General features: G+C 69.2%; 53 protein-coding genes and 3 pseudogenes (1 of these 56 only partly in view). 25 read left to right on the top strand and 31 right to left on the bottom strand.

What is annotated here, in order from left to right; translation table 11 throughout:
* Positions 1-128: the 3' portion of a hypothetical protein gene (locus OG698_RS44200; RefSeq protein WP_406109784.1), read on the top strand. Its footprint begins 136 nt before the window's first position; only the last 128 of its 264 coding nucleotides appear in the window; its start codon lies off the left edge, out of view; it ends in the stop codon at positions 126-128.
* Positions 129-176: 48 nt separating this feature from the next.
* Here OG698_RS44200 and OG698_RS44205 read toward each other — a convergent pair whose 3' ends face one another.
* Positions 177-515, bottom strand: coding sequence for a DUF4333 domain-containing protein (locus OG698_RS44205; protein WP_406109785.1), 339 nt, complete (start codon positions 513-515; stop codon positions 177-179).
* A 141-nt stretch (positions 516-656) separates the two neighbouring features.
* Between OG698_RS44205 and OG698_RS44210 the strand changes: the two genes are divergently transcribed.
* Positions 657-1,886 (top strand): MalY/PatB family protein, encoded by a 1,230-nt coding sequence (locus OG698_RS44210; protein WP_406109786.1) that lies wholly within the window; start codon positions 657-659, stop codon positions 1,884-1,886.
* A gap of 102 nt (positions 1,887-1,988) precedes the next feature.
* Here OG698_RS44210 and OG698_RS44215 read toward each other — a convergent pair whose 3' ends face one another.
* Complete coding sequence (locus OG698_RS44215) at positions 1,989-4,145, bottom strand: glycoside hydrolase family 3 N-terminal domain-containing protein (protein WP_406109787.1); 2,157 nt, start codon at positions 4,143-4,145, stop codon at positions 1,989-1,991.
* Between the two features lie 106 nt (positions 4,146-4,251).
* Here OG698_RS44215 and OG698_RS44220 point away from each other — a divergent pair, with 106 nt between their 5' ends.
* On the top strand, positions 4,252-5,106 hold the full coding sequence (locus OG698_RS44220; RefSeq protein WP_406109788.1) for an endonuclease/exonuclease/phosphatase family protein: 855 nt from the start codon (positions 4,252-4,254) through the stop codon (positions 5,104-5,106).
* Entirely contained in the window at positions 5,103-6,686 is a 1,584-nt protein-coding gene (locus OG698_RS44225; protein WP_406109789.1) for an alpha-amylase family glycosyl hydrolase, read from the top strand. Before OG698_RS44220 ends, OG698_RS44225 begins: the two co-directional genes overlap by 4 nt.
* 78 nt (positions 6,687-6,764) lie before the next feature.
* On the opposite strand, the gene OG698_RS44230 is transcribed toward OG698_RS44225, so the two are convergent.
* The 11 genes from OG698_RS44230 to OG698_RS44280 form a co-directional block, all read right to left on the bottom strand.
* On the bottom strand, positions 6,765-7,484 hold the full coding sequence (locus OG698_RS44230; RefSeq protein ID WP_406109790.1) for a hypothetical protein: 720 nt from the start codon (positions 7,482-7,484) through the stop codon (positions 6,765-6,767).
* Positions 7,481-9,316, bottom strand: coding sequence for a beta-galactosidase (locus tag OG698_RS44235; RefSeq protein ID WP_406109791.1), 1,836 nt, complete (start codon positions 9,314-9,316; stop codon positions 7,481-7,483). The genes OG698_RS44230 and OG698_RS44235 overlap by 4 nt, the downstream gene beginning before the upstream one ends.
* Positions 9,313-10,767 (bottom strand): sulfatase, encoded by a 1,455-nt coding sequence (locus tag OG698_RS44240; RefSeq protein WP_406109792.1) that lies wholly within the window; start codon positions 10,765-10,767, stop codon positions 9,313-9,315. Before OG698_RS44240 ends, OG698_RS44235 begins: the two co-directional genes overlap by 4 nt.
* Complete coding sequence (locus OG698_RS44245; protein WP_406109793.1) at positions 10,764-12,152, bottom strand: glucoamylase family protein; 1,389 nt, start codon at positions 12,150-12,152, stop codon at positions 10,764-10,766. The genes OG698_RS44240 and OG698_RS44245 overlap by 4 nt, the downstream gene beginning before the upstream one ends.
* A gap of 31 nt (positions 12,153-12,183) precedes the next feature.
* Positions 12,184-12,939: a hypothetical protein gene (locus tag OG698_RS44250; protein WP_406109794.1), complete on the bottom strand. Its 756-nt coding sequence runs from the start codon at positions 12,937-12,939 to the stop codon at positions 12,184-12,186.
* Positions 12,940-13,039: 100 nt separating this feature from the next.
* Positions 13,040-13,927: a carbohydrate ABC transporter permease gene (locus OG698_RS44255; protein ID WP_406109795.1), complete on the bottom strand. Its 888-nt coding sequence runs from the start codon at positions 13,925-13,927 to the stop codon at positions 13,040-13,042.
* The gene (locus OG698_RS44260; RefSeq protein ID WP_406109796.1) at positions 13,924-14,910 is read right to left on the bottom strand and encodes a carbohydrate ABC transporter permease; all 987 of its coding nucleotides are present in this window, start codon (positions 14,908-14,910) and stop codon (positions 13,924-13,926) included. The genes OG698_RS44255 and OG698_RS44260 overlap by 4 nt, the downstream gene beginning before the upstream one ends.
* Before the next feature lie 4 nt (positions 14,911-14,914).
* Complete coding sequence (locus tag OG698_RS44265) at positions 14,915-16,156, bottom strand: extracellular solute-binding protein (protein ID WP_406109797.1); 1,242 nt, start codon at positions 16,154-16,156, stop codon at positions 14,915-14,917.
* A gap of 153 nt (positions 16,157-16,309) precedes the next feature.
* Positions 16,310-17,365: a LacI family DNA-binding transcriptional regulator gene (locus tag OG698_RS44270; RefSeq protein ID WP_406109798.1), complete on the bottom strand. Its 1,056-nt coding sequence runs from the start codon at positions 17,363-17,365 to the stop codon at positions 16,310-16,312.
* A complete protein-coding gene (locus tag OG698_RS44275; protein ID WP_406109799.1) occupies positions 17,362-18,240 on the bottom strand; it encodes a phytanoyl-CoA dioxygenase family protein in 879 nt (292 codons plus the stop codon). Before OG698_RS44275 ends, OG698_RS44270 begins: the two co-directional genes overlap by 4 nt.
* Positions 18,241-18,348: 108 nt before the next feature.
* A complete protein-coding gene (locus OG698_RS44280) occupies positions 18,349-18,954 on the bottom strand; it encodes a maleylpyruvate isomerase family mycothiol-dependent enzyme (protein WP_406111625.1) in 606 nt (201 codons plus the stop codon).
* Positions 18,955-19,157: 203 nt separating this feature from the next.
* Between OG698_RS44280 and OG698_RS44285 the strand changes: the two genes are divergently transcribed.
* Both OG698_RS44285 and OG698_RS44290 read left to right on the top strand, forming a co-directional pair.
* Positions 19,158-20,057 carry a GNAT family N-acetyltransferase gene (locus OG698_RS44285; RefSeq protein ID WP_406109800.1) on the top strand — a complete coding sequence of 300 codons (900 nt, stop codon included), beginning with the start codon at positions 19,158-19,160 and terminating at the stop codon, positions 20,055-20,057.
* A 112-nt stretch (positions 20,058-20,169) separates the two neighbouring features.
* The gene (locus tag OG698_RS44290) at positions 20,170-20,667 is read left to right on the top strand and encodes a GNAT family N-acetyltransferase (RefSeq protein WP_406109801.1); all 498 of its coding nucleotides are present in this window, start codon (positions 20,170-20,172) and stop codon (positions 20,665-20,667) included.
* A gap of 166 nt (positions 20,668-20,833) precedes the next feature.
* Here the strand turns inward: OG698_RS44290 and OG698_RS44295 are convergent, their stop codons facing one another.
* Together OG698_RS44295 and OG698_RS44300 are read right to left on the bottom strand one after the other, a co-directional pair.
* A complete protein-coding gene (locus OG698_RS44295) occupies positions 20,834-21,319 on the bottom strand; it encodes a nucleoside deaminase (RefSeq protein WP_406111627.1) in 486 nt (161 codons plus the stop codon).
* 720 nt (positions 21,320-22,039) lie between these two features.
* Positions 22,040-22,788, bottom strand: a pseudogene (locus OG698_RS44300) (thioredoxin reductase); the annotation flags it as partial.
* Between the two features lie 90 nt (positions 22,789-22,878).
* On the opposite strand from OG698_RS44300, the gene OG698_RS44305 reads away from it, so the two are divergent.
* From OG698_RS44305 to OG698_RS44315, 3 genes and pseudogenes are all read left to right on the top strand, one after another.
* Positions 22,879-23,499 (top strand): helix-turn-helix domain-containing protein, encoded by a 621-nt coding sequence (locus OG698_RS44305; protein ID WP_406109802.1) that lies wholly within the window; start codon positions 22,879-22,881, stop codon positions 23,497-23,499.
* Positions 23,500-24,266: 767 nt separating this feature from the next.
* The gene (locus OG698_RS44310) at positions 24,267-24,779 is read left to right on the top strand and encodes a hypothetical protein (RefSeq protein ID WP_406109803.1); all 513 of its coding nucleotides are present in this window, start codon (positions 24,267-24,269) and stop codon (positions 24,777-24,779) included.
* Positions 24,780-24,952: 173 nt separating this feature from the next.
* Positions 24,953-25,444 (top strand): annotated as a pseudogene (locus OG698_RS44315) (nucleotidyltransferase domain-containing protein).
* Positions 25,445-25,469: 25 nt separating this feature from the next.
* On the opposite strand, the gene OG698_RS44320 reads toward OG698_RS44315, so the two are convergent.
* From OG698_RS44320 to OG698_RS44335, 4 genes are all read right to left on the bottom strand, one after another.
* Positions 25,470-26,351, bottom strand: coding sequence for a DUF4232 domain-containing protein (locus OG698_RS44320; protein WP_406109804.1), 882 nt, complete (start codon positions 26,349-26,351; stop codon positions 25,470-25,472).
* Positions 26,352-26,510: 159 nt separating this feature from the next.
* On the bottom strand, positions 26,511-27,923 hold the full coding sequence (locus OG698_RS44325) for an MFS transporter (protein ID WP_406109805.1): 1,413 nt from the start codon (positions 27,921-27,923) through the stop codon (positions 26,511-26,513).
* A 133-nt stretch (positions 27,924-28,056) separates the two neighbouring features.
* A complete protein-coding gene (locus OG698_RS44330) occupies positions 28,057-28,530 on the bottom strand; it encodes a hypothetical protein (RefSeq protein WP_406109806.1) in 474 nt (157 codons plus the stop codon).
* Positions 28,527-28,670: a hypothetical protein gene (locus tag OG698_RS44335; protein ID WP_406111778.1), complete on the bottom strand. Its 144-nt coding sequence runs from the start codon at positions 28,668-28,670 to the stop codon at positions 28,527-28,529. Before OG698_RS44335 ends, OG698_RS44330 begins: the two co-directional genes overlap by 4 nt.
* A 321-nt stretch (positions 28,671-28,991) precedes the next feature.
* On the opposite strand from OG698_RS44335, the gene OG698_RS44340 reads away from it, so the two are divergent.
* From OG698_RS44340 to OG698_RS44350, 3 genes are all read left to right on the top strand, one after another.
* Complete coding sequence (locus OG698_RS44340; RefSeq protein ID WP_406109807.1) at positions 28,992-29,975, top strand: SDR family NAD(P)-dependent oxidoreductase; 984 nt, start codon at positions 28,992-28,994, stop codon at positions 29,973-29,975.
* A 192-nt stretch (positions 29,976-30,167) separates the two neighbouring features.
* Positions 30,168-30,746 (top strand): dihydrofolate reductase family protein, encoded by a 579-nt coding sequence (locus OG698_RS44345; RefSeq protein ID WP_406109808.1) that lies wholly within the window; start codon positions 30,168-30,170, stop codon positions 30,744-30,746.
* Positions 30,747-31,009: 263 nt separating this feature from the next.
* Positions 31,010-31,840, top strand: coding sequence for a hypothetical protein (locus OG698_RS44350; RefSeq protein WP_406109809.1), 831 nt, complete (start codon positions 31,010-31,012; stop codon positions 31,838-31,840).
* Here the strand turns inward: OG698_RS44350 and OG698_RS44355 are convergent.
* Positions 31,821-33,188: a sensor histidine kinase gene (locus OG698_RS44355; protein ID WP_406109810.1), complete on the bottom strand. Its 1,368-nt coding sequence runs from the start codon at positions 33,186-33,188 to the stop codon at positions 31,821-31,823. The genes OG698_RS44350 and OG698_RS44355 overlap by 20 nt on opposite strands.
* Positions 33,185-33,847, bottom strand: a complete 663-nt coding sequence (locus OG698_RS44360; RefSeq protein WP_406109811.1) for a response regulator transcription factor — start codon at positions 33,845-33,847, stop codon at positions 33,185-33,187. The genes OG698_RS44355 and OG698_RS44360 overlap by 4 nt, the downstream gene beginning before the upstream one ends.
* 156 nt (positions 33,848-34,003) lie before the next feature.
* On the opposite strand from OG698_RS44360, the gene OG698_RS44365 reads away from it, so the two are divergent.
* Complete coding sequence (locus tag OG698_RS44365; protein WP_406109812.1) at positions 34,004-34,789, top strand: ABC transporter permease; 786 nt, start codon at positions 34,004-34,006, stop codon at positions 34,787-34,789.
* Between the two features lie 2 nt (positions 34,790-34,791).
* Here OG698_RS44365 and OG698_RS44370 read toward each other — a convergent pair whose 3' ends face one another.
* The 3 genes from OG698_RS44370 to OG698_RS44380 are packed head-to-tail and all read right to left on the bottom strand — an operon-like array spanning position 34,792 to position 36,342.
* A complete protein-coding gene (locus OG698_RS44370; RefSeq protein WP_406109813.1) occupies positions 34,792-34,947 on the bottom strand; it encodes a hypothetical protein in 156 nt (51 codons plus the stop codon).
* A 60-nt stretch (positions 34,948-35,007) separates the two neighbouring features.
* Positions 35,008-35,940: a M56 family metallopeptidase gene (locus tag OG698_RS44375; RefSeq protein ID WP_406109814.1), complete on the bottom strand. Its 933-nt coding sequence runs from the start codon at positions 35,938-35,940 to the stop codon at positions 35,008-35,010.
* Positions 35,941-35,955: 15 nt separating this feature from the next.
* Complete coding sequence (locus OG698_RS44380) at positions 35,956-36,342, bottom strand: BlaI/MecI/CopY family transcriptional regulator (RefSeq protein WP_406109815.1); 387 nt, start codon at positions 36,340-36,342, stop codon at positions 35,956-35,958.
* A 123-nt stretch (positions 36,343-36,465) separates the two neighbouring features.
* Between OG698_RS44380 and OG698_RS44385 the strand changes: the two genes are divergently transcribed.
* From OG698_RS44385 to OG698_RS44420, 8 genes and pseudogenes are all read left to right on the top strand, one after another.
* Positions 36,466-37,161: a phosphatase PAP2 family protein gene (locus OG698_RS44385; protein WP_406109816.1), complete on the top strand. Its 696-nt coding sequence runs from the start codon at positions 36,466-36,468 to the stop codon at positions 37,159-37,161.
* Positions 37,158-37,994 carry an undecaprenyl-diphosphate phosphatase gene (locus tag OG698_RS44390; protein ID WP_406109817.1) on the top strand — a complete coding sequence of 279 codons (837 nt, stop codon included), beginning with the start codon at positions 37,158-37,160 and terminating at the stop codon, positions 37,992-37,994. Before OG698_RS44385 ends, OG698_RS44390 begins: the two co-directional genes overlap by 4 nt.
* A gap of 273 nt (positions 37,995-38,267) precedes the next feature.
* Complete coding sequence (locus tag OG698_RS44395) at positions 38,268-39,302, top strand: sodium-dependent transporter (protein ID WP_406109818.1); 1,035 nt, start codon at positions 38,268-38,270, stop codon at positions 39,300-39,302.
* A 189-nt stretch (positions 39,303-39,491) separates the two neighbouring features.
* Positions 39,492-40,430: an ATP-binding cassette domain-containing protein gene (locus tag OG698_RS44400; protein ID WP_406109819.1), complete on the top strand. Its 939-nt coding sequence runs from the start codon at positions 39,492-39,494 to the stop codon at positions 40,428-40,430.
* Positions 40,427-41,287 (top strand): ABC transporter permease, encoded by an 861-nt coding sequence (locus OG698_RS44405; protein WP_406109820.1) that lies wholly within the window; start codon positions 40,427-40,429, stop codon positions 41,285-41,287. The genes OG698_RS44400 and OG698_RS44405 overlap by 4 nt, the downstream gene beginning before the upstream one ends.
* A gap of 79 nt (positions 41,288-41,366) precedes the next feature.
* On the top strand, positions 41,367-41,513 hold the full coding sequence (locus OG698_RS44410) for a hypothetical protein (RefSeq protein WP_406109821.1): 147 nt from the start codon (positions 41,367-41,369) through the stop codon (positions 41,511-41,513).
* 9 nt (positions 41,514-41,522) lie between these two features.
* A pseudogene (locus tag OG698_RS44415) lies at positions 41,523-41,958 on the top strand (VOC family protein).
* Positions 41,959-42,185: 227 nt separating this feature from the next.
* Entirely contained in the window at positions 42,186-43,157 is a 972-nt protein-coding gene (locus OG698_RS44420) for an SDR family NAD(P)-dependent oxidoreductase (protein ID WP_406109822.1), read from the top strand.
* 79 nt (positions 43,158-43,236) lie between these two features.
* Here the strand turns inward: OG698_RS44420 and OG698_RS44425 are convergent, their stop codons facing one another.
* The gene (locus OG698_RS44425) at positions 43,237-43,758 is read right to left on the bottom strand and encodes a GNAT family N-acetyltransferase (protein ID WP_406109823.1); all 522 of its coding nucleotides are present in this window, start codon (positions 43,756-43,758) and stop codon (positions 43,237-43,239) included.
* A gap of 524 nt (positions 43,759-44,282) precedes the next feature.
* Here OG698_RS44425 and OG698_RS44430 point away from each other — a divergent pair.
* Positions 44,283-45,026 (top strand): class I SAM-dependent DNA methyltransferase, encoded by a 744-nt coding sequence (locus OG698_RS44430; RefSeq protein ID WP_406109824.1) that lies wholly within the window; start codon positions 44,283-44,285, stop codon positions 45,024-45,026.
* Between the two features lie 32 nt (positions 45,027-45,058).
* Here the strand turns inward: OG698_RS44430 and OG698_RS44435 are convergent, their stop codons facing one another.
* From OG698_RS44435 to OG698_RS44450, 4 genes are all read right to left on the bottom strand, one after another.
* The gene (locus OG698_RS44435) at positions 45,059-46,036 is read right to left on the bottom strand and encodes a GlxA family transcriptional regulator (RefSeq protein ID WP_406111629.1); all 978 of its coding nucleotides are present in this window, start codon (positions 46,034-46,036) and stop codon (positions 45,059-45,061) included.
* 26 nt (positions 46,037-46,062) lie between these two features.
* Entirely contained in the window at positions 46,063-46,710 is a 648-nt protein-coding gene (locus OG698_RS44440) for an HD domain-containing protein (RefSeq protein WP_406111631.1), read from the bottom strand.
* Positions 46,711-47,097: 387 nt separating this feature from the next.
* On the bottom strand, positions 47,098-47,754 hold the full coding sequence (locus tag OG698_RS44445) for a YceI family protein (RefSeq protein ID WP_406109825.1): 657 nt from the start codon (positions 47,752-47,754) through the stop codon (positions 47,098-47,100).
* A gap of 976 nt (positions 47,755-48,730) precedes the next feature.
* Positions 48,731-49,432 carry a 2-phosphosulfolactate phosphatase gene (locus tag OG698_RS44450; protein WP_406109826.1) on the bottom strand — a complete coding sequence of 234 codons (702 nt, stop codon included), beginning with the start codon at positions 49,430-49,432 and terminating at the stop codon, positions 48,731-48,733.
* Positions 49,433-49,803: 371 nt separating this feature from the next.
* Here OG698_RS44450 and OG698_RS44455 point away from each other — a divergent pair, with 371 nt between their 5' ends.
* The gene (locus tag OG698_RS44455; RefSeq protein ID WP_406109827.1) at positions 49,804-51,255 is read left to right on the top strand and encodes an amidase; all 1,452 of its coding nucleotides are present in this window, start codon (positions 49,804-49,806) and stop codon (positions 51,253-51,255) included.
* 200 nt (positions 51,256-51,455) lie between these two features.
* On the opposite strand, the gene OG698_RS44460 is transcribed toward OG698_RS44455, so the two are convergent.
* A complete protein-coding gene (locus OG698_RS44460; RefSeq protein WP_406109828.1) occupies positions 51,456-51,827 on the bottom strand; it encodes a winged helix-turn-helix transcriptional regulator in 372 nt (123 codons plus the stop codon).
* A gap of 83 nt (positions 51,828-51,910) precedes the next feature.
* On the opposite strand from OG698_RS44460, the gene OG698_RS44465 reads away from it, so the two are divergent.
* Both OG698_RS44465 and OG698_RS44470 read left to right on the top strand, forming a co-directional pair.
* Positions 51,911-52,819: an NAD(P)-dependent oxidoreductase gene (locus tag OG698_RS44465; protein WP_406109829.1), complete on the top strand. Its 909-nt coding sequence runs from the start codon at positions 51,911-51,913 to the stop codon at positions 52,817-52,819.
* 555 nt (positions 52,820-53,374) lie between these two features.
* Positions 53,375-54,589 carry a cytochrome P450 gene (locus OG698_RS44470; RefSeq protein ID WP_406109830.1) on the top strand — a complete coding sequence of 405 codons (1,215 nt, stop codon included), beginning with the start codon at positions 53,375-53,377 and terminating at the stop codon, positions 54,587-54,589.
* A 490-nt stretch (positions 54,590-55,079) separates the two neighbouring features.
* Here the strand turns inward: OG698_RS44470 and OG698_RS44475 are convergent, their stop codons facing one another.
* Complete coding sequence (locus OG698_RS44475; RefSeq protein ID WP_406109831.1) at positions 55,080-55,841, bottom strand: DeoR/GlpR family DNA-binding transcription regulator; 762 nt, start codon at positions 55,839-55,841, stop codon at positions 55,080-55,082.
* Positions 55,842-55,888 lie beyond the last annotated feature (47 nt).

Genomic DNA, 55,888 nt, shown 5'->3' on the forward strand with positions numbered 1-55,888 from the left:
TCGTCCGACTCGGCGGCACATCGGGTGAGGCCGAGTTCACCGCCCTGCGCACCGCCGTCGCGCAGGCGGTGGCGCACGGCGAGCTCTCGGAGGACCGGCCGGCCGAAGCCGCCCACCGCACGTCCTGAGTCAACTTGCCTGCGCTTCCACTCAGTTGGAGCATGTGCCGGGGCCTGTCAGTGAAGAGATTCCACCAAGAGCTCGCCCTGATCGCTGATGACCTCGACCTCGACATCCTTCGGATTGGAGCCGTCCCAGACCCGGCAGCCGACCTTGTTGCCCACCTTGACCTCGACGGAGACCGGGCAGGTCACCCCCTGAACGGACGCCTGTTTCGGGCCGAGGACCTCCTCGGCCACCTGCCGCTCCAGCGCGTCCTGGTTCAGCACCCGAGGCGGTTCGACGGATATGACGTCGGTGGCCATCACCTTGATCGCCACCGCCACCGCGCAGCAGGCGATGACGGCCGAGGAGATCGCCAGGACGGTACGCGCGAAGTTTCGTTGATCTGCCACGCGGACAGTCCTGTCGATCAGATGAAGAGCCGACAAGGCCTCCCGCTCCTGCACCACTGCCCATGGGGATGTCCAGCGGGGCCATCCGTGGCTAACGCGCCGTCATCGACCGGACCTCGGGTCGTGGCTAGCATCACGACCATGCCATCCGACATGGATCCGTCGATCATGAACCCGCTCGAACAGTTGACGATCGACCAGCTGCGGGCCCGGACCAGCATGAAGTGGACCACCTTTCCGGCCGATGTCCTGCCCCTCTGGGTGGCCGAGATGGACGTGCCGCTCGCCCGGCCGGTCGCGGCCAGGCTGCACGAGGCCATCGCAGCCGGCGACACCGGCTATCCCAGCGGCCGTGCCTACGCCCGTGCCCTCCAGTCGTTCGCCGCGGACCGCTGGGGATGGCGGGACTTGGAGGCCGAGCAGACCGAGATCGTCCCCGACGTGATGATGGGCATCGTCGAGGCGCTGCGGCTGATCACGTCCTCGGGCGATGCCGTGGTGGTGTGCCCGCCCGTCTACCCGCCGTTCTACGCCTTCGTCACCCACGCCGACAGGAGAGTGATCGAAGCGCCGCTCGGACCCGACGGCCGACTCGACATGGAGACGCTCAGGGTGGCGTTCGCCTCGGCCCAGCGCGTCTCGGCACGGACCGTGCTGCTGCTGGCCAACCCCCACAACCCCACCGGAACCGTGCACACCAGGGCCGAACTCATCGCGGTCGCTGCTCTGGCCAGGTCCTTCGGAGTGCGAGTCGTCTCGGACGAGATTCACGCACCCCTGGTCCTGCCCGGTGCCGAGTTCGTCCCGTACCTGACCATCCCCGGCGCCGAGGACGCGTTCGCCCTGCACTCCGCGTCGAAGGCCTGGAATCTCGCCGGCCTGAAGGCAGCACTGCTGGTAGCCGGACCGAACGCCGTCGACGACCTGCACCGGCTTCCGGAGGAGGTCAGCCATGGACCCAGCCACGTCGGCGTCCTCGCCCACACCGCCGCCTTCGAGGAGGGACGGCCCTGGCTGGACGCGCTGCTGCGTGGTCTCGACACCAATCGGGCGCTACTCGCCGACCTCATCGCCGAGCGTCTTCCCGGGCTCGCCCTGATGTGGCCGGAGGCGACCTATCTCGCCTGGCTCGACTGCCGGACCCTCGGGCTCCATACGACGTCGCCGACCACTGCCACTCCGGTGGTCAGCGACATCGCCGGCCCCGCCCAGCTGTTCCTCGACCAGGCGCGGGTCGCGTTGAGCTCAGGGCACGCGTTCGGCAGCGGGGGTGCCGGGTTCGTACGGATCAACTACGGCACCTCATCGGCGATCCTGCGCGAAGCGGTGGACCGCATGGCCGCCGCGGTGTCCGGCCTCGAAGCCCCCTGACACGTCGAAGCCTCGCGGCGCAGGGGCGGTCACCACATGTCCCGGTCCGCGGCCACCTGCGAGAGGTCGGCCGCGGCGCCGGCCGGAAGACCGTACTGTCCGTCAGAGAATGCGCAGCGTGCCGCGTGCCTCCGCCGTCGAGCTCGTCCCCGCGTAGACGTCGACGCGGCCGCGCTCCACGACGTACGTCCCTGCCGGGTCGTTCGTCCAGAAGCCGAGGTCATCGGCGCCGAGCCGGAAGCGGACCGTTGTGCTCTCGCCCGGCTCCAGCGTCACCCGCTCGAAGCCGCGCAGCCGGCGCACCGGCTGGGCGATGCTCGCCGCGACGTCGTGAATGTAGAGCTGGACCACCTCGTCGCCGACGCAGTCGCCGGTGTTGGTGACCGTCACCGTGACCTCGAGCGTCTCGCCCGCCGCCAGCTCGTCGCGGGTGATCTCGGCGCGCCGCAGCTCCGGGGCGCCGGTGGTGAACGTCGTGTAGCTCAGGCCGTGCCCGAACGGGAGCTGCGGGGTCTCGTCCAGGTCCAGGTACTTCGAGACGAACTTCGGGTCGGCGCCGGGGACATGGGCGGGGCGGCCGGTGTTCTCGTGGTTGTAGTAGACCGGGATCTGGCCCACCGCCCGTGGGAAGGACACGGGCAGTTTGCCGCCGGGGTTGACCGTGCCGAACAGCACGTCCGCCACGGCGTGCCCCGCCTCGATGCCCGGGTGCCAGGCCTCAAGGACCGCGGGCGCGGTGTCCAGCCAGCCGCCGATCGTCAGGGGCCTGCCGTTCAGGAGCACCACGGCGTACGGCTTGCCGGTCGCGGCGACGGCGGCGATCAGTTCCTCCTGCCCGGAGGGCAGTCCGATGTCGCTGCGCACGGACGCCTCGCCGCTGAGCGCGGGGGGTTCGCCGACCACGACGACCGTTACCTCGGCCTCCTGCGCCGCGGCGACCGCGGCCGTGATGTCGTCGTCGGCGTGGGTGACGCGGGCGTCGGGCGCCGCTGTGCGCACCGCGTCCAGGATACTCACGGACGGGAGCTGGAAGCCGCCGGGACCGGCCCAAGTACCGTGCAGGTCAGTGGAGTTCGCGAGCGGGCCGACGACCGCGATCGAGGGCGTGGTGCGCTCCAGGGGGAGGACACCGTCGTCGTTCTTGAGCAGCACCATCGACCGGGCGCCGGCGGCTCGCGCCGCCTCCCGTGCGGCCGGCGTCGGACCGGTGATCTCGGCGGGCTCGTCGGTGTACGGCTGGTCGAACAGGCCGAGGGCGAACTTGAGGCGCAGGATGCGCGTGACCGCGTCGTCGAGGCGGGTCTCGCCGATCAGGCCGTCGGCGACGAGCTGCTCGCCGTGCTCGGTCACGTTGGTGGAGACCATCTCCATGTCGAGCCCGGCGTTGAAGGCGAGGCGTGCCGCGTCGGCACCGTCCTCGGCGAAGCCGTGCGCGATGAGTTCCTCGACACCCGTGTAGTCGCTCACGACGAAGCCGTCGAAGCCCCACTCCTCCTTGAGGATCGTGTTCATCGTGTGCGGATTGCCGTGCGCCGGTACTCCCGCGACCGTGTTGAACGCGGCCATCACCGTGGCCACGCCCGCGTCCACGGCGGCCTTGAAGGGCGGCAGATAGTGGTTGCGCAGCCGCTGCTCGGAGACATCGACCGTGTTGTAGTCGCGGCCGCCCTCCGCCCCGCCGTAGGCGACGAAGTGCTTGGCGCACGCCGCGATGTGCTTCCCGTCCGCCAACTCGCCGCCGCCGTCGGAACCTTGGTAACCGCGGACCTTGGCCACCGCGAAGGCGGCGTTGACGTACGGATCCTCGCCGCAGCCCTCCGCGATGCGGCCCCAGCGCGGCTCATGGGTGACGTCCATCATCGGCGAGAACGTCCAGCGCACACCGTTCGAGCGGGTCTCCGCTGCCGACACCTCGGCGTCGCGGCGGGCCACCTCCGGGTCGAAGGAGGCCGCCTGGGCCAGCGGGATCGGGAACGTGGTCCAGAAGCCGTGGATGACGTCGAGGCCGAACAGCAGCGGGATGCCGAGCCGGGACTCCTCGACGGCCATCCGCTGCAGGGTGTTGGTGTGCGCCGCACCATGGATGTTGAGCACCGAGCCGAGCAGACCGGCGCGCGCCGCCGCCTCGATGTGCGCGGTCTGGCCGCCGCCAGGACCCGTGTCACCGGTCCAGGTCAGCTGTTGCAGCTGACCCAGCTTCTCCGCGGTGGTCATCTGGTCGAGAAGGCCCTTGACCTGGTCCTCATATCCTCGAAGCATGCGAGCCCCTCACCGCTCTATTGCCGCATCGCCCATGCGAAGTTAACGTGTGCGTCAGCCATGTAAGCGCATTCAGGAAGCGCATACAAGTGGGTGGAGGTTTCTGATGGCCGACCTCGGGATTCCGACGGCCGGGGACGGACTGCACGTCATGAGTTTCAACCTGCAGGTCCACTGGGACAACGCGCCCCACACCTGGCCCGAGCGCAGGCAGACGGTCGCCGAGCTGCTGCGCCGCCGACGTCCCCACCTCATCGGCACCCAGGAAGGCCTGCGGCACCAGGTGCAGGATGTCGAGGCCGCCTTGGACGAGTACGGTGACGACTACGGCTGGATCGGAGAGGGCCGGGAGGGCGGTGGCGAGGGCGAGTTCATGGCCATCTTCTACGACCGCCGGCGCCTGGCCCCCCTGGCACACGGTCACTTCTGGCTCTCCGGCACACCGGACGTCCCGGCCTCCAACACCTGGGGCGGCGGCTGCCCCCGCATGGTCACCTGGGGCCACTTCCGCGACCTGGCCACGGGCGGCGAGCTGTACGCCGCCAACACCCACTTCGACCATGCGAACGCCCGCGCCCGCGAACGCTCCGCGGCCCTGCTCGCCGAGTGCCTGAGCGCGCTCGCTCCCGACATCCCGACCGTCGTCACCGGCGACTTCAACACCCCGGCGGGACCGGACAGTTCGCCGTACATCCGGCTGCTCGCCGACGCGGGACTCGTGGACGCCTGGGACGCGGCCGAGGAACGCGGCCCGGACCTGGGCACCTTCCACGACTACTTGCCCCCGGTCCCTGACGGCGAGCGCATCGACTGGATTCTCGTCTCGCGAGGCGTCCGGGTCCGCTCGGCACACGCCAACACCTTTGCGCCCAGCGGCCGCTTCCCCAGCGACCACCTGCCGATCGAGGCTGTTCTGCACACCGCACCACCCCGACCGTCCTCGGAGGACCCCACCCCATGACCTCTCGCCGCCCCGCCACCGAGTGGCTCGCCGACGCCGTCCTCTACCAGATCTACCCGCAGTCCTTCGCCGACTCCGACGGCGACGGCATCGGCGACTTCGCCGGTGCCGAGGCCAAGCTGGACCACCTCGCCTGGCTCGGCGTGAACACCGTCTGGTTCAACCCGTGCTTCGCCTCGCCGTTCCGGGACGCGGGCTACGACGTCAGCGACTACCTCACCGTCGCCCCGCGCTACGGCACCAACGACGACCTGGTCAACCTCGTCGACGCCGCCCGGAGCCGCGGTATCCGCGTCCTGCTCGACCTGGTCGCCGGCCACACCTCCGACGAACACGCCTGGTTCAAGGCGTCGGCCAACGACCCCGCCGACCAGCGCTTCATCTGGGCCGACACCGAGACGGCGCCGCCCGGCTTCGTCGCCTCGCCCGGCACCCGTTCCGGTTTCTACCAGCCCAATTTCTTCGAGTCGCAGCCCGCCCTCAACTTCGGCCACGCCCGCATGAACGCTGACGAGCCCTGGCGCCTGCCCGTCGACGCCGAAGGACCCCGCGCCAACCGCCGCGCCCTGCGCGACATCATGGACCACTGGCTCTCCCTCGGCCTGTCCGGCTTCCGCGTAGACATGGCCGCATCGCTGATCAAGGACGACCCCGGCCACCTCGAAACCGCCAAGCTGTGGCGGCAGTTGCGCGGCTGGCTCGACACCAGGCACCCGCACGCGGCACTCCTGTCCGAATGGGGCGACCCGGCGACCTCCGTCCCGGCCGGCTTCCACGCCGACTTCTTCCTGCAGTTCGGCTCCGAGAACGACGGCCTGTACCTGCGCTCGCTGTGGAACAACTTCGCAGGCACGGTCAGTGAGCCCTGGGCGCCGCAAGCCCCGTACTTCGACGCCTCGGGCGAAGGATCCCCGCGGACCTTCCTCGACGGCTGGCGCGCAGCCCGCGACGCCATCGGCGAGGCCGGTTTCATCGCCCTGCCCACCGCCAACCACGACTTCTCCCGCCTGGCCTGCGGGCCCCGCACAGCCGAGCAGCTGCCCGCCGCCTTCGCGTTCCAGCTCACCTGGCCCACGCTGCCCGCGATCTACTACGGCGACGAGATCGGCATGCGCTACGTCCCCGGCCTGCCCGACCACGAGGGCAGCCGCCTCGGCCCCCGCTACAACCGGGCCGGCTCACGCACCCCCATGCAGTGGGACGACACTCCCAACGCGGGCTTCTCCACCGCCCCGGCCGACCGCCTCTACCTGCCCGTCGACCCCGACGCGAACCGGCCCACGGTCGCCGCCCAGCAGGCCGACCCCGATTCCCTTCTGAACCTGGTCCGACGGCTCATCGCGCTGCGCCGCGCCACCCCGGAACTCGGCCCCGACGGAAGCACCGAAGTCCTGCACGACGGATATCCGCTGGCCTACATCCGCGGCGGCCGCTACCTCGTCGTCGTCAACCCGCGCAGCGAACACGCGGACGCGGCCGCGCCGAAGGACACCGCCACCCCGGTGGTGGCCTCCGGGGTCACGGTGAGCGGGGGCCGGATCAGCGCGGAGGGCTTCGGCTACGGGATCTTCGTGCTGTAACCCGACCTTCGAGCCGTAACCCACAACAGAGGGGCCGCACCGCCCTCCGGCGGTGCGGCCCCTCCTGCGTTACCGGCGTCAGCCCTTGCGGACCGTGAACTCCCCGCGGCGTACGCGCAGGATCGTGCGCCCGCCCTCGTAAGAGGACTTGGCGCCCTCGCACCGCGCCCGGCCGTCGACGGCCACGACTGCCTCGCCGCCCAGTGCATGGAAGGTGACCTCGCCGTCCGCGATCCCGGTGATCTCGGCGGTCGCGTACGCGATGCGCAGCCCGCCCGCCATGAGGCCCAGTGGCAGCATCGCCGCGCTCGCCCCCTCCAGGTACAGCCGCTCTCCACCGAACAGAGCCTTGCCCTTCTCGGAGACCGTGCAGGACTCGGCGTAGCCGGAGGTGACGTTGAAGGCATGCAGCAGACGGCCGCCGTGCTCGTCCTTCGTGGTGAGCATGAACACGCCCGCGTCGGTGGAGCTGTGAGAGATCGCGGGTACCGCGCCCAGAACCTTGCAGGCGCTGAGCCAGAGGTCGAGGTCGCAGCGGTACGCCGTGGTGATCACGACCGCCCGCCCCTTGCCCACAGGGATGTCGAAGCCGCAGCCGTCCCCCGTGGACACCTCACGCAGCACCGTCTCGCCCCGGCTCGCCGAGCACAACTGAGCCTTGGGCACCCGGATCTCGGCCCGCGGCGCCGCCCACCCGTGCGCGGTGACGGACAGCCAGAACTGGTTCGCGTCCGTGAGGGTCCTGCCCGGCGTCAGGCCCAGCGCGTCCCGCAGAACCGTGCAGGACGCGCCCGTCATGTCCTTGCCCGGCACCTGACCCGACAACAGCAACCGCCCGCCCGCAAGTACCGCACGAGACGCTCCTGCACCATGCGCGCCAGGTACTGACCCGTGGCGAGGGCGAGGACCGGCTGCTCGGCCGGATCCAGGTCCCCGGCCTGAAGATCGACGCTCCGGTACCGGAAGCCGCCGAGCAGCATGGCCCGCGACAGGGCGCCACGCGGCCCGAAGCCACGGGTGCCCGTCACGTCGTCGACCACGGCCTGCACGGCGTCGCTGTCCGGCGGCCGGTACTCGGTGAGGTAGTGGTCGGGCACGAAGCCGAGCACAACGTCGTCGTACTCCGCCCTCATCGGCGCCAGCGCCGCGGCAAGCCCGTGGACGGCGTGCGCCGTCTCCTTGGTGGCGGCGAAGCTGACGCCGGGCCTGCCTTCGGGGTCGACGGGCGCGGCGAAGCCATGGCGTTCGCCGGTGATGCCGATGCGGTCGTTGCCGTCGCCGACCGGCTTGTCGAGCTTCGGGTTGAAGCCGCCGGCGAACAGGTAGTAGTTGATCATCTTCGCGCCCTGGGCGACACAGAGCCGCGTCTTGAGCCCGACCGCCCCACGCCCTGTCTCATTGCTCAGGTCGTCCCCGTAGTCGGCGTGCCCGGCGTCGAACTCCAGGGCTGTCAAAGGCTGATCACTGTCATTGACCGCGTCCATGAACGCATTGACCAGATACAAGTCCGTCACGTTGCCGAGGGTCAGATCACCGAGGTAGAAGTCGGCGCCGGAGATCATCCCTGGCTTGCCCGCGTAGGACTCCATCAACTGGCTGACACCGATCGGGAAGTTCTCAGCACTCCCGCCGCCCGTGCCATGGATGTTGATCAGGAACGGGATGCCGCGGACACCACCCGCTTCCGCGTACGAGCGCAGCCGTGCCGCGTAGTCGGCGATGGCGCCGCGCATGTACGTCCCCAGGTCGTGCATGAGGGCGGGTGCGTAGCCGTCCTTCGGGGAGCGGATCGCGGCGTCACGCTCGGCGGCGCTGCCACCCGCGAAGGGATAGCGCTCGGCCAGGTCCTTCCCGTACGTCGAGTCCAGCCAGGCATTGAAGTCCCGCAGGCAACGGTCGGTCAGGACGGGTCCGTTGCTGACCCACGGCAGCATGCCGATCTCGTTGTCGAGCTGGCAGGCGATCACGCCGGGCCTGCCCTTGCGGTGCAGGCGCTCGGCGATGACCGGCATCACCGCGTCGTACCAGCGCCTGGCCTCCTTGAGGTACGCCGGCGCCAGGTAGTCGACGGCGGCCGTGGTGGCCTTGTCGCCGTGCCAGCCCGTCGGCACGATCTCCGGGTGGTCCGTGCGCACCCGCTGCGGGACGCCCTCGCCCTTCAGTTCGGCCATGGTGAACGGACCGGGCCTGGCGATGACATGGAAGCCGTTCTCCCGGCACAGGTCGAGGAACGCGCCCAGGTCCCGCTCGGGCCTCGTCCGGCCGGTGACGTCGATCGAGCCGTCCGCGGTCTCGTGCCACATCCATGGGATGTACGTGGCGATCGCGTTGAGTCCTGCTTCCTTCGCCTTGTCGAGCCGGGACTGCCAGTCCGCGCGCTCGAGGCGGAAGTAGTGGATCTCACCGGCGAGGACAACAGCCGGTTCGCCGTCTATGAGGAACTGTTTGTCGCGGTAGGTGACGGAGGCGGCGGAACCATCGCCCGGAGACCGGGTCGTCGCGGCCGCCGCTGCGGAATTCAGCGACCCGGGGGCCGCCGCCAGGGCAACCCCGGCGCCCAGGCCGCCCAGGACGGTTCTGCGCCGCGGGGCGAAGCCGGGGGCGGTGACCGGCACTGGCTGCTGTGTCATCGCGGCTCCTCGGTGCTCACGTGCTCCGGTGTGTCCAGGCAGCGCAGTTGCAGCGCGGTGAGCCGCGCCGTGAGGTCCTCGACGACCTGCGCATACTCGGGGTCGTCGTACCGGTTGTGCAGCTCGTCCGGATCCCGCTCCAGGTCGAACAGCTCCCACTGCGGCGCCCGGGTCTCCGGCGACGCCCCGACCTGCCCCGAACCGTGGCCCGGATAATGGATCAGCTTGTGCGTCCGGGTGCGGATCCCGTAACTGGCCTGCACGCCGTGGCACACGTCCAGGTGCTCGAAGTAGCGGTAGTAGACCGCGTCACGCCAGTCGTCCGGCCGCTCGCCGCGCAGCAGCGGCAGCAGACTGTCGCCCTGCATCCGCTCGTGCGCGGGTACGTCGGCGAGGTCGAGAATCGTCTGCGCGTAGTCGACGTTCGCCACCAGCTCGTCGCACGACGACCCCGGCTGCACCACCCCCGGCCAGCGCACGACCAACGGGATGCGCAGCGACGGCTCATACATGAACCGCTTGTCGAACCAGCCGTGTTCACCCAGATAGAAACCGTGGTCGGAGGTGTACGCGACCGCGGTGTCGTCGGTCAGCCCGCTGACGTCGAGGTAGTGCAGGACCCGGCCCACGTTCTCGTCGAGCCCCGCGATGACCCGCAGGTACTCCTTGATGTAGCGCTGATAGCGCCACTCCCGCTCCTCACGCTCCGAAAGCCCTTCGGGCACCGGCATCTTGAGGTCCTGCGGCAGCAGGTCGGACATCCGCATCCGCGCCTCGGCCGCCGCGTCCGCCCGGTCCGCGTAGTCGTCGTGGAGCGTGGCCGGGGCCGGAATCTCCTCGTGCTCGTACAGGTGACGATGGCGCTCGGCCGGCTCGAAGGCGCGGTGCGGCGCCTTGTGCTGGATCAGCAGCGCGAACGGCCGGTCGGGATCCCGCCCGTCCAGCCAGCTCAGGGCCAGGTCGGTGATGATGTCGGTGACGTAGCCGGCGTACTTGTGCTCACCGTCGGCGGTGAGGAATGTGGGGTCGTGGTACTGCCCGTGCTCCGGCAGGACTTCCCAGTGGTCGAAGCCACACGGGTCACTGACCCCGCCGTGCCCCAGGTGCCATTTGCCGATGATCGCCGTCTGATAGCCCGCCGCCTGCAACATCGCGGGGAACGACGGCTGACGCGCGTCGAACTTCTGCCCCGGCTGCTCCAGCGTCGTCATGCCGTGCACATGGCTGTACGCGCCGGTGAGCAGCGTCGCGCGGGCGGGCGAGCAGATCGCATTCGTACAAAAGGCGTTGTCGAACCGCATGCCTTCGGCCGCGAGCCGGTCCACCGCCGGGGTCCGGTTGATGACACTTCCGTACGCGCCGATGGCGGGCACTGCGTGATCATCGGTCATCATCACGATGATGTTGGGGCGCCGGACGGGGCGTCCCCGTCCGTGTCTCGTCTCCGTCATATCCCGAAGTTCTCCTTCGCCAGCAGCGGCCGCACGCGCCGCGCGAACCCTCCGCTGCGGAACGGGCCCTGCAGCAGCCCCGGCTTGAGCACTTGGGCGAGCGCCGCCGCGATCATGCCCTGGTCCAGCGCGAGCATGTAGTCGCTGACCCGTCCCGTGTTCACGTCGACGGAGTCGCGGAAGCCCAGGCCGTCCTCGTACGCCCCGAAGTCCCGGGCGATGCGCAGCAGGTTGGTGACCGCTTCGTCGCGTGCGAACGGCATCGCGAGGAAGGATGCGTGCGGCGTGACCACGCCCCCGGAGGTGTAGCCGTCGACCGCCATGCCGATGGCGTCCACGCCGTACGTGGCATAGCCGCCCGCCGGGACGTCGGCAGGGGAGAAGCCCCAGTAGCCGTACGCCTCCTCGACCATCCCGTGCTCGATCTGACTGCGCACGTGGCGTCGGTGGTTGAGCCCCCACGCGCCCGGCGACCACGCCGCCTCCGGTACGAAGAGCGGCACCATCAGCGCCTCGAACATCGACCCGCCCCAGGAGGGGACGATCTTGCAGCCCCGGTACGTGTAGTGCCCGCGCCACAGCCGCACACCGTCGACCGTCACCCACTCACCCTCGGGCTGCTGGTCCTGCCCGGCGCCCGGCTCCAGCGTGCGGAAGGTGTGCCAGTAGTGCTCTCCGGGCAGCGAGCCATCGGCGATACCGAGGTAACTGGCCATGCGTGGCTCGGTGTTGAGTGCGCCGTACCAGTGCGGGGTGAAGGACTCGGTGGCCGTGGAGTAGCCGCCGTGCAGCTGGCCGGGGTTGGCTGCCGGGTCGGAGGCGTCGTACGGCGTGTAGTAGAACGACCAGTCGGCGTCCGCGAGCAGCCGCGCCACGCGCGGGCGCAGCTCCGGGTCGGCGTCGGCGGCGATCCTGAGGCCCGTGACCAGCCACGCGTTGTCGACGGACGACAGGAACGGGTCTACCGGGTCGCCGCTGCCCGGCCATGTCGTGAGGGTCTCGCCGGTGTAGGCGTCGTACCAGTTGAACCAGAAGCCGTGGGCGCGCTCCAGCCGCTCCACGGCGGTTACGGTGTGGGCGAGGCGGCGGTGCATCGTCGTGGCGTCGACGACTCCGAGTCCGCCGGCCGCGACCGTCGCCCACAGGCCGCAACCGATGTTGGTCGGTGAGGTGTTGACGGACGGCGTGAGTGTGCTCGCGGTGACGTCCATGGTGTCCGCGGCCAGACCGAAGTCCGTGGTCAGGGCCTCGATGGAGCGGTACGTGTCGCGGAACCAGCGGCGCAGCAGGGCGTAGGTACCGGCTCCCGCGGCCGTGCCGGTGGCCCCGAGAGCGAGTGCGGTGGACGCGCCCGCCGCGGTGGCGAGGAAGGTACGGCGTTTCATCCCGGTCTCTCCTTTGAGGTGGGGGGCGTGGTCACATACGGGACAGGTGGAGCGAGCGCAGGCCCGGCAGCGGGACGTCGAGAGACAGGGACGCGGCGCCGTCCGGTGCTGTCGTGAGCGGGGGGAGTTGTTCGTGGGGGAGCGTGTCGGCGAGTGCGTCGCGGGTCGTTGCGGCGTCGGTGGTGTCCGCGCGGTGCAGTGAGACGGCATACGAGGTGTCGGCGGCGAGGCCGGTCACCCGTACAACGGCCGTGCGGTCCAGCGCCGGCGAACCCGGCGGCATACCGGGGCGGTCGGGGGCCGTGTTCCACACCACGACGTACACGTGCGAGCAGTCGTCCGTGTGCCTCGCCACGGCGTTGACCAGGGCCTGGGCGCCGTCGCCGGTGACGTGCGGCGGTACGGCGCCGGTGGCGTCGACCGTGACTGTCACGGTCGCGAGGGCGATACCCCGGGCCTTGACGCACCCGGGGACGGGCGTCGTGGTGAGCGGTCCGGGGCCGTCGTCGGTCAGGGCCGCGACCTTGTACCAGTAGCCGCGACCGGGCTCGGCCCGGGTGTCGGCGTACGGAGGGCGGGGGAGGGACTGCCCGGTCAGGGGCGCGTAGGGGCCCTCCGCGAACGGCGAGCGGTGCACGAGGTAACCACGGGCCCCCGGCACCGGCTCCCACGTCAGGAACACATGACCGGTGCCGTCCTCGGCGCGCAGTCCGGCGGGCGGTGGCAGGGTGGCGGTCATTGCCGGGGGCCGGTCCAGGGCGCGTTGTGCGGCGTTCCTCGGTGGCATGGTGGTCCGCCTCTCGAATGGATGCGCATACATTCATGGCGTACGGATTCTCCGGTTCCCGTCCCCGTGGCGGGGGACGGGAACCGGCCGGCGGGAAGGGCTACTTCAGCCCGGCGGTGGCGATGCCCTGAGTGAAGAAGCGCTGGAGCAGGACGAAGACAAGCAGCACCGGCAGCACCACGAGGAAGGCGCCTGCCATCAGGACGCCGTTGGAACCGTCGGCCTGGGTCGGGTCCGTGGCGAAGGTGGCGAGTGCGACCGGGAGCGTGTACTTGCCCGGGTCGTTGGTGGCGACCAGCGGCCACAGGAAGTTGTTCCAGGAGCCGAGGAACACGAAGATCGACAGTGTCGCCAGGGCCGGCTTGACCAGCGGCAGCACGATCCGCCAGAAGATGTACCACTCGCGGGCGCCGTCCATCCGCGCCGCCTCGAGCAGCTCGTCCGGGATGGCCTGGATGAACTGCCGCATGAGGAAGACGCCGAAGGCCCCTGCCGCGAACGGCAGGATCAGCGCGGCGTAACTGTCGATCAGCCCCATCGCGCTCATCATCACGAACATGGGCAGCAGCATCAGGTTGCCGGGCACCATCAGGGCGCCGAGCACGACACCGAAGATCGGCCGCTTCCCTGCGAAGTTCAGCTTCGCCAGGGCGTAGCCGAGCATCGAGCAGAACAGCAGATTGCAGACGGTCACGAACACGGCCACGAGCAGGGAGTTGAAGAGCGCCTGCCCGACGTCCATCCGGTCGAGCAGTTCCCGGAAGTTGTCCAGGGTCCACTCGGTCGGCCACCACACCGGCGGGCTCGCGCCCAGCTCCCGCTGCGTCTTGAAGGACGACAGTGCCATCCACAGGAACGGCGCGACCGTCACGATCAGCCCGACGGTGAGCAGGACGTACACGAGTGTCCGACGGGCCCGCGCCGCCGGATCCCGCCGCGCCTTGCTCGCCGGGGCCGCGAGCGGGGCCCGGGTCTCGGTCGTGCTCATGAGGTCTTGTCCTTGAGGAGACGGAGCTGGAGCGTCGTGATCGCGAGGACGATCACGAACAGGACGTACGCCATGGCGCTGGCGTAGCCCATGTGGAAGAAGTCGAAGCCCTCGCGGTACATGTGCAGCGAGATCGTCAGGGTGCTGTCGTTCGGGCCGCCGTCGGTCATCACGAACGGCTCCTCGAAGACGTTGAGGAAGCCGATCGTGGTCATGACGGCGACGTAGAGCATGGTGGGCCGAAGCAGCGGCACCGTGATCCTGCGGAACTCCTGGAAGATCCCCGCGCCGTCGATCCGCGCCGCCTCCCGCACCTCCGTCGGAATGGCCTGCAGACCGGCGAGGAAGAGCACCATCGCCGAACCCATGTTGCGCCAGACGGCCATCATGATCAGCGAGGGCATCGCGAGTGTCTCGGAGCCGAGGAAGTCCGGTGTCTGGATGCCGAGTTGGTGGCCGAGGCCCGCGATCAGGCCCTCGCTGGGATCGAGGACGAAGCGCCAGATGACGGCGACCGCCACGATGGCTGTGACGACGGGCGCGTAGAAGCCGACACGGAAGAAGGTGCGCAGCCGGTCGATGCCCGAGTTGAGCAGCACCGCGGCCGCCAGGCCGCCGCCGATCGTGAGCGGCACGCCGAGCACGACGAAGTACGCCGTGTTGAACAGCGCCCTGACGAACTTGTCGTCCTGGAACAGCTTCGTGTAGTTGTCCAGGCCCACGAACTGCGCGGACAGCGGATCAGTGACATTGCGCAGACCGAAGTCGGTGAAGCTCATCAACAGCGTGGCCACGATCGGGAACGCCATGAAGGTGAGGAACAGCACCAGGAACGGTGTGGAGAACAGCCAGCCGGCAAGATGGTGGCGGGACAGCCGGTCCCGACGGCGCCGGCCGGGCCCGGTGCCGTCAGCCTGAGCCTTCGACACCACTGCGTCCTGTCCGGCACCCGGCGCACCGGCCTGTGCGGTGGTGGTGCTCATGGGGTCAGTCCACCAGCCCCTCGGCCGTCTTCTGCAGCGTCTTCGCGGTCGCCGCCGGGTCCGCGCCCTGCGAGATCTTCGCCAGGGCGCCCTCGACGGCCGCGGCGAACTCGTTCCACTTCTCCAGCGGCGGGATCGCCTTCGCCGTGTCGAGCGAGGCCTTGAAGGTGGCGAGCGACTCGCCGCCGCTCCTGAGGGCGGGCTCGTCCCAGGCGGCCTTGTTGGCCGGCAGCGCCCTGTCCGCCTCGTACCACTGGGCCTGCGTCTTCGGCGTGGTGAGGTACTGGGTCAGCTCCTCGGCCGCCGCCTTGTGCGCGCTGTCCTTGAACGTGACCAGGGAGGCGCCGCCGACCCAGGAGGTCGAGGTCTTGTCCGCGGGGACCGGCACGACCTTGTACTTGTCCTTGATCTGCGGCTGCTGATCGGCGATGTTGCGCACCATCCAGGGGCCGGACTGGAACATCGGCCGCTTCCCGGAGGCGAAGTCCTTGGTGACGTCGTACCCGGGCGTGAAGGTCTTCTTGGCGAGACCCTTCTTGAAGTAGCTCGCCCACTCGGTGAACGCCCGTACCGCTTCAGGGGAGTCGAGGGCCGGCTTGCCGTCCTTGCCGATCAGCTCGCCGCCCGCCGAGTACAGGTACTGGACCCAGCTCTGCCAGGCGCCGGTGCTGCTGGGCTGCAGGTCCGTGCCCCACTCGGTGCCCGACTTCTGGTAGGCGGCGGCGAGATCCTGCTGGTCCTTCCACGTGGTGGGGGCCTTGTCGACGCCGGCCTTCTCGGCGAGGTCGGTGCGGTAGTAGAGCGCGCGGGTGTCGGCGTACCAGGGAACGCCGTACGCCGTCCCGTCCTTGACGTTGCTGTCCCAGGTGGCGGGGAAGAAGTCGGACTTCTTGAACGTCTTGCTGTCCACCGGCTCCAGGGCGTCCAGAGCGATGAATTCGCCCATCATCGTGGAGCCCATCTGCGCCATGTCCGGCGTCTTCTTGGCGGCGATGGCCGACACCAGCTTCTGGTGCACGACGTCCCAGCCCACCGGGGTCACCTTGACGGTGATGTTCGGGTGCTGCTTGGTGAACTCGTCGGTGACCGCCTTGAGGCGGGTGCCCTCCTCGCCCATGGCCCACACCGTGAGCGTCTGCTTCTTGTCCGCCGCCACCTGCTCACCCCCGCCGCTCCCACAGGAGGTCAGGGCGAGCGCCGTCACCACCACGGTCGCGGCGACGCTGACGGACTTGGTGCGTGTCATGGGGCCCTCCTACATTCATGTAAGCGCTGTACGTAAGCGCATACATGACCTTGTAGTACGAGGCGGACCGACTCAAGGGGTCTGGAGGTAACGCTTCCGTAAACGTGCGGACATCCGCGAACACGCAGCGGGAAAAGGGCTGTTGTGCCCCGCTCAAACGGTGCGTTCCTGTGCGCATCCGCAGCTCGCCCGGCGGGTCACCGACACCGGCAGCACGCGCAGCTCGGCCGCCCGGTCGCGCTCGTGGAGCCGGGCGATCAGCAGCTCCACCGCCACCTCGCCCAGGTGGCCGGTCGGCTGCCGTACGGTCGTCAGCGTCGGCCGCACCAGACGACTCAGCGGGATCCCGTCGAAGCCGGTCACGGCGATGTCGTCCGGGACGGCGACTCCGCGCGCCTCCAGGGCGTGCAGCGCGCCCACCGCCATCTGGTCGTTGGCGAACACCAGGCCGTCGGGCATGGTCTCGTCCCGGTCCAGCAGCTCAAGTGCGGCCTTGCGGCCCGCGGCCTGGGTGAGGTCACCTCTGGTGTCGGGCGCCTTCGGCAACGGCAGTCCGGCCTCCAGGTGGGCGGCCTGGAAGCCGCGGAAGCGTGCCTCGCCGTCCGGCGAGTCGGCCGGCCCTCCGGCGAAGGCGAGACGGCGCAGCCCGTGGTCGACGATCAGATGCCGTGTCAGCTCCAACTGGCCGTCGAAGTTCGCCACTTCGGCGTGGTCGTAGCCGGCGTGCCGCTCGCCGGCCAGCAGGACGACGGGCTGCCGGCGCCCCACGACGTCGAGGTCCTCATCGGTCAGCGACTGCGCAAGCACGGCCAGACCGTCCACGCGCCCCGCCACCTCGGCGAGTTGCCGGCCTGCCTGGTCGGCGTGCGCGGCCGAGATCAGCAGCGCGTAGCCCTGGCGCCGGGCCGCGCGCTCCATGCCGCGGATGACCTGGTCCGAGTAGAGCACCAGCTCGGCGTCCTCGGCGCCCGCGGCGTGCTCCGCCTCGGTGTCGTGGAAGTCGGGGAAGCAGAGTCCCAGCACGCCGGTCGCCCGGCTGGCGAGTCCGCGGGCGCTGCCGCTCGGTACGTAGCCGAGTTCGCGCGCGGCGGCCAGGACCTTCTCGCGGGTCTCCGCCCGGACCGCGTCGGGGTTGCGGTAGACGCGCGACACGGTCGCGATGGAGACGCCCGCCTGTTCGGCGACGTCGTACACCGTGGGAGTGGTCATCTTGCTGTCTCGCCTCGCCCCTTCGCCCGGCACCTGTGGCGTGCCCGGCTGCCCGCCGTTGTTCCTGAAAGCGCATTCAGCCTACGGTCGGGCGGGTGCCGGGGCAACATACCAGGTGCCGGGTAGTGGCGGCCGGTGATGTCTGTGGCCATGGGCGCGGTCCGATCAGCGGCGCACGTCGTGCAGCACGCGGTGGAGGGGAGTGTCCGGGACCTGGCCGATCCTGGTGCCGGGCATCCAGCCACGGTCGGGCGGCCTGGTGGTCGTTCGTGGGCTCGGCGACGCGGATGCCGGCGTCCATGTAGATGACCGTCATGACACGGCGTGGGACGTTGGCGCGGTTGGGCCCCGCGTGGTGGAAGGCTCACCCGCGGTGGAAGCTCGCGTCGCCGAGCGCGAACGGCTCTGCGACGTTTTCGAAGTTCTGCTCGGTGACGGGTCTTCTTGAGGCGGGCCTCGGACTCGTCGGAGATGGGCAGGTCGCGGCCGTACGCGAAGTGGTGGCTGCCGCGGGCGAAGGCGAGCGGGCCCATCTCCATGGGGGTTTCCTGCAGCGGCAGCCAGACGGTCAAGCAGCGGTCGCAGGACAGCGGCCAGTAGTACTGATCGGCGAGCCAGGGCGTGATGCTGCCGGACGGCTCCTTGCACAGCGCCTGATCGTGGTAGAGCCGCACCCGGTGCACCCGGTGCACCCGGTGCACCCGGTGCACCCGGTGCACCCGGTGCACCCGGTGCAGTGCGGCAGCGGGTAACGGCGAACGGGCGAGGCGCCGTACGCGCTGATACCGATGACCGAACCGACCCGGGAAGCGAGCGGGAGAGCGAGTTGGCCAGGCGACCTTTCGGGCCGGAGGAGAGGGCTCAGCGGCAATCATTCAGGACGACCGGGGCCGAGCCCCGGCGGTGTGGCGTCCTGCGGGTGGCCTTGTTGGAGCCGGCGGAGGCCGCCCGTGCCGAGGGCCGGGCAGTCCCGACGAGAGCGGTCAGGCACCTTCCGTCAGCGTGGCGACGCCGGGGCCGTGGAGATCGTCGAGTGCCGCCCGGCGCCCCATCACAGCCAGAAGCAGGGAGAGCGCAGGCCCCGTCACCTCTGGCCCCGTTCCTAGCGTCAAGTCGGTGTCCGTCGCCCTGAGTCGGAGGCGCGTCAGCAGCTCCTTGGCTCCGCCGAACGATGCAGGAGTGCGTGTCTGCAGGCGGAGTGATCTGACGACGGCCTGCGGGGGGTAGGTGCGGGTGAGGCCGAGGGGTCGGCGGATGTCCTCGCCGTGGACGACTTCTTCGACGAGCCGGCTGTCGAGGGGCGCCGGAGGGGTTGATGTGCGCGATGCCACCTGACGGAACCGCTCCAGGGTCTCCTGCGGTGTACTCCGGCGTTCGCGTTCCACACCGCGGGTGTTCTGACGGTTGAAGCCGAACCGTGCCAGGGCCAGGTCCTTCACGAAACCGAGGCGAGTCGTGCGGGCCGTGTCGATCAGATGGGCGAGCACGTCGTGCACGGTCCACCCATCACAGAGCGACGGCTTCAGCCACTGATCGTCCTTGAGGTGCGCGAGGTCGTCGATCAGCGCCTCACGCTCGGCGTGCACCATTGCCCAGACATCGTCCGTCACAGCTTCTCCTTCATCGGCGCGGAGTCTGCCAGGTAGGACTTCCGGGACTACGGGAACTCATCGTCCGGCGAGCGGGGTACACGTTCCGTGACGAGCAGCCGCTGGTGCGTGGCCCGGTCGGCGCGCGGAAGGCTGAAACCCCTGACTGACCCGACCGGGATTCTCTGACTAAAGTCAGAGATATGGATGCGACGCAGATCGACGGAGTGCGGCGGTTCAACCGCACGGTCACCGAACGTGTGGGCGTGCTTCACGACCACTACCTGGGCCTCGGCCGGCCCGTCGCCGAGGCGCGGCTGCTCTGGGAGATCGGCGTACGGGGCCGGGACGTACGGTGGCTGCGCGAGCACCTCGGGCTCGACTCCGGCTACGTCAGTCGGCTGCTGCGCTCCTTGGAGACGGACGGCCTCGTGACGGTGGAGCCGCAGCCGGAGGACAGGCGCGTGCGCACCGTACGTCTCACTGACGCAGGCCGCGCGGAATACGCCGTGCTCGACCGGCGTAGCGACGAGTTGGCCGGCTCTCTCCTGGAGCCGCTCAACGCCGACCAGCGCGCCCGGCTCGTCGCCGCCATGGCCGAGGTCAACCGGCTGCTGACGGCCGCGACGGTCACGCTGGACGTGGTTGATCCGGAACGCCCGGACGCCCAGCACTGCCTGCGGTCCTACTTCGCGGAAATACAGGAACGCTTCGAGACCGGATTCGATCCCGCGCGGAGCCTGCTGCCCGACGCGGGTGAACTCCGCCCACCGCACGGCCTGTTCCTGGTCGCCCGGCTCCACGGCGAGCCTGTCGGCTGCGCCGGTCTGAAGCTGCCGCCCGGCGCCCCGGCCGAGATCAAACGCATGTGGGTCGATCCCCGCACCCGGGGCCTCGGTCTCGGCCGCCGGTTCCTGGCCGAGCTGGAGGTGCGGGCCGCCCGGCACGGCTGCGACGTACTGCGCCTGGACACCAACAAGGCGCTCACCGCCGCGATCGGCCTGTACCACTCCTGCGGATTCCAGGAGGTCGCCGCCTTCAACGACGAGCCGTACGCCCACCATTGGTTCGAGAAGCGGATCACCACACCACTGTCGGGATGAGGACTTCGACGGACTGGTGGACTGCGTGCCGGATGTTGAACATGTCCGGTGGAGCGGGCGCATCTGCGCCGTGTGGACCGCCTGCGCGGCGGCCGGTTGTAACCTCCCTCTCATGAGCTGGCTGCCGGATGACTTCGTTCACCCCGTCCATGTGCCCGTGCCCCACACCGCGCTGCACCTGCGGCCGATCCGCGAGGCGGACACCGCGCTCGACTACCCGGCCGTGATGGGCTCCCAGGAACGCCTGTGGGAGATCTTCGGTCCGGCCTGGGAATGGCCGAAGAAGACGATGACCTACGAAGAGGACCGCGTCGACCTACTGCGCCACGAGAAGGAGATAGCCGCGCACAAGTCCTTCAACTACGCGCTGCTTGACGAGGAGGAGACGGCGGTCCTCGGCTGCGTCTACATTGATCCGCCCGAGCGCATCGGCTCCGACGGAGAGATCTCCTGGTGGGTGGTGGACGACCTCGTCGGCAGCGAGGCGGAGCGCGCGCTCGACGCGCTGGTGCCCGAGTGGATCGCCACCGGCTGGCCCTTCCGACAGCCTCGTTACCTGGGCCGGGAAATCACCTGGAAGGAGTGGCTGTCGCTGCCGCCCGCCGATTGACGATTCTGTTGGACATCAGCCGCCCGGACCGGCCGGGGAAACCGCACTCGGAGAGCTCGGCCCAGCGGGTGGGGTGCGGTGCTCGTCGCAACGGCGCCCGGTTACGGCGGGTGGTGCGGGTGGGCCCCGGCGCCGGCCAGGCCGCTGAGAGGACAGATGCGGTCGGTCAGGCGTTGGATGCCCGTAGTGCGAGGCGCCGGTGCAACTCGTTGACCGCGGGCACGAGTTCATCGACGGGGCCCTCGACCTCGACCGAGGGAGCGACCTCCTGGATGGTCAGGCTGCGCACGGGCGCCTGGGGGCGGCCCCAATCAGCGAGCCACCCGGACAACTGGGCCGCAGAGGCCACGTACACGATGCGACCCAGCCCGACCCAGGCGTGTGCGGCCGAGCACATCGGGCAGTGCTCACCGGAGGTGTAGACGGTGGCGGCGGCCCGCTCCTGAGGTGAGAGGTTCGCGGCCGCCCAGCGGGCGAGTTCGAACTCGGGGTGGAGGGTGGCGTCGCCGTCGGCCACCCGGTTGCGGTCCTCGGCGCGGACGACTCCGGCGCCGTCCACGAGTACCGAGCCGAAGGGCTCGTCCCCGGCTTCCAGCGCTTCGGCAGCCAACTCGACGCACCGGCGCAAATGGTCCAAGTCGTGGGTGTCCATCAAAGCCCCTCCGGCGCTCGAAACTGATGCGCACGCCATGCTCACACAGGCCTCGGGCAGAGTCCCGCATCGGTGTTGTACTCGGCGGGTCTGCGGCAGCGTGTTGAGCCACCGAGCGGCAGGAGCGCTGCCAGCCGCTGTCGACGTAGGCAGAACCGGTCGAGGGTGGCAGGTGTCGTCGTGTGCGAGCGCCTGATGCCCTGTCAACAGATGGCATTCTGCGCCTGGTTGGGTGCGGGCGTCACGCGGAGACGGTCTCCGAGGTGGTCCCCTTTCCGTTCGCGATCGCTGCGCCCGGCGCTGTCGTCTTCGGGCCGAGGGCGAGGACGTAGACGAACAGGGCGCCCATGACGGCGAGCGCCTGCCCACATGGCCTGCTGCCAGCCGTCGATGAAGGACTGCCGCGCGGCGTGGACCACTTGCTGGGCGTGCGAGCCGGCGCTGCCCGCTGCCTCGACAGCGTTGGCCGGGCCTTCCCGTGCGGCGTCCGCGGTGTTCCGGGGGATGCCGTGCAGCTTTGCCGTCGATGGAGCTTTGGTAGCGGGCCGAGAGGAGCGCGCAGAGCGTGGCGACACCCAGTACGGTGTCCAGTTCGCATACGGGGTCTACGAGGGGCGGGCTGGAGCATGGTGAGTCGCCGGGGGAGTGGGGCGGGGTGCGGGAGCCGTGCGCTCGGTTCGATGTGCGCTGTTCCGCATGGGCCCGGGCGTCAGGCGGTGATGGCGATGTCGCCCTGACTGCGGCGAAGGCCGCCCCGATGTCGGCGGTGGTCAGGTGGGCGTTGATGTGGGCACCTGCCGCGGCGGAGGCGGCCACCTGGCGGTGAGGTCGGTGGCGTTGCCGGCAGCCCACACGTGCGGCACCTCGGTGGCGTCGGCCATGCCGGAGGCGAAGCGGCGGCCCAAGTTGTCGGACAGGTCCTCCATCGGGAGCTTCAGGCCGTCCACGCCCTCGGTGCGGGCCCGCATCCGGGTGGCGACCGCGAGGATGCGGCGAGCCACGAGCGTGCCGTCGGCCAGACGCACCCCGGCGATACCGCCGTCCTCGCTCTTCGGGAGGTCCCGCACCGGGCTGTCGACGACGCGGATGTCGCGGGCGTCGAAGCGTGCGCGGGTGTCCTCGTCCAGCTCGGTGCCGCGGGTGAAGTAGACCAGGCCGTCGGTCAGTTGGCGGAACAGCAGCGCGTGGTGGACCGAGGCGGGGCCGGTGGTGAGGGTGCCGATGGGCTCGTCGCGCACCTCCCAGCCGTGGGAGTTCGGGCGGTGCACGACACCGCGCCCCCAGTGCCGTGCATGGCTTCGGCAGGGCGCATTGCGGGGCGTGCCGCTGCCGATCACGAAGACCGAGCGGCGGGAGTGGGCGAGCATCAGCGCACCGCTCGGACCAGCGGCCCCGCCGCCGATCACCACGGCGTCGACATTCCCCTGGGGCAGTGTGTCGGTCGCGTACGCGGAAGCCGTCACCGTCATGTCCTCGCACCCTCTCGCTCGGGCGTGACCTCAGCCTTTCCGGGTCACCTCGTAACCGAACGTAACCCCCAGTTGCATGTCGGGCATACGATGTTGCCTATGACGCAAAATGATGGGGAGCTGGACAGCCTCGTACGCAAACGGATCCGCGCCCTGCGCGTGGCACAGGGCTGGTCCCTGGAGGAACTGGCCACCCGCGCCAAAGTCAGCCAGTCAACGCTCTCCCGCATCGAGAACGGCCAGCGCCGCCTCGCCCTGGATCAGCTGGTCACCCTCGCCCGCGCTCTCGACACATCTCTCGACCAGCTCGTGGAGAACGCCTCCGACGACGTCATCACGAGTCCCATGATCGACGCGGCCCACGGCGTGATGCGCTGGCCCGTCAAGGGCGACCCCGGCATGAGCGTCGTGCGCCAGCGCATGACCGAGCCACCGCCGGACAACCCCTCGCGCATGCGTGCGCACCCTGGCCGGGAATGGCTCGTCGTCCTGTCCGGCACCGCGATCCTCATGCTGGGCCACCGCAGGTTCCGCGTCGAGACCAACCAGGCCGCGGAGTTCCCCACCATGCTCCCGCACGCCATCGGCGCCGAGGGCGGCCCCTGCGAGATCCTGGGCATCTTCGACCGCGACGCCCGCCGCGGCCACCAGCGCGACAGCGGCAGCAAGGGAGCCGGCGGCGACTTCGAACCGGGCGGCCCCTGCTCCTGAGCTCGTGCCGCGGCAGAAGTTTTGCCACACACCCGCACACCCGACCGCCCACACACCCGCCCAGCAGAATGCCGCCGACACCGGCAGCCAGGCAGACACCTTCGACCTGGAGGCGGAAGTACTCACCGCGCGCGTCACCGCCATCGCCGGCCGCGCAACGCAGTCGCTGTCGCCACGGCCAGCGACGACACGTGGCGACGCGTGACGCGGGGTTTGGTGACTGACTGGCAGCGCGTGCATCTCTTGGGTCACTGCTGTCGGGCAGAGTTTGCAGGGGAAGCGGTGCCCCGGGCTCCGCGAAGGCGGCAACGGTTGGACCTGTCGGGGCAGTTCTTTCCCTTCAGGCCGGCTTGGCGTGAGGTTGTGCCGCTGTGGCGGCCGGAACATCAGGTGAGTGCTCAGAAGGCTCTGCCACCAGCGGATTTGCCCGCAAGTGAGGCGCCGGTCGGGCCGGGTCGAACGGGTTCGGTGCCGAGATGAGTGCCCGCTCAAGATGACGTGGAGCGGATTGGGAGTAGCGTTTACCACTGAGACCGCAACCCGGGACGCGCCACTTCGGCGAAGTCTTCTCGCGGTGGACAGCTCGACTGTTGCTGCGGGGTTCGCGCGTAGAGCCGTACACGGCCGACACGGTCGGTGGATGGCTACGGCGTGTCTCTCAAATCCAGAGCGGTGACATTTCGACCGCGCGCCCCTGATCCTTCTTGCGTGCGCGGCCATCCATCTCGCGTTCGGGTGCGCGAGACGATGGAAGGGAGAAAAATCTCATGCGAGCACTTCGCGTGAAGCGCCTCTTCGCAGTGACCGCCACCGGAGTTCTGATGGCGGGCGGCGCCGCGATCGGCACAGCGGGGACGGCCTCGGCCAACACAGGCTCGACCCACCACAACTCCGGCTACAACGACTGCTACAACCGTGGTTGGGGCTGGAGCTGGCACAACAACGACTGCCGCTACTACGGCCACCACCGATACGGTGGCTACAACCGCGGCTACTACAACAACTACAACAACTACGGCTACGGCGGCTACGGTCGTGGTGGCTACAACAACTACAACAACTACGGCTACGGCGGCTACGGCGGCTACGGCGGCTACGGCGGCGGCAACTACGGTGGCGGCGGCTACGGCGGCGGTAACTACGGTGGCGGCGGCTACGGCGGCGGCGGTGGCTACGGCGGTGGCGGTGGCTACGGCGGCGGCGGCGGCGGTGGCGGTGGCTACGGCGGCGGCGGCGGCGGTGGCGGCGGCTACGGCGGCGGCGGTGGCGGCGGACGCTGACTGTCTGCCTGCTGAGAGAGCGGTGTGCGGGCCCGGTTAGCGCCGGGGCCGCACACTGCGTTACTCCCAGACTCGCCCACACAGCGAGAGCGCGGCATCCGCGGGTACGACATAGCGGGGGACATGGAATTCGGTCGCTGCCACAGGCGGATGCTTCTAGTCTGCGTCGGGTGATGACAGCTGACGACGTGCTGTGCGTTCTAACTCTTTTGCGCCGGACGACCGTTGACGTCTGGATCGGTGGAGGGTGGGGAATCGATGCTCTGCTCGGCGAGCAGACCCGAGACCACCGCGACCTGGACTTGATGCACCGGCAGGACCAGGAAGCCGCCGCGCTGGGGGCCCTTGGTGAGGTGGGCTTCGTGGAGAGTGTGGATCGGAGGCCCATCCGATTCGTCATGGCAGCTGCGGACGGACGGGAGATCGACCTTCACCCGCTGGTCTTTGCCGACGACGGCTCAGCAGTGCAGGCATCACCCGAACCGCAGCGCCCTTTCACCTATCCCTGCTCGTGTTTCGTGACCGGCACCATCAAGGGAACGCCCGTCCCGTGCTTGTCCGCCGAGTAGCAGGTCCACTTCCACCAGGGATACGAGCCGTCTGAACGCGATCGGCACGACATGGCACAACTGCGCCGCGTCTTCGGGATCACCACGCATTTCTGATCCAGCCTGATCCAAACGAAAGGCCCTAGCGTTCCGCCTTCTCCCACGGTCTGACCCCGAGCTTTCCGGTGGTTCCGAGGTCGAGGTGCGGGGTTACCGTCACCGGGTCGGCACCCGCCTTCGCCCGGACGCGCACATGGGGAACGTTCACTGCCGTACCGGCCTCGGTGGTGTTGCGCCACACCAGGCCGGCGGTTGCCGACTCGCCGGGCTCGAGCATGACGGGCCGTGGCTGCTCGTCGGGCCCGGCGCCGGTGGTGATGTCGCCGCTGCCGTCGAGGATCTGGATGCCGTGGACAGGGTTGAGGTCGTCGTCCAGGAGTTCCAGGAGTGGGTATCCGTCGACGGTGTAGTCGCGCGCGCCGCAGTTGTCGAGGTGGAGCCCCACGACGCGCAGTCCCATGGCCGCGTCGCCCTTGTCGGCGCTGACCCGGATGCCGGAGGCGGGGCACGTGCCCGTCGCGGCAGGCGCCTCGCCTGCGGGGACCTTGGTCACTTCGAGGACCTTTGCCCCCGTCACCCGAGGGGCGGCGGGCGGCAGTTCTCCGGCCCGGACGGTGCCTCGCACGGTCTTTCCGGGGCCGACGTCGCGCACGGTCACGGTTTGGTTGGTCATGGCCCCGCCGTCACCGCTCATGAAGGTGAAGACGACTGAGTAGGTCAGGGTCTTGGTGCCCTTGTTGGCGACCTCGTAGGAGGCAATGACCCCCGAGTCCACGGGGAGGCTGTCGGCGGAGACGGAAGTGGTGCGGGTGGGCGAGGGGGAGACCGAGGGGAAGGTCAGAGATGTGATCCGTACGCCGTCCTTGCCCGGGTCGTCGACCTGTGTGTGGGGCGGGGGTTCGCAGGCCGTGAAGAGCAGGGCGGTCGCGGCCAGGGCCGGCAGAAGGGAAACGGATCTTCGCATTCATTCACTTCATCAGGGCGCGAGCCACACGCGCGTGGCGGAGGCCATAATTCCGGCCACGAGAGTGCTACAGGTGGGTATTTGACGACGAGTGGCTTTTCCACACCGGCCGGCCCATCGGCGTACCTGCCATGCCCTGGCTCGCTGCCTCGCCGCCATTCAGTCGGTGGCGTGGCGGGGTGCCTTCCGCGGGATGCAGAAGAGCGCAAGGGCGGCGGCCGTCAGGTAAGCGGCCGAACCGATGGCCATGCTGGTCCGCAGCCCGGTGGTGAAGTTGCCTGTGGAGGCCAGTAGGGAGCCTCCCAGCGCGACACCTGTGGCACTGCCGACCTGGCGGGTGGTGTTGAACAGGGCGGAGGCGGTGCCGGAGTACTTGTCAGGGGCGGCCGCCATCACGGTGGTCGTTGACCCGGTGAGGGCGAAGGACGTACCGAAGCCCGCCGCCATCATCGGCGCCACGAGCAGTACATAGCTCGGGTTCGGTCCGGCCGCGGCCCAGCCGGCCAGGCCTGCCCCTCCAAGAAGTAAGCCGGTGACCACAAGCGGGCGGTGTCCGGTGCGGCGTGCCAGCCGTCCGGACAGGACGGAGGCGAACATCGTCATGGCCACTGCCGGGAAAAGGGCGAACCCGGTGCGCAGCGCGGTCAGGCCGCGCTGATGCTGGAAGTACAGGCTGGCGGTGAAGATCATCCCGTAGAAGGCGAAGTTGAACAGCAGGCCGATGACCGCTCCTCCGCTCATCGCGCGGGAGCGCAGCAGCCGCAGGGGCAGCACGGGGGTGCGGGCCAGGTGCTCCCGCAGGACGAACGCGGCTGCTGCCAGCAGGCACAGGCCGGCCCCGGTCAGGATCAGTGGGTCCGTCCAGCCGCGTCGTCCGGCCTCGTTCAGTACGGCGGTCAGCAGGGCCACCGTCGCGATGATCGCGCACTGGGCCGGCCAGTCCACGGGGCGGTCCGTGCGCCGGGCCGAAGGGGGCACGCGGCGCAGCGTGAGCAGCAAACAGACGCATCCGACGGGCAGGTTGATGAAGAACACCCAGCGCCAGCCCACGGTCGTGACGAGGAGGCCGCCCAGGAGGGGCCCGGCCGAGGCGGCGATGCCGGCCATGGAGCCCCACAGGCCGAAGGCCCGGGAGCGTTCGACGGGGGAGGGATACGCCTGCTGGAGGAGAGCGAGGGAGGCGGGCACGATCATTGCCGCGCCGGCGCCTTCCAGCAGCCGGGCGGCGATCAGAGTCCCGGTGCTCCGGGCCAGTCCGCAGCCGGCCGAGGCGACGGTGAACACCACCACCCCGGTGCAGAAGATCCGGCGATTGCCCAACCGGTCTCCCAACGCGCCGCCGGTGAGCAGGAGGCCGGCGAAGATCAGGGTGTAGCTGTTGGTGATCCACTGAATCCCTGTCAGCGACGCCGACAGTTCCCGCCCCATCGCCGGAACGGCGACGTTGATGACGGTCACGTCCAAAATAACCATGAAGTAGCCCGCGCAGACAGCGAGCAGCGGGGCCAGGGAACGGCCCGAAGCCGCAGACCTGTCCGGTCCACGGGTCTGGGGACCACCGGCACGCACCATGTCAGCACCGTAGATCAGGAACACGCCTCCCTCGGCAGACCCGCGCCGTGTCAAGGTCTTACGGACCGCCTGCCCGCATCGAACGCGAGCAATGTTCCAGACCTTGGGTGTGGCACACACCTGAGGACTGCACTCAGCCTTGACTCTGCTGCTTGAGATTGATGCGGGCGGCGTTGCGGATCCGCTTGGTGCGACCTCGGGCGGCGAGGATTTCCAGGGCGGCCGCGTTCGACGCTTCGGCCGTTTTACGCTGGAGCCAGTCAGATGAGTCGAGCAAAGCATCCGGACGCCACGACTGCCTGAGCGTGACGGCCCGGAAGAGAGACCATCCGTGAAGGCGCCGGGTCAGGAACGGGTAGCGTGCCGTCGCCTGGGTCATCTTCGTGGCCCAGGACTCGTAGGCGGGTCCGGAGTGGAGGTCGGCGGCTCGGCTGTCCAGATACCGCAGGACGGCGGACCGGGCCATCGTCTCGTCCGGGTCGGTGAGTACTTCGCTGACCAGGTCGACCTCGTCGGCCTCCGTGACCTGCTCAAACTCCCTCAGGTAGGTCCAGAAGCGCAGGTGCTCCGCGGGTTCTTCCTCCTGCCTTGCGTCGTGGTGATTCATGGCAGTACCTCGGACACCTTCGGCGACTTGCGGCACCACGGCGGCAGGATCTTCGCGGAGAACCGCCGCCTCTCGCCGGTCCCGGCCGCCAACTCGGCTATGGACTCGTGGAGTTCGGCGTCCTCGTAGGCCTGGCGCATCACAGGATGATCCTGGCTCGCCGATGGGCAATTGGGCCAGCCGATTTCGAAGTCACGATGCTCGCCAATGACAACGACCGTGCCACGACACACCTGCGTCTTCACCGCTGGGAGGCCCGAGTCGGAATCTGAATCCGACTCGGCAGTGGGCAACCGTCGGTCGGCGGACCGGCCGTCTGTCGGCGGGGTGTCGGCATCCGTCACGGCGGTCGGTGATCCGTAGGCGATGTGTCGGTTCGCGCTGGAACTGTGGATGGCAAGCTGCTCCCTCAGGAGCGGCCGCAACCGTCTCGCCCCTTCGGATCCAGGGAGCCTCCCGTCATGTCGCCCACTTTCTCCACTCCGCCCTGGAATGTTCACCGGCTGCCGCGCGCAGAAGGCAGCGTCTTCTTGGTCACCGGCGGCAACGCCGGTATCGGGTACTTCATCGCGGAGCAGCTTTCAGCGACGGGAGCCACGGTCGTGCTGGGCTGTCGGGACCCGGCGAGAGCCGAAGCCGCCGTGACATCGATCCGCTCTCGCGTGCCCGACGCGCAGGTACGGGCAATCCGGCTGGACCTCGCTGACCTGTCGTCGCTCAGCGCGGCAGTGGAATCCCTGGAGGTGAGTGCTCTGCATGCGGTGGTCCACAATGCGGGCGTCGCGCTCGACGACCCGCCGCGTCGCGAGACAGGGGATGGTCATGAACTCATGTTCGGGACGAATCACTTCGGGCATTTCGCGCTGACCGGTCTGCTGATGCCGCTGCTGTCGGCTGCACCTGCGGCGCGTGTCGTGACCGTCGGTAGTTTCGCGGCGAAATCGGAACGGCTGGACCTGGACGACCTCCAGTCCCGGCGGGACTACCAGGCCAAACGCACCTACGGACGAACCAAGCTGGCCCAGATGTACTTCGGGCTCGAACTCGACCGCCGCCTGCGCACTCTCGGCAGTTCGGTGGAGAGCGCAGTGGTCCATCCCGGCGGCGCCCTGGACGCCCTCACTCCGTCACGGCCGCCGGTCCATGTGCGAAGCCTCGGCGCGCGGCTGCGCGCGGCACCCGCCGCGCTGCTCGTCCAAGGCAAGCACGCCGGCGCCTGGCCGGCGGTGCGAGCGGTGCTCGACCCGGCCGTGCGCGGAGGACAGCTCTGGGGGCCACGCCTGTTCGGCCTGCGCGGCGCACCCCGACAAGAAGCGGTATGGAGCCATCTCGCCGACACCGCCGTCGCGGCGGGTCTCTGGGACGCCAGCTGCGACCTGACCGACCACCTTCGAAACCTGGGCGCGCGACCATCTGCGCGCGGACGCCTGACGTGGCCCCTGTGACGCTTCGAATTCGAAAGCAAATTCCCCTGTCGGGCGTGGCCGCACGTGGGGAGGAATAGATGAGCCCCGTGGATCGGCCGGCGCGGATCGGGGGCGGCCGGCCGGACTCCGGGGGCGCAAGAGCGATGAGTCTCGCCGCGGTTCCCGGTCTGTATACCCGACACGCCATCAACCGTATTCGAGGAGACCATCATGACCACCACCTACACATTCGACGTCTTCTCCAGCCTCGACGGCTTCGGCGCCGCCGGCGGAAACTGGACCGGCTACTGGGGCAAGCAGGGCCCCGAGCTCCTCGAGCACCGTCTCGCCCTGTACGACGACGAGCAGCGGATGGTCTTCGGGGCCAACACGTATCGGGCGTTCGCGCGGATGCTGGCCTCGAGCACCGAGGAGTCCGAGGTGCGTGACCCATGGGTCACCCGGATGAGGAACCTGCCGGCGACGGTGGTGTCGACCTCGCTGGAAGGGCCCCTCGACTGGCCGGATGCGAACGTCGCCGCCGGCGACGCCGTCGATGTCGTCGCTCGGCTCAAGAAGGAGTCCAAGGTGCCGTTGCGTTCGCACGGCAGTCTGTCGATGAACCGGGCGCTGATGGCCGCCGGCCTGGTCGACCGCGTCCAGGTGACGCTCTTCCCCGTGATCACAGGTCAGACCGGGTTGGACCCGATCTTCCAGGGTGCGGCCGACTTCGACCTCGAGCTGATCGAGCACCGGACCCTCGACGGCGACATCCAAGAGCTCGTCTACCGGCCCACCCTGCATGTCTGAGCCCGTCCATGGGCCCCACCCCGTCAACCAGCCCAACCCGGCCGGAAGTTCACGTTGCGCAATGTGTGGACCGGTCTCATGGCGGCCCTGCTTTGTGAAGGCCGTGCCCCCGCTGTGGGCGGTCACCCTGGCTCGCCGCATCAGGGCAACCGTCGCTAAGTCGCTCTGGCCGGGGCAGGGTTGAACGGCTCGGGCCGCAACTGAGGGGGCGCCGACGCGACGGTCAGGATGTGTTCAGTCTCCGGCTGACAAGGTCGGGCCTCATGACCGATACCTCTGAGACTCCTGGGGCGTACGCGCCCTCTGAGGCGGCCCCGGGCCGCCAGCTGCGCTGGAACAAGGTTCCGGAAGTCACCGCGTACTTCTGGATCATCAAGGTGCTGTGCACGACGGTCGGCGAGACCGCGGCGGACCTCCTGAACGAGAAGCTGGGCCTGGGCCTGACCGGCGTGTCGCTGCTGATGAGCGCGTTTCTGGCGGTCGTCCTGGTCGTCCAGTTCCGCACGAAGGCCTATCGACCCGGCGTCTACTGGCTTGCCGTGGCACTGATCAGCGTGGTCGGCACCTTGATCAGCGACAACCTCACCGACAACCTGGGCGTGCCGCTGGAGGCCAGTACCGCGACGTTCGCCGTTGCCCTCGCCGTGGTGTTCGTCGTCTGGCATCGGCGCGAGCGGACCCTGTCCATCCACAGCATCGACACGACGCCCCGCGAGGTCTACTACTGGCTGGCAGTGCTGCTCACCTTCGCGCTCGGCACCGCGGCCGGCGACCTCGTCGCCGAAAAGATGGCCCTCGGCTACTGGGTCTCCGCAGTCCTGTTCGCCCTGGCGATCGCCGCAGTCGCCGTCGCGCACTTCGCGCTCGGCCTGAACGCCGTGCTCAGCTTCTGGATCGCCTACATCCTCACCCGTCCCCTCGGTGCCTCGATCGGCGACTATCTGTCGCAGCCGACCGGCGACGGCGGCCTGGGCATCGGCACCGTGATCACCAGTGTGCTGTTCCTCGCGGTCATCCTCGGACTGGTCATCCACCTGTCGGTGACCCGGCGGGACGTCGAAGAGTCCGCGCCGCTCACCCCGCGGGAAGGCTGATCACGAAGCTCGCGCCCGGAGTGTGCTTCTCGTCGTGGTGCACCTCGCCGCCGACTGAGCGGGCCAGGCGTCGCGACAGCGGCAGCCCCAGGCCCGCTCCGTCGTGTCCGTCCCCGGGCCGGGCGCGGCGCCCCGGCTGGAAGAGCTGCGGCGCGAACGACTCCGGCACGCCGGGGCCGTCGTCCGTGACGACGACACGGACGCCGCCCGCACGGGCGCATGCCCGGATCTCCACCCGGGAGCGTGCGTGTCGCAGCGCGTTGTCGAGCAGCGGGCTGGCAATGCGCTCCAGGAGTGTGCCCGGGACCCCGGCCGACAGGCCAAGATCCCGGACCGTGACGACGACCTCCACGTTCCCGGCTGAATCGGCGCGATCGGCGCGATCGGCGAGGCCGCGCAGCACTCTGGGCACGTCACTGACGCCCCGTGTGGTGGCCGCGCTGTCACGGGCGTCGTCGAGGAGGGTGTCGCAGATCATGCGCATGGATCGCGCGGCGTCCGCGATGGTGTCGTGCGTGGTCCGGGTGTCGGCGGTGGAACGAGGGCGGGACTGCCACCAGTCCAGCTCGGCGATGATCCGGGCGAGCGGGTTGCGGAGCTCGTGCGACAGCTCCCGCGTGAGCTGTTGCTCGTGCCGCAGCAGCGCGCGAATACGGTCGAGCAGCGCGTCCAGCGACCCACCCAGCTGCATGAGTTCGGTCGGGCGCTCCACGCTCCCGAAGCGTTCCTCGGAGGCTATTGCGCTCCACTGCGCGGCATGCTCGGTCATGGCGCGCACGGGTCGCAGCGCACGCCCCACCGCCAACCGGGTCAGCGCGTAGGTGCAGGCCAGCATGACGGCGTCGAGCGCGAGCGAGGCGTAGAGCAGGGCATCGGCAGAACTGCTGTAGGGGGACAGGTCCAGCGCGGTGACCACCGAGGCGTCCCTTTTGCCGTCGGGCACCGGCAGCGAGCACAGACGGACCGGCCCATGGGCCTGCACGGTGACGCAATGTCGGCCGGTCCTCGTGGCCAATTGGTCGGCGGCGCGTGTCAGTGGCCCGGCAGCGGCGGACGGCGGCTTTTCGAGCAGCCGTCCTCCGTCGTAGATCCACACGTTCGTGTCCAGCAGTTCCTCACCCGGCGTCTCCAAGACGCGCACCCTGGGTCCGCTGGTGTCGACGGTGGCGGCAGCGGCGGCGGCCCGCGTGCGGAGCTCGTCGTCGGCCTGGTGCTGGAGGCGGTTGCGGACGACGGTGTTGAACACCGCGGTGAGGATCACCATCAGGAGCGTGGCGGTGGTCAGCGCTACCAGGGCCAGGCGCCCGCGCAGGGTTCGCGGCCAGAACCATGAGACGTAGGGCCTCATGACAGGCGGTGCCCGACGCCGCGCGCGGTGGTGACGGTCAGTGCGCTGCCGCCGTCGCGGAGCTTGCGTCGTAGCCGCGTCAGATATTGGTCCAGCGTGTTGTCGCTGACGTGGGCCCCCTCGGGCCAGCCGGCCCGGATGAGCTCACGCCTACGGACGATGTCGCCGGATGCGGCCATGAGAGCTGCCAGCAACCGGAACTCCGTGGGAGTCAGGGGGACGCGCGTCCCCCGCACCGTCAGGCTGTGCCCGACCGGGTCCAGGAGCACATCTCTGCAGGTCGCGGACTGCGACGAACCGTTGCGCTTGAGGGCTGCCCTCAGTCGTGCGGCCAGCTCCATCGTGTGGAACGGCTTGGGCAGATAGTCGTCGCCGCCTGCCGAGAAGCCTGCCAGGCGGTCGGTGAGCCGATGATGGGCGGTCAGGAAGATGACGGGAAAGACGAAGCCATTGGCCCTGATCGCCTGGCAGACGTCCCGGCCGTCCGCGTCGGGCAGCCCGACGTCGAGCACGGCAGCGTCGACGGCGTCCCCCGCCAGCCGCAGGGCGGTCGCGCCGTCCTGCGCGGGCACGGCGTCGAAATCCTCGTCCCGCAGACTCCGGAGCAGCACATCACGCAGCGCGTGATCGTCCTCGACGACCAGGATTCGATGCCTCATGCTCTCCCTCACCTGCCTTCACGCGACTCCTCCTATGGGGACGCGAACAGTATCGTCTACAGTCATGTAGACGATAGTGAGGTGGGGATCGTTCCCAAAACCAGCGCGCCGGGCTGACTGCCGTAGCTGCAGTACGCGGCATCTACGGTGAGACGTGTGACGCTGAGTGCAAGATCTCTTCTCCCGGTCAACATCACGCTCGGCGTGCTACTGATCGTGCTTCTCGCGGTGGCGGCGGGGGTTGCCTACTGGTTTCGTCTGTCTCCCGACTCATCGGCCGGCAGGCCGAGGGAGATCCTGGTCGCGGGGGCGCGTGCGGCGGCTCAGCTCGCCGCGGTGTCCGTGGTCATCACCTGGGCAGTCACCACGGTGGCCGGCCTGGTCGCGTTCCTGGTCGTGATGTTCACCGTCGCCGTACGCACGGCAGGCCGAAGGCTGACCAGCAACCGCACCTGGTGGCTGACCGCCGCACCCATTGCCGCCGGTGTCGCCCCCACGGTGGCCGCATTGCTGCTGACGGGACTGGTTCCCCTCAAGGGACTCGCCCTTGTTCCGATCACCGGCATTCTCATCGGCGGCGCCCTGACGGTGACGGTGCTCTCCGGGCGCCGCGCCCTGGACGAGCTGGAACAGCGCCGGGGCGAGGTCGAGGCGGCGATGGCGCTGGGCTTCCTCGACCGGGATGCGCGCATGGAGATCGCCCGGCCCGCGGCATCGGACGCCCTGCTTCCGGGCCTGGATCAGACGCGTACGGTCGGCCTGGTCACGCTCCCCGGGGCGTTCGTGGGCATGCTGTTGGGCGGCGCGAGTCCGGTGATGGCCGGGGCGGTGCAGCTGTTTGTACTGATCGCCCTCATGGCCGTGCAGGCCATCGCAGTCGCCATAACCGTCGAACTCGTCGCTCGACGGCGCCTGTTCCGCCCTGACGCGAAGAGCCCCTGAAATTAAGCGAGTTCAGGAACCTGGGTCTCGTGGCTCACGATGGTGAGGGCCATGTTGCGCTCGGCACGCAGGCGTTGCAGGAGTTCCATGATGGCGATGGCGATGGCGATGGCGGTGTCGGGATCCAGCGCCGAGGTGATCTCGTCGCAGAGCGGCAACTCAGGGCCGGCGGTGAGGGTTCGGGCATGCAGGGTGTGCTCGCCCGCGTCGGAGCGCGGTCATCGACGTAGGTGCGCGAGTTCCAGAAACTCGTGCAAGTCATGAGCTGCTTCCAGCACACAGACGCTGCTTACTCCTACCAGTGCTCCGGCCGCGGCGAGGAGGTGTGCCGGTCTGCGCGGGGGAGGTTCGAGCAGCGCTGCGACTCGGCGGGGGATGACGCCCGGGGCCGGGCTGCGGCCGAGGACCCCCAGGGCCGCTGAGGGCAGGCGTAGCGCGCGGGTTCGTTTGGTGGCCACGGCCGCTCTGGCCACGGTTTCGGCGACTGCGCGCCGGTCGCCGGTGTGGAGTGCGGCGTACTCATCGGCCCACCGCTCGACGGTGTAGGCGACGGACGTGGCCAGCGGGCGGAGCAGCGGGTTGGCGGCGGCCGAGATCTGGGCGAGCGTGACGAACGCGTAGTGATGGTGGTTCAGGTGTGCCCGCTCATGGGCCAGGATGATGTCGTGACCGGTGGGGTCAAGAGCGTCCAGCATGCCGTGGGAGATCACGATCCGGCCGGGCAGTCCTGGCATGGTGTACGCGTCGGCGTGCAGGTCGTCGGTGACGACGACCGACTCCCGCCCGGGGAGGCAGGCCGCTTCGAGAGCGGCTGACCACAGCGCCCCGGCCCGGCGCACGGTGAGGCGGACGGTGGCCGCAACGGCCAGTGTGAGCAGAACGGCTCCTGCCAGGGCCGCGGGCCAGGCTGCCGGGTCGTCGCGGGCGATCACTGTAGGCGAGTAGCCCTCGAGCGCCGCGATCAGCGGGAGACGCACCATTCCCGCCACGGCCAACAGGCCGAGGACCACGGTGCTGGACGCAGCCAGGATCAGTCCGGCTGCTGTCAGCAGCCATGTCGCCAGCCGCGGTTCGAGGCGGCGGGCCAGCGGGCCCGCGCTCAAGCCGGCCAGCGCGGGCAGCAGCAGCGGCAAGTAGACGGCCAGGTGCATCGGTACGTTTCTCCGCTACCCGTCGCTGCCCAACAGGCGGCGCAGCAGGTCTTCGTCGTCGTCGGACAGCTCGTCCACGAAATGGGTCAGAACTGAGGCGCGGTCGGTGCCTGCCTCCATCACCTGGTGCATGTGCCTGGCCGTCAGCCCCGACTCGTCGGAGACCGGTTCATAGGCGTAACTGCGGCCCAGCGGCGTTCGTTCGAGTACGCCACGGCTGTGCAGACGGGCGAGCGTGGTGGCCACGGTGGTGTGCGCGGGGGACGCCGTCAGGAGTTCAGCCACGTCCCCGGGCGTCAGGGCGCGTCCGGCCGAGTGCAGCAAGCTGAGGATCTCGGCCTCCAGCGCGCCGTTGGCCCGGCGCCTGCCACCGGTCCCAGATGCCTGTTCCTGAGCACCCAACGCCGTCCTCCTGCCTTCGTGGTCTACAGTCACCCGTATCTTCTATTCGCGAATAGAAGATAATGTGTCCCCAGCCCCGCCGTCACGCTCCAGGTGCGGTGGACCCTGCTCACAGGATGCCTGATGCCTCCTTCGCCTGCCCACAGCCCTCGGCGCGAGAGCATGCCGTTCTGGCCTGCCGTGTCCGTCCTGGCGGGCTGCGGTGTTCTGCTCGGGACCCTGGTTGCCGCGGTCGCGACGCGGGCGTCGCCCTTCGCCGTGGATACGGCCCTGCACGCGTGGATGCTGGACCACCGTCCGTCCTGGGCACGGCAGTTGGCCATCATCGTGACCGACACAGGCAGTGGAGCGCCGGCCTATGCGCTGGCGGCGCTGGCCGGAACGCTCGCGCGGCGCACCGCGCACTGGCGAGGCGCACTCACGGGAGTACTCGCTCTGGCCTCGGCGCAACTGGCACGTATGGCATTGGCCTCGGCACTGGCAAGGCCCAGACCGCCGTCCGCGGACTGGGCGGCGAAAGCCGGCGGATGGTCCATGCCTTCCGGGCACACCACGACGTCCATGGTGGTCGCCCTCCTGTTCACCCTCGCCGTACACCGCAGGGTGCATGGCCGGGGGAGGCCGCTCCTGCTCGCTGTCCCCGGGATCTGGGCAACTACCGTGGGCCTCACTCGCATTTACCTAGGCATGCACTGGCCGACCGACGTCGCGGCCGGATGGCTACTGGCCGGCTGCTGGGCCGCGTCGGCAACACTCGTTGTTCTTCTGTGGCGGCGCCGGGCCGACCACGCACTCTCGATGGAAAGGCAGCACACGTGAGCGCCATCAGCATCGGACAGGCCGTGATCCTCGGCGTGGTGGAGGGAGTGACGGAGTTTCTGCCCGTCTCCTCCACCGGCCACCTGAAGATCACTGAAGGGCTGATGAACATCCCGGTGGACGACAAGTCCGTCGTCGCGTTCACCGCGGTGATCCAGGTCGGCGCCATCGCCGCAGTGCTGCTCTACTTCTTCAAGGACATCGTCCGGATCCTGGGCGCATGGGGACGCGGCCTTCGCCACCGCGACCAGCGCCACCATCACGACTACAAATTCGCCTGGTGGGTCATCTACGCCACCATTCCCGTCGTCATCGTCGGGCTGGCCGCAAAGCCGCTGATCGAGGGCCCGCTCGCCTCGCTCTGGGTCGTGGCCGGATCGTTGATCGTCGGCAGTGGACTGATGTGGGCCGCCGACCAGATGGGCCGGCACAAGCGCGGCGAGGACGACACCACGCTGAAGGACGCCATGCTCGTCGGCTCCTCCCAGATCCTGGCCCTCCTCTTCCCCGGCTTCTCGCGGTCCGGTGCCACCATGTCCACCGGGCTCATCCTCGACCTGGACCGCGTCGCCGCCACGCGCCTGTCCTTCTTCCTCGGCATCCCCGCACTCACCGGCGCCGGCCTGTACGAACTCAAGGACGCCGTCGGAGCCGGCGCGGACACCGCGCCCCTCGTCGTGGGGACCGTGGTCTCCTTCGTCGTGGCGTACGCGTCCATCGCCTGGCTGCTGAAGTACGTCGCCCGGCACAACTTCAACGCATTCGTCATCTACCGGGTCATCATCGGCGTACTCCTGTTCGCCCTCCTGGGCACCGGAACCCTCAACGCCTGAGCAGGTCACGGCGACGGCGGAGCCGCCGTCGCCGTGATTCGGACCGAGGTCCTGGCACAGCACCGGCCGCGCCAAAGGGCACCTGAACGCATCCTGACCGCCGTGCGGCGCAGCGCGCACCACTCGATTCGCGGGAGCACCATGGCGGAATGAACAGCTGCCCGGCCCGGCGTATATCGGCGTTCCTTCCCGCCCCTGCCCCTGCTCCCGCGACGGAAGAATGCCGCCCTGAATACCCGAAGCGCTGCCCGGACTGACAGGGCGACCGACTGGTTGCGACGCCGACTCGGCCGCGGAGTCGTCCTGTCCTACGCAGCTGCCCTGCTCCTGCCGGGCCCCGGACTGTGGCTGCGCCGAGCCCACTCGCTGCCCCTCGGCGCGGCAGGCCGGCTGTCCTTGAGCACCGCACCGCTCTTGCTGGCTCTGGTGCTCTTCTCGGCCGGACTCCAGGTTCCGGTGCGCACGCTGGGGACCCTGCTGCGCCGACCGATCGCGCTGCTTGCCGGGCTCGTTCTGCACCTGGCGATTCCGCTGCTGGCCATCCCCGCGGTCGCGTTCCTGCTGCGCCGGACGCCCGACACCGACGGCGGCAGCGGCTTGGTCACCGCGATGATCCTGATCGTGGCCATGCCCGTCGCCGCCGGGTCGACAGTGTGGACCGGGAAGGGAGGCGGCGACCAGCCGACCATGGTGGGGCTCGTCCTCGCGTCCACCCTTCTCAGCCCGCTCACCATTCCTCTGGTCACCAGCGCCCTGGTGCCGCTGCTCGGAGGCGGCTACGCCGACAGACTCACCAGGGCCCTGCACGCCGGCGACGGCGGATTTGCCCTGGTCGGCGTGGTCCTGCCGTGCACGGCAGGCATCCTGTGCCGCCTGGCCCTACCGGCGCCGTGGCCGCGCCGGGCGGTCGGCATCGGCGTACCCATTGCCCTGGTCGGCTCACTCCTCCTCACCTACGTCAACGCCTGCGGCGCCCTCGGCTCGTTCCTGGCCCACCCGCGTCCGCTGCTGCTGGTCGCCGCGCTGGCCGTGGCGGCCGGCGTCTGCCTGCTGTCGTTCATGGTGGGCCGCGGAGCCGCACGTCTGCTGGGACTGGACGCTCCCGCGGCATCGTCACTCACGCTCGCCTGCGGCATGAACAACAGCAGCGCGAGCGCGGTCCTGATCACCACCACGCTGCCCGACAAACCGCACCTGCTCCTGCCGGTCCTGGCCTACGGACTGCTGCAGAAGACGGCCGCCGGCCGGGTCGTCCGCAGACAGCGGATACGCGTCGACGGCACGCACCCCATGGCTCACACCTCCTGACCAGCGTTCGGCCGGGACAGCAACCGCAGAGTCGCCGCGCGCACGGTGCCGCAGCGCAGTACCCCGGTACCACCCGCCTGGCCCCCTTCAGCCCCCGGTACCACCGGATCGGGGACACCGCGGTCTTAGCGTTGCGGAGGAGGCGTCAGGCGTGTCCATCGCCTCAGCCCGGAAAAGAGAGAGAAGCGAATGATCGACGCACAGCAGCTCACCAAGAGGTACGGGGAGAAGACAGCCGTCGACGGTCTGGACTTCACCGTGAAGCCGGGCACGGTGACCGGCTTCCTGGGACCCAACGGAGCGGGCAAGTCGACGACCATGCGCATGGTCGTCGGGCTCGACGCGCCGACGAGGGGCTCCGTGACGGTGAACGGCCACCGCTACGCCCGCCACCAGGCACCCCTGCAGGAGGTCGGAGCGCTTCTGGAGGCCAAGTCGATCCACCCGGGCCGCTCGGCCTGCAACCACCTCCGGGCGCTCGCGCTCACCCACGGCATTCCGCGCCGCCGCGTCGACGAGGTCATCGAACTCGCCGGCCTCGGCACCGTCGCGAAGAAGCGGGCCGGTGCCTTCTCTCTCGGCATGGGGCAGCGGCTCGGCATCGCCGCCGCGCTGCTGGGCGATCCGCAGACGGTGATGCTGGACGAGCCCGTCAACGGTCTGGACCCCGAGGGAGTGCTCTGGATCCGCAATCTGCTCACGTCGCTCGCGGCGGAGGGGCGGACGGTGTTCGTCTCCTCGCACCTGATGAGTGAGGTCGCCCTGGTGGCTGACCACCTGATCATCGTCGGCAGGGGACAGCTGCTGGCCGACACGACCGTACGGGACCTTGTCCGCGAGGCGGGCGGTGACACCGTAAAGGTCGCGACGCAGGACCCGACCACGCTGCGGGACGTGCTGTCCGGGCCTGGCGTGGAGGTCACCGGCCGCGCCGGATCCGAGGAACTGCAGGTGACCGGGATGACCGCCCGCGAGATCGGGCTGAAGGCGGCCGAGCACGGAATCCCCCTGTTCGAGCTGACTGCGAAGGCGGTGTCGCTGGAGGAAGCCTTCATGGAACTGACCAGGGACGCCGTGGAGTACCACGGTTCCACGACAGGCGCCGACACCTTCGGGAGCACAACATGAGCACCCTCACGGCAACCCCCGAGATCCCCGAGACCCCCGGGACCGCCCAGGCCACTCCGGGCGGGCCCGTCTACCGGGTGACCGGACGGCGTGTGCTGTCCTCGGAGTGGGTCAAACTCTGGTCCGTGCGCTCGACCTGGATCACTCTCGGTCTGGGCCTGCTGTTCCTCGTCGCCTTCGGCGTCATCGCCGCGAGCCACTACAAGTCCGAGATCGGCTCCGGCCGTCCCATGGAACGTGGCTTCGACTCCGCGACGGCCGTGAGCCTGTCGCTCTTCGGCACGAACTTCGCCCAGCTGGCCCTCGGCGTACTCGGTGTGCTGGTCACGGCGGGCGAGTACTCCACCGGCACGATCCGCTCGAGCCTGGCCGCGGTACCGCGCCGGCTCCCGGTGCTGTGGTCCAAGGTGGTGGTGTACGGGCTGGTCGCGCTCGTGATCGCCACGGTCGGCGCGTTCGTCGCCTTCCTCGTCGGAAGCCGGGTCGTCTCCGGCACGCCCGCTGCCATGGGCCTCGCCCACGCCGGCGTCGTACGCAGCCTGCTGGGCGCCGGGCTCTACCTCGGTCTGGTCGGTGTGATCGGCACCGCCCTGGGCGCGCTGCTGCGGTCGGTGGCGGGCGGCATCTCGGTCCTGGTCGCCACCCTCATGCTCGTCCCAGGGCTGATCTCCCTGTTGCCCAGTTCGTGGCAGGGCGACATCGACCCGTACCTCCCGAGCAACGCAGGCGAGGCGACGTTCGCCCTGACGCACGACTCCACCACCCTGTCGCCGACCGCCGGGCTCCTGGTCTTCCTCGGCTGGACGGCACTGGCGCTGGCCGGGGCGGCGCACCGGCTGCTGCGCAGCGACGTCTGAGCCATTGCCTTCGAATGACGGGCCGGACCCGCAGCATGGGCCGGACCCGCATCAAAGCCCAGACCCGCACCATGGGCTGGTGAACTCCGTGACCACCGAAGACCTCGGCGGGACGAGGCCGCTCGTCGCTCGGTTCGGCCGGGCCGGCGAGCGGCTACGGCGCGCCGACGCGGCCCGTCCGTGGGTGCTGGACACCGCGGTCGTGGCCCTGGTCCTCCTGGTGTAGCTTCCGCGCATGGAACAACGCGTCAGTCTGATCACCCTGGCTGTTGCCGATCTCGGGCGCTCCCGGGCGTTCTACGAGAGCCTCGGTTGGCGCGGACAAGAGGTCGAAGAGACCGTCTTCTTCCAGGCAGGTGGCCTCGGGCTCGTCCTGTGGGGCCGCGACAAGCTCGCACTCGACTGTGGCCTCGACAGCGCTGACGGGACAGGCTTCGGCGGCATCGTCCTGGCGCACAACATGCGCTCGCCGAAGGATGTGGACGCGCTCCTCACCGCAGCACAGCAAGCCGGAGGCACCATCACCAAGCCGGCCCAGGCAACGCCCTACGGCGGCTACGCGGGGTGCTTCGCCGACCCTGACGGACACCTGTGGGAGATCGCCCACAACCCGGGCTTCCCCCTGGCCGAAGACGGCTCCCCTGACCATCCCGGCCTTCGGATCCCCGTAGTGACCTGACTGACCGCTGACCGCTGACCGCTGACCCCTGACCGCTGTAGTTGGCCCGTTCAGGGGGTGGTCAATTCGGCGGGGGAGAGGCACTCGGTGCAGCGGCATCGTGTGTGGGGGGCATGATTCGACCGTCCGGTCGGGGCTGCTTCCCCGTTCGAGCCTGTTCAGACCGTGGCCGCAGGGTGGACTTGACTTCGAGGGCACTCGAATTCGTACCGTGCCCTCATGAGCGACAGCAGCACACCGCAGCACAAGATCGGTTCGGGTTTCGGCGCCCGGAGCTCCGCCGACGATGTCCTCGCAGGCATCGATCTCACGGGTCGGCTCGCCCTGGTGACGGGCGGTTACTCGGGCATCGGCGCCGAGACCACACGCGCACTGGCGAAGGCCGGCGCCCGGGTCGTGGTCCCGGCTCGCCGGGTCGGCGCGGCACAGGAAAATCTGGCCGGGATCGACGGTGTCGAGGTGGAAGAAATGGACCTCGGTGACCTGGACAGCGTGCGCGCCTTCGCCGAGCGTTTCCTCGCCACGGGCCGGCCCCTGGACATCGTCATCGACAGCGCGGGGATCATGGCCTGCCCCGAGACCCGCGTCGGGCCGGGGTGGGAGGCCCAGTTCGCCACCAACCACCTGGGCCACTTCGCCCTCATCAACCGCCTTTGGCCGGCGCTCGAGCCGGGTGGCGCCCGCGTTGTCTCGGTCTCCTCCACCGGCCACCACGCCTCCGGTATCCGCTGGGACGACGTTCACTGGCGCCACGGCTACGACAAGTGGGAGGCGTACGGCCAGGCCAAGACGGCGAACGCGCTGTTCGCCGTGGAACTCGACCGCCGTGGCCAGGGTCTGGGCGTGCGGGCCTTCTCGCTGCACCCCGGTGGCATCCTGACGCCCCTTCAGCGGCATCTGCCGAGGCAGGAGATGGTCGAGCGGGGCTGGATCGACGAGCACGGCAACCTGCTCCACCCCGAGGCGTTCAAGACGCCGCAGCAGGGCGCGGCCACGCAGGTCTGGGCGGCGACCTCCCCCCAGCTGGACGGCATGGGCGGTGTCTACCTGGAGGACTGCGACATCGCCGAGCCCGCCCCGGCGGACGGCTCCCGGGTCGGCGTCAAGGAGTGGGCCACGGACCCGGAGCAAGCGGCCCGCCTGTGGGCGCTGTCCGCCGAACTGACGGGCGTGGACGCGTTCGCCGCCTGAGAGATGCCGTCGCACGATTACGCGAAGCCAGGACCAACCCCGCCGCCGCGCCCGTTGAACCCGTGCCACTGACCGCGGCTCAAAGGCCCCTTCGCATGAGAATGCACATCGTCTCGTGGCTACGGATCGACCCGTCGGGCCCTTCCTCGTCCCAGACGTCCGGTTTGCGGCCGTAGGCGATATAGCCCAGGCGTTCGTACAGGGCGCGGGCCCGGGGATTGCTTTCCTCCACTGCGAGTTCGGCCCGGCGCAGCCCCCGGTCCCGGATCCGCTGTTCGGCAGCGCGGACGAGCAGCGTTCCCAGGCCGCGGGACTGCAGCACCGGGTGCACGGCGAGCTGCCACAGGAATCCGGACTCCTCGCAGACCTGGAAGTCGATGCCGCCGATCGCCACCGGCAGGTCCTCGGGAGTGCATACAGCCAGGTAGTCCACCTCGCCCAACGCAGCGCGAGCCAGCTCTCGTTCTACGCTGCGCAGGTGGGTGCCCGAGCCGGACCAAGTACACCTCGGCAGATCCCGTGGCAGCAGATCGCGCACACTGACAGGCAAGATGACGGTTGCGTCGGCGAAGTCGCCATCGGTGGTCACGCCTTGGAGCATGCCTACCTCTGCGACGGCACGGCAACGCATTTCTCCCCCGGCTCGGCCTCGGGCGTCGGCGCCGACCGGGCCGGACTCCCCGTTTGGATCGCCGCCCAGGCCCTCGGCACCCGCACTTGCAACCTGCCCCCCCGGAGGACGAGTCAGAGATTGGCGGGCATTGCGATCCGGGCTTGGTCAGAGACCTGACGCATTTCCCTTCCAGCAGATCAGCCGCCGGCTCAGCCACGGGTTCTCGTCGGGCGACGACGGTACGTGATCTCCGGGAACACTGTCGCCTCGGCGTGCATTACCGGCCCACTCAGATCCGACGTCCGTCAGCGGTGCCTGGCAACCGGCACGTGTCCAAACGGGTAGAAGGAAGGGTTCCGGCGGCGGACGACACTCACCAACCTCCGGAACCGAAAATGGGCGCGTTCTGCTCCGGGCCGGGCCGGGCCGGTCAGAAGCTGCTCCCAATCCCCGCGCGGAACCAGGTAGTTATTCGCTGGACATCTCGGAGGCCAGCGGCGAGCGTTAGTGGAATGGAGCAGGCGAAAATCTGGGACGCGGAAGTTGCCAAGCGCTACGACACGCCGGGATCCGGCATGTTCGCACCTGAGGTCCTGGGTCCGACCGTGAACCGCCTCGCCGAGCTCGCAGGGGAGGGAGCCGCGCTCGAGTTCGCCATCGGGACCGGCCGCGTAGCCGTCCCGCTCGCCGAGCGAGGGATTCCTGTCACCGGCATCGAATTGTCATTGCCGATGGTGGAGCAACTGCGCACCAAGGCGGACGAAGCAACGATCCCGGTGATCCCGGGTGACATGGCGACCACCGTCGTCCCGGGGAAGTACACCCTGGTCTATCTCGTCTACAACACGATCTCCAACCTGCTCACCCAGGCTGAGCAGGTCGAGTGCTTCCGCAATGCGGCCCGACACCTCGAGCCCGGTGGTCGGTTCGTGATCGAGCTCTGGGTACCTGAGCTGCGCAAGCTCCCGCCGGGCCAGACCGCCATGGTCTGGCAGGCCGATGTCGGCTACATCGGTTTGGACACCTATGACGTGCTGCGTCAGCACGTCGTGTCACACCACTTCCGGTTCGACGAGACCACGCAGGCTCAATTGTTCCGCAGCCCTCACCGCTACATCTGGCCGGGGGAACTCGACCTCATGGCGCAGCTGGCTGGATTCGAACTGGAAAGCAGGCATGCGGACTGGGCGGGCGGTGCCTTCACTGCCGAGTCGCCCTCTCATGTCTCCGTCTACCGAATTCCACACACGTCGTAGCTGGGGTGGGGGTTTCGTGTGGTGTTGCGGGTTCAGGCCCGGGTGACCGTGGGGTTGGTGGTGCGGGTGGTGCGGAATCGTGCGCGGTATTCGGTGGGCGCTACCCCCAGCGTCTGCTGGAACGCCCGGCGCATGCTCTCCGATGAGCCGAACCCCGCCGCCTGCGCGATGTGTTCGACCGCGTCGCCGCCGCCCTCGAGCAGGGCGCGGGCCGCCTCCAGACGTACGGATTCGATGTATTGGCCGGGGGTCATTCCGGTGTCGGCCCGGAACAGCCGCGTGAGGTGGCGGGGGCTCACGCCGGCCACCTCGGCCAGGGCAGTGAGGTCGGACGCCACCCGCGGGTCGGCTCCGGCGGCGTCCATGGCGGCGCGTACTGCGGGGTGCTGTCCGGTGGCGGGGTTGAGGCGCGCACTGAATTGTGACTGGCCGCCGGGGCGGGCCATGAACACCACCAGCTCACGGGCCACATCGCGGGCGGTGTCGGCGCCGTGGTCCTCCTCGACCAGAGCGAGCGCCAGATCGATCCCCGCGCTCACCCCGGCCGACGTGACGACGGGACCGTCGCGTACGTAGATGGGGTCGTGGGCGACGGTTACGGCTGGGTAGGCAGTGGCGAGGTCGGCGGCGAGCCGCCAGTGGGTGGCGGCTCGCCGGCCGTCCAGGATGCCTGTCTCGGCAAGGAGGAAGGCGCCTGCGCAGACGGACGCCACCCGCCGTGCGCGGCGGGCGAGTTGGGCCGTGAAGGCGACGAGTTCCGTGTCTTGTACGGCGGTGCGCCAGTCGCTGCGTCCGGGGATCAGGACGGTGTCGATGCGGCGTGGCAGCGCGTCCGGGCCGATGTCGACGCCGATCCGCACGCCTGACGAGGTGCGGACATCGGCGCCGTCGGGGGAGACGATCCGCACGTCGTAGGCGGCGCCGCCGGTGGTGCCGGTCGCTGTGGTGAATACTTCCGTCGGCCCCGTCACGTCGAGGAGCTGTACCTGGTCGAAGGCGACGATCACGATCGTCGGCACCGCCGGCCTTCTTGGGCTCACTGCTCCCACTTCGAGTCGAGGATCGTCCGCACGAAGTCGCCGCGCTCGAAGCCGGGCACGTAGTGGGCGAGAACGTCGGCCTTCACGTTGCCGAAGGTGGTGTCCGGCTTCGGGGCGACACCGTCGGTGAAGGCCGCGAGGATGCGGTGTTTGAAGTCGGGCCGCGGGTGCAGGGCGACGATGGCCGCGCGGTCGGACGCGGACAGGTCGTCGTAGCCGATGCCGAGCACGTCGTACTCGACGCCTGCGGTCACCAGTGCGACCTCCGGCTCCATGTACTGGGGCACTCCCGGCGTGGTGTGCAGGGCGATCGCCGTCCATACGCGGCGCACACTGTCCGGCGGAACGTCGCGCGCGGTCAGGAAGCGCCGGGCTTCGTCGGCACTGTCGACTTCGAAGCGGCGGCCGCTGCCGTGGAAGCGTTCGGACAGCCCCAGGTCGTGGAACAGGGCGCCGATGTAGACGAGTTCGGGATCGTAGGAGAGGTCGCGGTTGCGGCCCTGGAGCGCCCCGAAGAAGAACACCCGCCTCGAGTGGTGGTAGATCAGTTCGCTCGTCGTGTCCCGTACCAGCTGCTCCGCCTCGCGCGCGAGCTTCGTGTCGGGCACGGGCACACCCGCCACTACAGCACCGTCGTTGTTCATCTTGCTCACCCGGACCTTCCGTACGCGATGGCCTCGTCCTGCCGGTTCACTGCCGACGTGTCCGCCGACCTGTTCAGCATCCGTCGCGTGGGCGGCGCGCGCCATGGCTGTACGGCCGGGTATGCCACAGATACGGACATCGGGCGGGCGGGTGGGGTTGAGGTGCGTCGGCGGGGCGGATGGTCGGCTTCGGGCCGGGGCCGGCGTCTGGCGCCGGGTGGCCGGGGTCGCCGGGACGCCGATGACCGCCGGTGCCTATGACTGCGAGGCCTGCCAGGACAGCGCCGAAGCCGCCTCGCCGTCGGTCGGGCCTACATCCCCAGGCCTCGTAGCCCTCCCACCTGTCGTGGTGAGGCGAGAGCGAGGCTTTCGTGCGGGGTGGTGGGGCTAGGCGATGGGTGTGGAGCGGATGGCGGAGATGTCGAACTGCAGCCGGACTTTTTCGCTGACCATGGTGCCGCCTGCTTCGAGGCGTTGGTTGTAGACGAGGCCCCATTGGGTGCGGTCGATGGTGGTGGTGGCGTCGAAGCCGGCGCGTTCGTAGCCGAAGGGGTCGAGGACGGAGCCGAGGTAGTCGAGTTGGAGTTCGACGGGGCGGGTGACGCCGCGGATGGTCAGGTCGCCCGTCATGCGGAAGGTCTCTTTGCCCTCGTGGGTGGTGGAGGTGCTGCGGAAGGTCATCTCGGGGTGGCGGCGGGCGTCGAAGAAGTCGGTGCCGATGAGGTGGGCGTCGCGTTGTTCGACGCCGGTGTCGACGCTGGCGACCCGGATGGTGATGTCGGCGCGGGACTGGGAGGGGCGGGCTCCGTCGAAGTACAGGGTGCTGTCGTAGTCGGTGAAGGCGCCGCGGACGGTGGTGACCATGGCGTGGCGTACGGAGAAGCCGATGCGGCTGTGGGGGCGGTCGATGGTCCATTGCCCGGTCAGTGCGCGAAGGGCGGGGTCGAGCGTGGCGCCGGCGGCGTCGTCGGGGAAGGGGGTACGGGGGCCGGCGGTAGGTGTCGGCTCGATGGTCGCGCTCTGGCGACGGCTGAAGATACCCATGCGGTCGTAGCCCTCCTCGATTTTGATTACTCCGTGTTATCACGGTGTGGGGAGGGGGTGGGTGGGGAGATGGGTGGCCTCGTCCGATATCTCTGTCGTGGCCTGCAAAGATGCACAGGATCGACCCAGGATCGTCATGAGTGTGGATGTACTGTCCGGCGATGCGTCTTCACGTAAAGTCACTGCGCGGTTCGGTGAGGTGGCGAGGTCGGTGTTCGTGGCGAACTCGGTGACCGCCCCTTGCAGCCCGAACTCGTGAGCAGGGGTGGTCTCCTGTAGGGCAGTGGCGGTGGGGTCAGCCCGCCTGGCCGCGCAACTGATGCGTATGCGTCGCCGGGGTCTCGCGGGCGGGGCGACGAGTGCGGCCTTGGCCTTGTGTGGGGAGGCGTTCCGTATTGCGGCTCAGGGGTGTCATGTTGAGGTCCGGGCTCAGGTGGAACGCAGGGTGCCGGTCCAGCTGCCTGACGGTCGGTGGGGGTGGGGTCCTGATCGGTCCGGTCCTGCGGAGGTATGAGGTATAGGGCCGTCCCCTTCAGTCGTGTTCTCGTCGGTCGCGACGGGGTGTTGGCCACTGGGTCGATCGGCTGAGGCGCGGTCGCTGATCAGTGGACGGTGTTGTGAGTTGTGGGGTAGTGGCTGTGCTCGGCGTTGCTGTGTTCCTGGCGGATCGTGTTCCGCGGGTGACGGGGACTCGGGGCTGGATCTGCTGGCGCAGGACCAAGGGGATTGTCGTCGATCGGTGTCGATCTCGTCCCAGAGGGTGACTCCGGGGGCCCGGGCCGTCCGGCGCGCTATGGAACAAGAACCCGTACTCATGAATGTCAGGCCGACGCAAGAGACCCCTTTCCGGGGGGACTTGGACGCCTGCGGGCGGTGCATGGTTGCCGCACTGGACCTCTGGTCGATGGGCGGTTACCGCTGGGAAGGGCTCTCCGTTACCTGGCGGCGTGAGCGATCAAGTGGTGCGCGACAGCGATCAGGCCGAAGCCTCGTCGGTCAGCGACGGCACCGCGCACGGGCGGAGGATCATGAGCGAGTCTTCCAAGGTCGCCACCATGGCAAAGGGGAACCGGTCGAGCTCGAGGCAGAGTGCGACGTCATCAGGATGGACTCCCTGACGCACGCCCTCCGCCAGCTCGGCGGCGGCGCGCGACTTGCCGGCGCGGCGGAGGAACTCAACTGCATCCGTCTCAGCCTCGGTGGCCCTCCGAGCGATGTATTGAGCGCACGCCAGATCTTCATCGGCCTGCCCATCCTCGCCAGTGACCACAAACGTGACAGCGTCACGCTCGCGTGTCCGCAAGAGCCGAGCCGTTGCCTCCGCCACCACGAAGCTGGCGCACAGCACCAGTGACGCCTCCTTGACCGCAAGGGCGCCGACGGTCCCTGCCGTGGTTTTCTGCACGACGGTCCGTCCGCCGAGGTCAATAGACCGCAGCAGGCCCGGCGAGTTGACGGTGTCGAACCCGGGCGCGGGCGGACCGTCTTTGAGCGTCGCCCAATCCGGGTGGCGACCCTTGAGCGCCAGGGCTTCCTCCAGCGACTCAGCAAGAACGATCTTTTCCGCTCCCTGGGCAAAGGCCCACGCAGCCACCGTGAAAGCGCGCATGACGTCGACCACGACCGCCACGGACGGGGCTTCGACCAGCTCGGAGATGCCAAGGAAATGAGCGTCCATCCGGTCATGATCTCGTACCCCCGACCCGAAGAACTCCGGCAGTGACGCGCATCACGTCGACGGTTTCGGAAGGCAACAACTCCGGCTGCCCGCGTCGCGAAAGCAGTGCGCAACGACGCGGGCCCCTTGGTGATCACGGCCGTCGACCAGTGTCCGACCGTGTCTCGATGAGGTCGTCGAGAGTCGGCCTCGCCTCCTCCACATGCGGCCTGCCCAAGTACATGGCGTCGAGGGCGCCTGTGTCGTGGCACCCCCCGGAGATCCACAGGCGACGCATCCGTGCAACGGCACCTCCTCGCCTCTGAGACGTCAAACCCGTTGCGCGAAACGGCATTTCGTGACCCCTTCCAGCGGTCGATACGGTCGGATTCATGGAATGGAATACTCAGTCAGCCGAAAGAATTGCGGCTGCCTTGCGTGCCGGTGAAGTGACCTCGGCGGAACTGACCGACGAGGCGATCACCCGTATTGAGCGGGACGACAAGGCGATCAATGCGATCTGTGTGCCGGACTTCGACCGTGCACGGGCCGCCGCGCGCGGTGCCGACCAGGCGCGCGCCCGCGGTGAGGACCGGCCGCTGCTCGGCATTCCGGTGACGGTAAAAGAGTCCTACAACATCGCCGGGCTGCCCACGACTTGGGGCATGCCGCTACACCGGGACTACATGCCGGCCGAGGACGCGGTGCAGGTGTCGCGGCTCAAGTCCGCGGGCGCGGTGGTGCTCGGTAAGACCAACGTGCCCTTTGGACTGCAAGATGTGCAGAGCTTCAACGAGATCCACGGCACCACCAACAACCCGTGGGATCACGGTCGCACGCCGGGTGGATCCTCCGGCGGATCAGCGGCGGCCCTCGCTTCCGGATTCGGCGCGCTGTCCATCGGCTCCGACATCGGCGGCTCGTTGCGCACCCCCGCACATTTCTGCGGTGTCTACGCACACAAGCCGACACTCGGGCTGGCGGCGAGCCGCGGTATGGTCCCGCCGCCCGCGCCGGCATTGCCGGCCGAACCTGACCTCGCCGTCGTCGGTCCGATGGCGCGTACAGCCCGCGACCTCACGCTCCTGCTCGACGTCATGGCCGGACCGGACCCGCTGACGTTCGGTGTGGCGCACGACTTGACGCTGCCGCTCGCGCGCCGCGAGCGGCTCTGCGACTTCCGGGTCCTGGTCCTCGACGAGCATCCGCTCATTCCGACTGGGGCCGCCGTGCGGGCGGGCGTGAACCGGGTGGCCGACGCACTTGTCGACGGCGGCGCCCGCGTCGAACGGCACAGTCCGCTGCTGCCCGATCTGACCGAAGCCGCGATGCTCTACACGCAGTTGCTGTTTTCGAGCCAGGTTGCACGTTTTCCCGTCGAAGCGTACGAGCAGCTGCGGACCCGCGCCGCCGGACTGGGCGCAGACGACCAGAGTCTCGATGCGGCGCGGCTGCGCGCCATGGTGTTCAGCCACCGCGACTGGATCGAGGCGAACAGCCGTCGCGAGCTCCACCGCCACGGCTGGCGGCAGCTCTTCGCCGAGTTCGACGCCGTGGTGTGTCCCATCACGCCCACTCCCGCGTTCCCGCACGACCACAACCCCGATCCAAGGGAACGCCGGATCGACATCGACGGTGTCGAGTACCCGTACTTCGACCAGCTCGTCTGGGCCGGTCTGCCCACCATGCCCGGCCTACCCGCCACCGCCATACCAGCGGGCCGGTCCCCGGAGGGTCTGCCGGTGGGAGTGCAGCTCATCGGTCCGATGTTCGAGGACCGCACCCCGCTGCGGCTGGCCGAACTGCTCGAGCAGAAGATCGGCGGCTTCCAGGCACCGACATAGGGCGTACTACCAGGGTGTCCGTCGAGGGCGCGGTGCGGATCACGACGAGATCCTCCGAATGCGCACACCAGCGACTTCAAGCCCGCTCTGGTGCAAGGGGTTCTGGCGTGGGGGCCTCCGGTTGAAGCTGCTGACAAGGCCCTGCGGGGCCGTTCACCGGGGGAAGCATGGGGGCGACGACCAGGAAGCCGCCCCCATGCTCAGCCCTTTGAGGTCTCGGCTACATCGACCGTTTCGGAGCCTTCGCGACGTATCCGCTCAGCCCCCCAGGCGCCGAGCGGACCGAGCGCTTGATTGAGCGTGCGCCCGTGCTCAGTCAGGGAGTACTCCACCCGTGGCGGCACCTCGGCATAGACCTCCCTGTGCACGAGTCCGTCCGCCTCCATCTCACGCAGATGCTGCGTCAGCATCTTCTCGCTCACTCCCGGCAGACCGCGACGGAGAGCGGCGAAGCGGCGTACGCGATGGGCATCGAGTTCCCAGAGGATCAGTCCCTTCCATTTGCCGCTCACCACGTCGAGGGCGGCGTCGATGCCGCAGATATAAGGCCCGCTTCTCGGCGCCAAGGCCATCACTGATCCCCTTACGAAAAGGTAAGTACCGCAGAAAATAGTGGGTACTTCCGAGCCTAGTCGTGCTCTCCGATCATGGAGGGGTGAACGAACAACAGAACCGCACCACCAGGCAGAACAGCGCTGTCACCGTGATCGGGCTTGGCCCGATGGGCCAGGCGATGACACGCACCCTCCTCACTGCCGGCCACCCGGTCACCGTCTGGAACCGCACCGCCGGTCGGGCCGACGGTGTCGTGAGCGACGGAGCAACGCTCGCGGCGACGCCCAGCGAGGCGGTCGAAGCGAGTGACCTCGTGATCCTCAGCCTCACCGACTACCAGGCGATGTACGACGTCCTTGACGGCGCCACCGAATCGCTCGCCGGCCGGACGCTGGTCAACCTGAGTTCTGACACTCCCGACCGCACACGCGAGGCAGCGACCTGGGCAGCGGGCCACGAAGCCACCTTCCTCGCCGGAGGTGTCATGGTCCCCGCGCCGATGGTCGGTACGGAGGCTGCCCATGTCTACTACAGCGGCCGCGACGAGGCCATGGAGAGCCACCTGACGACGTTGACACTGCTCGGAACACCGAAGCACCTGGGGGAGGACCCGGGCCTCGCGCAGCTGATGTATCAAGCCCAACTCGCGGTGTTCCTCACCACCTTGTCCAGCCTGATGCACGCCACCGCGATGCTGGGCACCGCAGGAATGAAGGCCAAGGAAGCACTGCCGGAGTTGCTCTCCTCCGCCGACTCGATCGGCGACATCCTTAGGGCCGGTGAAGAGACCCCCGGCGCCGCGCTTGATGCCGGAGAGCATCCCGGCGACCTCAGCACGGTCACCATGATGGGTGCGACGTCCGACCACATCGTCGAGACCAGTACGTCACTCGGCCTCGACCTCGCACTCCCACTGGCCGTGCAGGCCCACTATCGGCGCGCGATCAGGGACGGACATGGCAGCGACAACTGGACTCGCATCATCGACAGCATCCGCGAACCACGATGACCGAACTCGGGACCGATGCGTACACGCCCAGCCGCGACTCCGCCCCGGACTCCACCGCCTCCTTGCGCCCTCGGCGGACCGTCACCCGGCAACTGACCCGGCAGGGAGTGGGGCAACCCCACTGGGGCCCCTGTTGCTGTGGCGGCATTGCCCCCCGGTTCAGGCGCCGTTGCCGTCCGCCACACATCTCGTGGACAGCAACAGCCTGTCGACATGGTCGGCGGTGAGGTGCGTGGTGATAGTGACCTGGTCTTCTACAACCACCCGTCCCAGGACGGTGCGGAAGAGGGTCTCTCGAGGGCCTGGCCGTCGACGGTCCGCCGGAATTTCGCGGTGCGGCGCCCAAGAGGGTCGTAGCGGCTCGCCCACCCACGCGGCATCGTGCAGACCGCGATCGAAGCAGTCCTCGACCAGCTGTGGGACCTGCGCATCTCGAATCCCAAGGTGCCTGACCGCCCCTGGGCCCTTCCACCGGTGCCCCGTGGCGCTGCAGGCTACGTTCCGAGCCCAGCGTGTCTCCGGGCTCGCCGTCACTTCATCCCGGGGAGGGACCGCATGACTGTGACCGTCCTGGACACCACCGGTACTAAGCTGTACGAGCAGGCCGACCACTTACGCGCAGCCGGCCCGGCAACGCGGGTCGAGATGCCCGCCGGACTGATCGCATGGTCGGTCACCCGCGGAGAAGTGGTGACCAAGCTGCTGGTCGACCCCCGCGTCTCCAAGGACGCCCGCAAGAGCTGGCCCGGCTACCGGCCCTTCGCCGTGCCGTGGCTTGCCGCCTGGGTCGACGTGATCAGCATGTTCACCACCGACGGTGACGGCCATCAGCGGTTGAGGAACCTCGTCGGCAAGGCTTTCACGGCCCGCCGGATCGAGGCCATGGGTCCGGCCGTCGAGGCCATCGTCGCTCGCTTGCTGGACCAGATGGAGACGCACGGCCCCGGGGCCTGGCTCGACCTGCGCACCGCGTTCTCCTATCCGGTCCCGACCAGCGTGATCTGCGACCTGTTCGGTGTCCCCGAGGAACAGCGACCGCAGATGCTCGAGGTCATCGACTCGGTCCTGGACTCCAGTGCCGACGACGACCGGGCGACCGAGATCCGCGACGCCATGTACCGGGCGATGCAAACCCTCATCGCCCACAAGCGCGACCAGCCCGGCGAGGACATGACCAGCGTGCTCCTGGACACCCAACAGGCAGGCGACGCCCCGCTCACCGGGGACGAATTGGTCAGCACCCTCATCCTCATGATCGGAGCCGGCAGCGAGACCGCGGTCTCGCTGATCAACCACGCAGTCGTCGAACTGGCACAGCACCCCGACCAGCTCGCCGCGGTCCTCGCGGACCCAAGTCGCTGGGACGACGTCGTCGAGGAGACACTGCGCAAGCACCCGCCGATCATGCACCTTCCACTGCGCTACGCGACCGACGACATCGACCTCGGAGGGAACCTGACCATCAGGAAAGGCGACCTCATCCTGATCGGCTTCGGCGCCCACGGCCGCGACCCCGAAGTGAATCCCGACCCCGACCAGTTCAACATCGACCGCGAAGACCGCCGACACCTGGCCTTCGGACACGGGATCCACTTCTGCCTGGGCGCCGCCCTGGCCCGCCTCGAAGCCCGCGTAGCCCTGCCCGCCCTGTTCCACCGCTTTCCGCGACTGCAACTGGCCACCCAGCCCGCCGAGTTCCAGCCGCAGTCCTCCTTCATCGGCAACGACTACCGCTCCGTGCCGGTCAAGCTCACGCCCGACGCGGCCTGACAACGCGGGACAAGCCCCCGCTGAGAACCGGCTCGGATGGTGAAACACCCCCGGCGCCATCCGAGCCGGTTCCATGCCGCGGACTCCGCCGCCGCGAAGCCAGCCGTCCCTTCACCCGCTCGACGGGCACAGGCAAGGTCGTTGGCCTGATCGAACAGAGACGTAGGGACGGGCTGTCCCTCCTCGTCGAGGGCGACACGACGGAAGGCCCGGGTGGCTTCGTGCCCGGACTCGGCGCGGAGCACGGCGTGGAAGGGCTCTTGGGCTACACGACATGGAGGTCGTGTCGGTGCGCAAAGGCTGATGAGCGCCGATCGCCACTGGGCAGGGGCCGGTCGCCGGTTTCATCGGCGCGTCCTCCGTTCCGGGTGGAGCGGCGATGGCCCGGACCATGGCCGCGATCGGGGCCCGTTGCGCGAGCGCGGGGTCGACGCCGTCGATGGCTGAGTCCCACAGAGATGGCTGAGTTCCACGGAGCGTAGGGGTCCTGTCAGACGACCCTTACGACGATGCCGGTGCCTTCGAGCGCGGTGATCTCGTCGGCGGGTGCTGTGGTGTCGGTGACGAGGGTGTGCAGGAGTGTGGAGGGGCCGACGTAGGCGTAGGCGGTGTGGCCGAGCTTGCTGGCGTCGGCGGCGACGATGATGCGGCGCGTGGCGGCGATGCCGGCCTTCTTCACGGCGGCGTCATCGAGGTCGTAAGCGGTCAGGCCCTCGGCTGCGCTCAGACCGCAGCAGCCCATGACAGCGGTGTCGAAACGCAGAGCCGCCAGGGAGGCGAGGGTGAGGGGGCCGGTGAGAGCCCCCTCGGCGGCCCGCGGCTGCCCGCCGGGCACCATCAGAGTGGCCTGGCTCGGGCCCTCGCCGAGTGCATGGATGGCCTGCAAGGACAGGGGCATCACCGTGACCGGCCGCCGGCGCAGCAGGTGGGCGATCTCCAGGCAGGTGGTGCCGCTGTCGAGGAGGACGGTCTCGCCGTCGGCGATGAGTGAGGCGACGTGGGCCGCGATGCGGCGTTTGGCGTCGACGGCCTCGTGAGCGCGCAGCGCGAAGGGCGGCTCCTCGCCCCGGAGCAGCAAGGTGCGCGCCCCGCCGCGGACGCGCTCAAGGACGCCTTGCGCGGCCAGCGCGTCGAGGTCGCGCCGGATGGTCATCTCGGAGGCACCGGTCAGTTCGGCGAGCTCCTGGACGGTGATCCTTCCCGACTCTCTGACGGTCTGCGCGATCATCCCGTGCCGGTCTGCGTTGCTCATGCCACGATTGAACACCGGCCAAAACGAACAGTCAATGTGTGCGAAGT

It is taken from the genome of Streptomyces sp. NBC_01003, assembly GCF_045162695.1.
Classification (GTDB): domain Bacteria; phylum Actinomycetota; class Actinomycetes; order Streptomycetales; family Streptomycetaceae; genus Streptomyces.

Bases quoted from the DNA above. Each gene is read 5' to 3' on its own strand.
- OG698_RS44225 (WP_406109789.1), top strand. From the start codon at position 5,103: ATGACCTCTCGCCGCCCCGCCACCGAGTGGCTCGCCGACGCCGTCCTC.
- OG698_RS44470 (WP_406109830.1), top strand. From the start codon at position 53,375: ATGACTGTGACCGTCCTGGACACCACCGGTACTAAGCTGTACGAGCAG.
- OG698_RS44320 (WP_406109804.1), bottom strand. From the start codon at position 26,351: ATGCGAAGATCCGTTTCCCTTCTGCCGGCCCTGGCCGCGACCGCCCTG.
- OG698_RS44255 (WP_406109795.1), bottom strand. From the start codon at position 13,927: ATGAGCACGACCGAGACCCGGGCCCCGCTCGCGGCCCCGGCGAGCAAG.
- OG698_RS44425 (WP_406109823.1), bottom strand. From the start codon at position 43,758: ATGCTCCAAGGCGTGACCACCGATGGCGACTTCGCCGACGCAACCGTC.
- OG698_RS44400 (WP_406109819.1), top strand. From the start codon at position 39,492: ATGATCGACGCACAGCAGCTCACCAAGAGGTACGGGGAGAAGACAGCC.
- OG698_RS44240 (WP_406109792.1), bottom strand. From the start codon at position 10,767: ATGACGGAGACGAGACACGGACGGGGACGCCCCGTCCGGCGCCCCAAC.
- OG698_RS44310 (WP_406109803.1), top strand. From the start codon at position 24,267: ATGCGAGCACTTCGCGTGAAGCGCCTCTTCGCAGTGACCGCCACCGGA.
- OG698_RS44220 (WP_406109788.1), top strand. From the start codon at position 4,252: ATGGCCGACCTCGGGATTCCGACGGCCGGGGACGGACTGCACGTCATG.
- OG698_RS44360 (WP_406109811.1), bottom strand. From the start codon at position 33,847: ATGAGGCATCGAATCCTGGTCGTCGAGGACGATCACGCGCTGCGTGAT.
- OG698_RS44385 (WP_406109816.1), top strand. From the start codon at position 36,466: ATGCCTCCTTCGCCTGCCCACAGCCCTCGGCGCGAGAGCATGCCGTTC.
- OG698_RS44340 (WP_406109807.1), top strand. From the start codon at position 28,992: ATGTCGCCCACTTTCTCCACTCCGCCCTGGAATGTTCACCGGCTGCCG.
- OG698_RS44330 (WP_406109806.1), bottom strand. From the start codon at position 28,530: ATGAATCACCACGACGCAAGGCAGGAGGAAGAACCCGCGGAGCACCTG.
- OG698_RS44375 (WP_406109814.1), bottom strand. From the start codon at position 35,940: ATGCACCTGGCCGTCTACTTGCCGCTGCTGCTGCCCGCGCTGGCCGGC.
- OG698_RS44445 (WP_406109825.1), bottom strand. From the start codon at position 47,754: ATGGGTATCTTCAGCCGTCGCCAGAGCGCGACCATCGAGCCGACACCT.
- OG698_RS44295 (WP_406111627.1), bottom strand. From the start codon at position 21,319: ATGGACACCCACGACTTGGACCATTTGCGCCGGTGCGTCGAGTTGGCT.
- OG698_RS44280 (WP_406111625.1), bottom strand. From the start codon at position 18,954: ATGGTGCACGCCGAGCGTGAGGCGCTGATCGACGACCTCGCGCACCTC.
- OG698_RS44440 (WP_406111631.1), bottom strand. From the start codon at position 46,710: ATGAACAACGACGGTGCTGTAGTGGCGGGTGTGCCCGTGCCCGACACG.
- OG698_RS44235 (WP_406109791.1), bottom strand. From the start codon at position 9,316: ATGACACAGCAGCCAGTGCCGGTCACCGCCCCCGGCTTCGCCCCGCGG.
- OG698_RS44475 (WP_406109831.1), bottom strand. From the start codon at position 55,841: ATGAGCAACGCAGACCGGCACGGGATGATCGCGCAGACCGTCAGAGAG.
- OG698_RS44460 (WP_406109828.1), bottom strand. From the start codon at position 51,827: ATGGCCTTGGCGCCGAGAAGCGGGCCTTATATCTGCGGCATCGACGCC.
- OG698_RS44430 (WP_406109824.1), top strand. From the start codon at position 44,283: ATGGAGCAGGCGAAAATCTGGGACGCGGAAGTTGCCAAGCGCTACGAC.
- OG698_RS44245 (WP_406109793.1), bottom strand. From the start codon at position 12,152: ATGAAACGCCGTACCTTCCTCGCCACCGCGGCGGGCGCGTCCACCGCA.
- OG698_RS44210 (WP_406109786.1), top strand. From the start codon at position 657: ATGCCATCCGACATGGATCCGTCGATCATGAACCCGCTCGAACAGTTG.
- OG698_RS44345 (WP_406109808.1), top strand. From the start codon at position 30,168: ATGACCACCACCTACACATTCGACGTCTTCTCCAGCCTCGACGGCTTC.
- OG698_RS44290 (WP_406109801.1), top strand. From the start codon at position 20,170: ATGAGCTGGCTGCCGGATGACTTCGTTCACCCCGTCCATGTGCCCGTG.
- OG698_RS44335 (WP_406111778.1), bottom strand. From the start codon at position 28,670: ATGCGCCAGGCCTACGAGGACGCCGAACTCCACGAGTCCATAGCCGAG.
- OG698_RS44355 (WP_406109810.1), bottom strand. From the start codon at position 33,188: ATGAGGCCCTACGTCTCATGGTTCTGGCCGCGAACCCTGCGCGGGCGC.
- OG698_RS44230 (WP_406109790.1), bottom strand. From the start codon at position 7,484: ATGACGGGCGCGTCCTGCACGGTTCTGCGGGACGCGCTGGGCCTGACG.
- OG698_RS44405 (WP_406109820.1), top strand. From the start codon at position 40,427: ATGAGCACCCTCACGGCAACCCCCGAGATCCCCGAGACCCCCGGGACC.
- OG698_RS44275 (WP_406109799.1), bottom strand. From the start codon at position 18,240: ATGATTGCCGCTGAGCCCTCTCCTCCGGCCCGAAAGGTCGCCTGGCCA.
- OG698_RS44450 (WP_406109826.1), bottom strand. From the start codon at position 49,432: ATGGACGCTCATTTCCTTGGCATCTCCGAGCTGGTCGAAGCCCCGTCC.
- OG698_RS44325 (WP_406109805.1), bottom strand. From the start codon at position 27,923: ATGGTGCGTGCCGGTGGTCCCCAGACCCGTGGACCGGACAGGTCTGCG.
- OG698_RS44285 (WP_406109800.1), top strand. From the start codon at position 19,158: ATGGATGCGACGCAGATCGACGGAGTGCGGCGGTTCAACCGCACGGTC.
- OG698_RS44350 (WP_406109809.1), top strand. From the start codon at position 31,010: ATGACCGATACCTCTGAGACTCCTGGGGCGTACGCGCCCTCTGAGGCG.
- OG698_RS44305 (WP_406109802.1), top strand. From the start codon at position 22,879: ATGTTGCCTATGACGCAAAATGATGGGGAGCTGGACAGCCTCGTACGC.
- OG698_RS44455 (WP_406109827.1), top strand. From the start codon at position 49,804: ATGGAATGGAATACTCAGTCAGCCGAAAGAATTGCGGCTGCCTTGCGT.
- OG698_RS44420 (WP_406109822.1), top strand. From the start codon at position 42,186: ATGAGCGACAGCAGCACACCGCAGCACAAGATCGGTTCGGGTTTCGGC.
- OG698_RS44270 (WP_406109798.1), bottom strand. From the start codon at position 17,365: ATGACCACTCCCACGGTGTACGACGTCGCCGAACAGGCGGGCGTCTCC.
- OG698_RS44265 (WP_406109797.1), bottom strand. From the start codon at position 16,156: ATGACACGCACCAAGTCCGTCAGCGTCGCCGCGACCGTGGTGGTGACG.
- OG698_RS44260 (WP_406109796.1), bottom strand. From the start codon at position 14,910: ATGAGCACCACCACCGCACAGGCCGGTGCGCCGGGTGCCGGACAGGAC.
- OG698_RS44215 (WP_406109787.1), bottom strand. From the start codon at position 4,145: ATGCTTCGAGGATATGAGGACCAGGTCAAGGGCCTTCTCGACCAGATG.
- OG698_RS44250 (WP_406109794.1), bottom strand. From the start codon at position 12,939: ATGCCACCGAGGAACGCCGCACAACGCGCCCTGGACCGGCCCCCGGCA.